This window comes from Citrobacter sp. JGM124 (assembly GCF_018257795.1).
GTDB lineage: Bacteria > Pseudomonadota > Gammaproteobacteria > Enterobacterales > Enterobacteriaceae > JGM124.
On sequence record NZ_JAERJD010000010.1, the window covers coordinates 114,934 to 169,352 of the forward strand.

Here is a 54,419-nt window from a genome sequence, read left to right on the forward strand (position 1 = left end):
CGTAGCAAATAAAACCGCCATTTGCCAGTGCAGGGTAAGGTGCCTCAAAATCAATTTTATCGTAAGGATTTACTTTTTTTTCTACGTCGAGGTGGAAGCTATTGGTGTAGTAACCCTTATCGGTGACCCCCGGAATAATGCCGAATTCGGCGGTATCCAGACGGCAAAAACGGTCACACAGGTTTTCACTTGGCGTACTGTAGAGGCTGAAACCATAGCCCGTTTCTTGCTTCCATTTCTCGGTTGTGTTGCGTAAGTGAGTGATAATCTCGACAGCTTTTTCCCGTAGTACAGGGCTGTCATACACATGCTGGTTGGCAAAAAGGGCATTAATGGTTTCATGCAGGCCGATATACCCTAACGAAATGGATGCCCTGCCATTTTTAAAGATTTCTGCGACTTCGTCATCCGCTTTTAAACGTACTCCACAGGCCCCTTCCATATACAGGATAGGAGCCACGCGTGCTTTGACGCCTTCCAGGCGAGCGATTCGCGTCATTAATGCTTTACGGGCGAGAATCAATCGTTTGTCCAGGATAGCCCAAAAACGCGCCTCGTCACCCTGTGCTTCCAGGGCGATGCGTGGCAGATTAAGACTGATGACACCTATATTATTACGGCCTTCATGTACCTGTTTCCCGTCCTGCTCATAAACCCCCAGGAAACTGCGACAACCCATAGGGGTTTTGAATGACCCCGTCACACTGACGACCTGCTCGTAGTTGAGGATGTCCGGGTACATGCGTTTAGAAGCACATTCCAGAGCCAGCTGTTTGATATCGTAATTTATATCTCCAGCTTTGTGATTCACCCCGTCTTTGATCGCAAATACCAGTTTTGGAAATACAGCCGTTTTATGGTTCTTGCCAAGACCGGCAATACGATTTTGCAAAATAGATTGCTGAATCAGACGTGATTCCCAGCTGGTCCCCAGCCCGAAACCAAAGGTGACAAAGGGGGTTTGGCCATTTGCGGTATGCAAGGTATTGACTTCATATTCCAGTGACTGAAATGCATCAAAGCACTCTTTTTCAGTGCGTGTGCGAGCATAGGCATCAGCATCAGGAATCTGCCATTCAGTGGCGACTTGGCGATGTTTTTTAAAGCTTTCATTAACAAAGGGGGCCAGCACTTCATCAATGCGATTGATGGTGGTCCCACCATAAATATGGCTGGCGACTTGGGCGATAATTTGGGCTGTTACCGCTGTCGCCGTAGAGATGGATTTTGGTGGTTCAATTTCCGCATTGCCCATTTTAAAGCCATGGGTCAGCATGCCGTTAAGGTCTATCAGCATGCAGTTAAACATTGGGAAGAAGGGGGCATAGTCGAGATCATGATAGTGAATATCACCGCGCTCATGCGCTTGCACCACATCCCGTGGTAGTAAGTACTGACGCGCATAGTGGCGTGCGACAATACCCGCCAGCAGGTCACGTTGAGTCGGAATAACCTTACTGTCTTTATTGGCATTTTCATTTAACAAACTGGCATTAGTTTGTTCCACCAGGCCACGAATTTCTTGATTCAGACGCCCACGTTTCTCACGTGCGATATCCCTGTCATGACGATACTCAATATAAGCACGGGCCAGTTGTTTATAACGACCTGACATCAAAAGGTTTTCTACTGCAGTCTGGATTTCATTAATATCCACCTGTTGGCGATTAGCCATTTGCACACGAATGGTTTCGGCAACATCGGTACAGTAATCAGGGTCATCGACTCCTGCAGCAAGTGCGGCACGTAAGATGGCATCTTTGATGCGTTCTGGAATGAAAGGCACCTTACATCCGTCTCTTTTCATTACATGCAGTGTCATGATTGCTCCCTGTTTAGTGATAGTAGTGATAGGCGTATCAGGCCTCTGCAGGCGCTATGGGGTACGTCATTTTTATGCGTAACAAACCGAAATCAGTGAGTAAGTCACTGGCGTTGTGGTTTTCGATTTGCCACTACATATAGATTTTTTATGTATGTTAGTTTCTATATGTAGTGTTTTCATTAAACATGTTTACCATTTTATTGATGCAGGACAAAGTAAATTTGCGAGGGCAGGGAGGATGGGCTCTCAGAACAAATGATATTTTTTGCTTGAGTAATAGATAAGCACCTGAAGAATAGAAGGCGAATTTTACCAGGTCAGAGGTCCCCTTTGGGCAGTTGACCAAAGGGGGAAGAGATTATGACGATGATTTCTGCAGCCAGTAGACCGCTTCAAATGGGCGCAGTGTGATGTTACCTGACAGAAAGGGAGCATCCGGATAGTTGCTCATTAAGCATTCCCATTCACCACCGCTGGTGCTTTCCCATTGCTGTTCTTGCGCGCTAAGGTTAGCAGCCACCACCAGTGTCTGATCATCCCATTGTCGACGATAACACCATAGGGCAGGGTGTTCGGGTAGATAGTCATGGTAATCACCCTGAGTAAAAATAGGCTGTGCTTTACGCAGGGTAATCAATTTTTGGTAGGCATAAAATACCGAGTCAGGATCATTCAGGGCCGCCGCCGCATTGATGTCGGGATAGTTGTGGCTAACACCAATCCAGGGGGTACCGCTGGTGAAACCGGCCTGAGGGCTGGTATCCCACTGCATGGGCGTGCGGCTATTATCACGTGATTTACTGGCGAGTATGGCCAGTATATCTTCAGCAGAATCTCCGTCAGTACAGCGTTCAGCAAAGATATTCAGGCTCTCAACGTCCCGATATTCTTCGATGCTACAAAAATGGGGGTTAGTCATGCCCAGTTCTTCACCCTGGTAGATATAAGGCGTGCCTTGCATGCCATGAAGTACCATTGCCAGCATTTTTGCGGAAGTTACCCGTAGCTCACCCTCATCCCCAAAACGGGAAACAATACGGGGCTGATCATGATTACACCAGAATAACGCATTCCAGGCCTGATTGTGCATTCCCTGCTGCCAGTAACTGAATAATGCTTTCAGAGCGATGTAGTCCGGTTTTGCCAGTGCCCATTTTTCACCGTCAGGATAGTCCACTTTAAGATGATGAAAGTTAAAGGTCATCGACAATTCACGGCCATCCAGGGCCGCATATTGCTGACAGTTCTCCAGAGAAGTCGAGGACATTTCACCCACCGTCATTAAGCCCAGCGGCGTAAAGACATCCCGACTAAATTCCTGCAAAAATTCATGGATTCGTGGGCCATCGGTATAAAAACGGCGACCATCTCGTCCCTCTGTATCACTGGGGAAAGCCGTATCTTTGGAGACAAGGTTGATCACGTCAAGGCGCAGTCCGTCGACACCTCTGTCGGCCCAGAACTCACATACTTCTTTCAGCGCACCACGTACCTGCTCATTTTCCCAGTTCAGATCAGCCTGTTCAGGCGCAAAAAGATGCAGATAATACTGGCCGCTTTCTGCATGCCAGCGCCAGGCATTACCGCCAAACTTGGAGCGCCAGTTATTCGGTGGCGTGTCGGGTGTCCCGTCACGCCAAATATAGAACTGACGATATGGGCTATTTTTATCCTGTGCGGATTTAAACCAACGGTGTTCGGTGGACGTATGATTAAACACCATATCCAGAATCAGGCGGATGCCTCTTTTGTGCGCCTGGGCGACCAGCTGATCAAAATCATCGAGAGTACCGTAAGCGGGATCGACCGCACAGTAGTCAGCCACGTCATAACCATTGTCAATCTGTGGTGAGGGGTAGAATGGTGTTAGCCAGATAGCATCAATACCCAGTTTCTGGAGGTAATCAAGACGTTTAATTACCCCCTGGAGGTCGCCGGTTCCGCGCCCCGTAGTATCCTGAAAACTTTTAGGATAGACCTGATAAATAACGCCTTGTTGCCACCATGGAGAAAGGTTGTTCATTACGTATTCCTGCTTGTGGAAGGAAAATTAATTAAGCAATATCCAGGGTTCCTGAACGGGCTTTGCGTTTATAAACAAAGCTGGTCAGGATGATGGGGATCAGGATGGCTATCACAATTGCCACCGCGTAGACTCCCCAAAAACGTGGCTGGATAGACAGGATCCCTGGCAGGCCACCAACGCCAATCCCATTTGCTAGCACACCATTTAGCCCGCACAGTAATCCCGCGATACCAGAACCGACCATCGCACATAGCATGGGAAAGCGATATTTCAGGTTGATCCCGTACATGGCTGGCTCTGTAACGCCGAGATAGGCTGAAATGGCAGCTGGGACGGAAATTTCACGTTCATTCTTTTTACGACTGCAGATGATGATGCCGACAACAGCAGAAGCCTGGGCGATGTTAGACAAGGCGATTAATGGCCAGACCGGGGTTCCTCCCATGTTTTGCACCATCTGTAAGTCTACCGCGAGCGTCGTCTGATGGACGCCGGTAATGACCAGTGGGGCATACAGGAAACCAAACAGGGCTGCGCCGACAGGCGCAAAACTTCCGGTCATCAGGTTGCGGACAACAAAGGCGACGCCGTCACCAATCATGCGGCCGAATGGGCCAATCAAGGCATGGGCCAGGAATACGGCAATGATCAGAGAAACAACGGGAACGATAACCAGATAGAGGTAATCCGGTACAATCCGTTTCATGAATCGTTCAATATAGGCCAGAGCAATACCGGCGAGTAATGCAGGAATAACCTGTGCCTGATAGCCGACTTTCTCAATACTGAACAGGCCAAAGTTCCAGGCCTCCGGGATCTTGCTGCCCAGCTCATAAGCATTCATTAATTGCGGGGATACCAGGGTAATGCCCAGAACGATCCCGAGAATGGGGGTTCCGCCCAGTTTGCGTACGGTTGACCAGCAGATGCCCACTGGCAAGTAAAAGAAGATCGCCTCACCAATCAGCCACAGAAAGTTGTACATCCCTTCCATTGACGGGTACATCTGTATCAGCGTCTGTCCGTCCCGTATCGGCAAGTCACCGATGACGTTACGAAAGCCAAGGATTAAACCACCACTAATCAGTGCCGGGAGTAGCGGGAAGAAGATTTCAGCAAAGTGTGATATTAACTGCTCGTGCCATTTCATGTTCTGGCGGGCAGCCACTTTGGCTTGTTCTTTATCTTCAGCATTGTGGCCTGTTGTGGCCAGTAGTGCTTTATAATAGCTGTCGACGTTGGTACCAATGACGACCTGAAACTGACCGGCGTTGGTGAAACAGCCTTTTACCATCGATAATTCTTCAATTTCTTTTGGTCGGGCACTTTCAGGGTGGTTGAGAACAAAACGCAGTCGAGTGATGCAGTGTGTCACTGACGCGATATTCTCACGTCCTCCCACCAACTCGATTAATTTATCGATATCCTGCTGTCTGACTTTGCTCATATAAGGTTACCTGGCTTATATAACTATTTATTTATTCAGCTTAGCGGGTGATTGCGTTTTTATGAATGGGAACGTTCCCGTTCTTCGGTCAAGATCACAATAAAGTGATCTTTATCGCTTACTGTAGCCGGCCAGGGATCACTATCTGGTGCAATTCTTTTTGCCGGGAAACTTGACCAATGAGTTGTAAGGCCGCCCGGCGTCCCGCTTCGGCATAACCGGGGTCAACGGCAATAATCTCCGGGTGAAGGAATGACATCAGGGGAGTATTACCAACACTGGCAAGCTGAATATCATTTCTCTGGTTTTGATGTAAGTACTTGCTAACACCAAGAGCAAGAGTATCTGTAGCACAGACCAGGGCGGTTGTTTCAGGCGTCAGGACTTGGGCGGCGTGTTCATAACCTTGCTTCATCGCCAGGCCCGAGAGCACCCAATGGGGAGCAAGTTGCTGTTGCTGACAAAAATCAAGGTAAGCCTGGTGGCGACGTAAACCGGTTGTGATATCTGAATGAGGAACCCCAAGAAAGCTGATATGGCGATGCCCCCGTGCATAGAGCGCTGACATCAGCAAGCGAATCGCGCCTTCGTCGTCATAACAGACGGAGGCAAATCCTGGGGCATCCCGTGTCATTAATACCAGTGATGACCGCCAGGGTTGCAGCATTTTTTCTGTGATACCACTAAAGCCAAACAGAATGACGCCATCGACATGGCGGCGCTGCAAAATACCCAAATGTTCAGCCACTTTCTCTGCGGAGAACTGGCTTTCCATCATAATGGGGTCATAACCTTCAGCATAGAAGTGGGGCAGCATCGTTTGTACAGCTAAGTTCTCAGAGAGTGAGTCCAGACGAGTCACAATGATGGCCACCACTTTATCACTCTGGTTCCGCATGGCGCGCGCGGAACGAGAAGGTGCAAAATTATGTTGTTGCATCACAGCTTCAATACGCTCACGCGTGCTGGCACTCACGCCACTTTCGTTGTTGAGGACGCGAGAAACTGTCGACTTGCCAACACCGCTCAGACGAGCAATATCTTTTATTGTAAGGCGGTTCTGCATAGGTTTCTTCTCAACATATTCTGGTGGTTCCTGAGTGATGTTTATCTACTTTTTCTGGTGGAAGTGTGTTTTTTCCTGGGCAGGAAAGTGTCTGGCTCGTCTTGTATTGTATCTCTTCTCGTTCACTGATTACCGTGAATTTAACTGTAGCCTAAATAAGTCAGTTTCCTTGTACACATATGGAGATAACTGATGGGCAAGGTTGTGCGATCAGCAAGCGACCTTGAACGAGTCAGGGCTGATTTATGAATATGATGGCATCGCCTGTATGATTTTCACTCATGCCAGTAAATCGCAACGGATCAATTAACTCAGGCGTCGTTTCACTTTCCGTGCATTGCGGAAGCCTGTTCACATGTGGGAAATGATCAGATGATCACGGATGCCCGATTAACCCCCAGGGCGATACAGACACTGGGGGTTGGGGGTATGAAGGGTATGACTAGCGACGAACGGCGATCGCTTCGATTTCGATCTTCACATCTTTCGGCAGACGCGCAACTTCAACGCAAGAACGTGCCGGGAATGGCGCATGGTGCTCATTGAAGAAGGCTTCATAGGTTGCGTTCACGGTCGCGAAATCATTGAGGTCTTTCACAAACACGGTGGTTTTTACAATGTTGCCGACTTTCAGACCCGCCGCTTCAACGATCGCTTTAACGTTTTCCAGTGACTGACGTGCCTGGGCTGCAACATCATCAGGTACTGTACCAGTGCTTGGATCAACCGGGATCTGGCCGGAAGTGATTATCATGCTGCCAAGATCAACACCCTGAACATAAGGACCAATCGCGGCTGGGGCATTTTCTGTGCTAATAATGTGAGACATTTTTCTTCCTCAGTTGGCAGGTCGGGCAGACACGAGATAGTCTGCCGCATGAAACAGTAAACGGATTTCAGTCTGTTTACCTGAAAATTCCCCATTATTATAGAGGAGGATGCTTCATTGTCATTAGTGCCAGATCAATCCGCCAGCACAACATGGTGCGCAAACTCTTTCTCGCAATACTTGCACTTAAGGCTAATTTCTTCAGCCCGCTTTTTGACGGAAAAGTAGGATGCTACCGGTTCATTATGGCTAATGCAGTTACTGTTCGGGCAGCGTAGTACATTCTCAATATACAGGGGCAAGCTCGGACGGCTTTTACCGACCACTTCATACTCATCAATACGGTTTACGGTAGCCTGGGGGGCATAGAGTGCCAGCTGATTGACCTGATCATCCGTCAGAAAGGTATTTTCTATTTTGATCAGATCCTTGCGCCCTTGTTCACGGGATGGCAAATTCAGGCCAATAGTAATGCGTTGGTCAGTCTTGGTGAGCTGAAACAGAGTCAGTAGCTTAAAACCCACCTGCGCCGGGATATGATCGATAACGGTCCCGCGCTTGATAGCTTCAACTTGTAATTTATTATCATGCGTCATTTTTCTGTCCTCTCACTCAAACCAGTTCGCTATTCAACACCAGGGCCAGGAGAGCCTGGCGAGCAAAAATACCGTTACCCGCCTGCTGGAAGTACCAGGCATGAGGGGTTTTGTCCACATCGGTGGCTATCTCGTCAATACGCGGCAGGGGATGCAGCACTTTCATATTGGCACGAGCCCCATCGAGGTCTGCGGCTCGCAGGACAAACTGCGCCTTAACATTGGCATATTCAGAAGGATCAAGCCGCTCTCTTTGTACCCGGGTCATATAGAGAATATCCAGTGAGTCGACCACCTCATTAATGGAGGCGTGACAGCTCCAGGAAATCCCTTTTTCATCCAGCATATCGAGAATATATTGCGGCATCGCCAGGGCTGATGGGGCAATGAAATAGAACCGATTCCCTTCAAACTTAGCCAGTGCTTGTGCTAAAGAATGTACAGTACGGCCGTACTTCAAATCGCCGACCATGGCGATATTCAGGTTTTCAAGGCGACCCTGGGTTTCCTGAATAGTAAACAAATCCAGCAAGGTTTGTGTGGGGTGCTGATTGGCACCATCCCCGGCATTAACCACCGGAATATTCCCGGCAAACTCTGTTGCCAGCCTGGCAGCCCCTTCCTGCGGATGGCGCATCACAATCGCATCCACATAGGTGCCGATAACCGAGATGGTGTCCGCCAGCGTTTCTCCCTTTTTGCCCAGAGAAGTATTACTGCTGTCAGAAAAACCGACGACGGAGGCTCCCAGCCGATGTATTGCCGTTTCAAAAGAGAGTCGGGTTCGGGTTGACGCTTCAAAAAAACAGCTGGCGATCACCTTGTGCTTAAGCAGTTCTGGCTGAGGGTTAGCCTTCAGCTTTGCCGCGGTCGTCAGGGCCAGTTCCAGTTCATCGCGGCTGAGATCATTAATGGAAATGATGTGTTTCTTATAGAGTGGATTTGTCATATTAATCTCCTGTCCTCGGGCGATGAACAAAAAAAAGCCCCTCATTGAGGGGCTTTAGCAATCAGAATAGAAGCCATGGAAGAATAATGACGGGGCAACATCGTCAACTCGACGACAGGGTGTAACTGTTTTTTGTACACAATGACCCATACTTCCTCCTGGCAAATTGTGGCGCATTATACTCGGGTGTTTTTTCACTGCAATAGGTTTATTAAGACTTTTTGAATCTGTAGCAATCGGTTGCAATAACTGAAATACCGCCACTTTTGCTTATCCTGCAAAATGTGACGTTTGCCTCTGAATAGAGACCAGAACCCGGTTTTCACCCTACGACCTGCTGGCTGGGGGCGGATTCTCACCATGTTGTGATTTTTTACCTTCTTATGATCGGCGTCGCTGGTACCTTCATAAATAACCGCGCTAGAATTAATAAACTTAAGGCAGCGTGTTAAATAGAGAGGACAGGATGATCATTGGTAATATTCATGCACTGCAAGATTGGTTGCCGGTAGAACTGCGTCAGGTGATTGAACACGTTAAAACATACATTACCCCAGAAACACCTGTCGGTAAGCATGATATCGATGGTAATAACCTCTTTGTCTTGCTTACGGAGGATCTCACCCAACCCCTGGCAGACCGCAAAGCGGAATATCACACCCGCTATCTTGATATTCAAATTGTGTTGCGTGGCCAGGAAGGTATGGTTTTTAGCTGCCTGCCTGCTGACCAGTCCAATATTGAGTGGCATGCTGACAAAGACCTCGCTTTTTTACCTGCGGGTGAGCAAGAGAAGAGCGTTATCTTAAATGAGGGGGATTTTGTTATCTTCTATCCGGGGGAAGTGCATAAGCCTATGGTGGCGGTAGGCGAGCCCGCGATTGTGCGCAAAATAGTGGTTAAAGTGCTGCAGAGCTGATGCCGTCAGAGTGGGGCCCGTCCTCTCCCTGAGGAGAGGACGGGCGGAATTAAAATCCCGGGGCTAACGTCGCCACCATCACCGCTTTAATGGTATGCATGCGGTTCTCTGCCTGAGAGAATACCACGCTGTGCGCAGACTCAAAGACATCATCAGTCACTTCCATACCCTCATGTAGGTCGAAGTCCTCCGCCATTTGTTTGCCGAGGGTCGTTTTTTCATCATGGAAAGCCGGCAGACAGTGCAGGAACTTCACCTGAGGATTGCCGGTCAGTGCCAGCATCTGCTGGTTGACTTGATAAGGACGTAGCAGGGCGATACGTTCAGCCCATTTTTCTTTCGGCTCGCCCATGGACACCCAAACATCGGTGTAGATAAAATCAGCGCCGTTTACGCCTGCCGCAATGTCTTCAGTCAGGGTTATTTTCCCCCCACGCTGGGTGGCAAGCTCACGACACTGATTGACCAGTTCGGTATTTGGCCAGCAATCTTTAGGGGCGACCAGGCGAAGATCAAGACCGGTCAATGCGGCTGCTTCCAGCATGGAATTCCCCATGTTATTGCGCGCATCCCCCACATAAGCCAGGGTCATCTGTTGAAACGTTTTGCCGGGTAAATATTCCTGCATGGTCAGCAGGTCAGCCAGTAGCTGGGTGGGGTGAAACTCGTTGGTCAGACCATTCCAGACGGGAACCCCAGCATATTCAGCCAGCGTTTCAACGATCTCCTGACCATATCCCCGATACTGAATACCATCATATATCCGCCCTAATACTCTGGCGGTATCTTTTATTGATTCTTTATGTCCAATTTGGCTGCCACTGGGGCCAAGCCAGGTGACACGGGCCCCCTGGTCATAAGCGGCAACTTCGAAAGAGCAGCGAGTTCTGGTCGAATCTTTTTCGAAGATGAGCGCAATGTTTTTCCCTGTAAGATTTTGATTTTCAACTCCTTCTTTTTTGTCTTTTTTTAACTTAGCAGACAGGAGCAGTAATTCGTCAAGCTGGGCGGGGGTAAAATCGAGCAGTCTGAGAAAGTGTTTCTGATAAAAGTGACTCATTTTGACCTCACATGGCACACGCCGTAAATTGAATTAAAATTCAATTTATATGTATGAATATTCAATTGCAAGCCCGGGGGAGAAATCTTTGCCGGGAAAGGTGGAGGCAGACCGCGACGTATGTGAGAATAAGCACCATGTGCCGATACATGTGAGGACAGGATCATGGCAAATTCAGAACAGCTAGAAGAGCAGCGAGAAGAGACCCGTTTAATTATTGAAGAACTTCTGGAAGATGGTAGTGATCCAGATGCACTTTACACCATTGAACATCATCTTTCCGCTGATGATTTTGAAACGCTTGAAAAGGCGGCAGTAGAAGCCTTTAAACTGGGCTATGAAGTGACAGATCCTGAAGAGCTGGAAGTTGAAGAAGGTGACATGGTCATTTGCTGTGATGTGCTAAGTGAGAGCGCATTAAATGCCGAGTTGATTGATGCTCAGGTACTGCAGTTAATGACTCTGGCTGAAAAGTTTAATGTAGAATATGACGGCTGGGGCACCTACTTTGAAGGCGAAGAGGGTGACGAAGACCAGGACGATGAAGACGAAGATGATGAAGATGACGACGGTGTGCGTCACTAAGCATCGATAGTGGGGCAGCAGCGTTGGCTGCTGTACTCCAGGATAAGGCATGAACCTACAGTTACTCCTCTCACCCATTCGTGATTTTTTGCACTGTCCAACGCCTGAGGCATGGATTGCACAAGCTCGCAAACCTGAAAATCTACCGTTGTTACTTACCGACCACCTAATATGCGAACTCAAAGCAGCCCAGACGGCGATGTTTCTGATACGCAAATACGTGGCGGATAAAGAAGGCGCCCACACGCTACTTGCCTGGTTACGTCCTTACGAACATTTTGCATTCAGTGGCGGGCCGGAGCCCGACTTCCTGGCATTGCATAAAGGCCTGAGCAAAAAGCTGATGCCGAAAACACAAGGTGAGTGGCAACAGAACCTGATTGACAGCATGGTATTGCTAATAAAAGAAGAGCTGCATCACTTCTGGCAAGTACGTGAAATCATGGTAGCCAGGGGGATTCCGTATGTGAAAATGACAGCCAGCCGTTACGCGAAGGGGCTATTAAGTGAAACCCGTACCCATGAACCCCTCATGCTGGTGGATAAACTGATCTGTGGGGCATATATCGAAGCCCGATCTTGTGAGCGCTTCGCGGTACTTGCCCCCTTGCTTGATACTGAACTCAGTCATTTTTACTTCTCATTACTCCGATCAGAAGCACGGCATTACCAGGATTATCTCAATCTGGCACAGCAAGTTGCCGGGGGAAATATTCAGGACAGGGTGTGCTTTTTTGGTGAGGTCGAGGCCGGACTCATCCAGCGTCATGATGATACTTTCCGTTTTCATAGCGGCATCCCAGCAGTGGGGTAAAAATCTGATCATGGTCAGTCATTCATCTGAGCGGCTAATGGCGTTTACTGCTTGAACCTTGTTACCGGAGTCGTTAAGTTAACGACGATTTTTATGCCCTGGAAGAGACCATGATTACCCTTGCTCTGATTGACGATCACCTTATCGTACGTTCAGGTTTTGCTCAGTTGCTGGCGCTGGAACCGGATTTCCAGGTCGTGGCCGAATTTGGTTCCGGGCGTGACGCGCTGGCAGGGTTGCCGGGGCGGGGTGTCCAGGTGTGTATTTGTGACATCTCAATGCCCGACATGTCGGGGCTGGATTTACTGGGCCAGCTTCCCCAGGGTATGGGTACGATTATGTTGTCAGTTCATGATAGCCCGGCACTGATCGAACAAGCCTTAAAAGCCGGGGCTCGTGGTTTTTTATCCAAACGCTGTAGTCCGGACGAATTAGTCGCCGCGGTTCATACCGTTGCTACTGGTGGCTGTTACCTGACTCCGGATATAGCGAGAAAACTCACGGTAGGGAGACAGGACCCACTGACCCGGCGTGAGCGGCAGGTGGCTGAAAAGCTGGCTCATGGCATGGCAGTCAAAGAGATCGCCGCAGAACTGGGACTGTCACCCAAGACGGTGCACGTCCATCGGGCAAATTTGATGGAAAAGCTCGATGTTAATAATGATGTCGAGCTGGCTCGTTATATGTTTGCTGGCTGGTAATGCGAGGCTTTTTTCCCCGACTGGCCGGGATCGTTGCCAGTTTTTTCATTTTCTCCGCCGCCTGGTTTTGTCTGTGGAGTATTAGTCTTCATTTAGTCGACAGCCCGGAACTGGCCGTTCTGTTATTTCCCTTCGGCCTGCGCATGGGGTTAATGCTGCAGTGCCCGCGCAGTTACTGGCTGGTATTATTGGCTACTGAGTGGTTACTGCTGGGCTGGCTAGCCTGGCAAGTTTCATTGCTCCATTTACCTTTTTTATTGATCGGCAGTTTACTCAGCATGCTGCCAGTGGTGCTCATTTCCCGCTATTCGGATCAGCAAGACTGGCAAACGTTACTGCGTCAGGGGGCTGCCCTGGTTGTCGCTGCCTTGCTACAGTCAGTTCCCTGGATAGAACAAGGGGCCACGGCATTGCATGCCTTATTGTTAGCGCTAACGGGGAGTTTAACGCTGGCACCCATCTGTCTGGTTATCTGGCGCTATCTCACCAGTACAGTCTGGCACCCCTTGGGACCATCTCTGGTTACTCAGCCGGTCAACTGGCGTGCCCGCCACCTTATCTGGTATTTGGTACTGTTCGCCATCAGCCTGTGGCTGCAATTAGGGCTGCCTGCCGAGTTATCACGCTTTACACCATTTTGCCTGGCATTACCGATTATCGCCCTCGCCTGGCATTATGGCTGGCAAGGTGCACTCATTGCGACGTTAATGAATGCTATTGCCCTGATAGCCAGCCAGACGTGGCACGCTTATCCGGTAGATTTATTATTGTCATTACTGGCCCAGAGCCTGACGGGCCTGTTATTGGGCGCAGGAATTCAACGTTTGCGTGAACTCAATCTTTCATTACACACCGAGCTTCAGCGTAACCATCGTCTGATGGAACGTTTACTGGAAACTGAAGAGAGCGTTCGGCAAGATGTGGCGCGGGAACTGCATGACGACATCGGGCAGACGATTACCGCGATTCGTACTCAGGCCAATATTGTTCAACGACTGGCGGCGGACAGTACGGCTATTAAACAGAGCGCGACCCATATTGAGCAACTCTCCCTGGGGATTTACGATTCAGTGCGTCGTCTGTTAGGGCGGTTACGCCCACGGCAGCTCGATGATTTACCCTTGTCCCAGGCCATAAGCGGATTAGTCAGAGAGATGGAACTTGCCGGGCAGGGTATTATCAGCCATATCGACTGGCAGATAGAAGAATCAGTACTCAGCGAAAGCCAGCGCGTCACTCTATTTCGTATTTGCCAGGAGGGGCTGAATAACATTGTGAAACACGCCAACGCACGGGTGGTCACATTACATGGCTGGCAGCAAGACAAGCAATTGATGCTGGTGATTAACGATGATGGGAGTGGTTTGCCCAATGATGCTGGGCAGCCTGGCTTTGGTCTGACGGGAATGCGTGAACGAGTGTCGGCATTAGGTGGAACACTGATGATTTCTTGTACTCATGGCACCCGTGTCAGCGTTACTCTCCCGTTAGGCTGGTAAGAGACATCTTCATGTTGGGATTTTTAAAAGTACCAAAAAATATTCAGCCATTGGGTGACAAACAGGAAATCGATCGCCGTTATCGTTACTGGCGTAAACATATACTCCTGACTATCTGGCTCGGCTATGCTCTGTTCTATTTTACCCGTAAAGGCTTTAATGCGGCGGCACCAGAGATCCTCGCTACTGGCGTGATGACCCGAACGGATATGGGACTACTGGCGACCCTTTTTTATATCACGTATGGCTTGTCAAAGTTCCTCTCGGGTATTGTCAGTGACGGCTCCAATGCCCGTTATTTTATGGGACTGGGGCTGATTGCCACTGGGGTGATCAATATCCTGTTTGGTTTTTCAACATCGTTGTGGGTCTTCGCTTTTTTATGGATGCTGAATGCCTTTTTTCAGGCTTGGGGCTCGCCAGTCTGTGCCCGTTTGCTGACCGCATGGTACTCCCGCACGGAACGAGGGAGCTGGTGGGCGTTATGGAATACGGCCCACAATATTGGTGGGGCATTAATTCCCATGATGATGGGGGCGGTAGCCCTGCATTATGGCTGGCGCAGTGGCATGATCATTGCCGGGATAATGGCGATTATTGGTGGGCTATTTATCTGCTGGCGTCTGCGGGACAAACCACAAAGCCTTGGTTTACCCGCCGTGGGGGAGTGGCGAAATGATGCCCTTGATATTGCGCAGCAGCATGAAGGTATCGGTCTGTCACAAAAAGCGATCCTTTATAAATATGTGCTCGGCAATCCTTACATTTGGTTGTTATCCCTGTGTTATGTGCTGGTCTATGTGGTGCGTGCCGCCATCAATGACTGGGGTAATTTGTATATGTCTGAAACACTGAATGTGGATTTAGTGACAGCGAACTCTGCTGTGACCATGTTTGAGTTGGGTGGATTCATTGGTGCGCTGGTCGCGGGTTGGGGCTCAGATAAACTGTTTAATGGCAACCGGGGGCCGATGAATTTAATCTTTGCTGCCGGGATCTTACTCTCTGTGGGATCTTTGTGGCTGATGCCTTTTCACACTTACGTGATGCAGGCAGCCTGTTTTTTTACTGTTGGTTTTTTTGTTTTTGGCCCACAAATGCTGATTGGCATGGCGGCGGCTGAGTGCTCCCATAAAGATGCAGCAGGTGCTGCTACTGGGTTTGTTGGTCTGTTTGCTTATCTTGGCGCTTCTCTGTCTGGCTGGCCGCTGGCATGGGTTATTGACGTCTGGCACTGGAACGGTTTTTTTGTGGTGATATCCATCGCTGCTGGAACCTCTGCGCTCTTTTTACTGCCATTTTTAAATGCCCAGGCCCCACGTCCTTTGACTTAAGTGTGACTCGCTTCACCTTTTTATATATACCATTCGGAAACTAGGATATTTTCTCGATCTAACCTGGATGCTATCCCAGGTTATATGGCCCCCTGATTTTTACAATAACGATATTATGTCGATGTTTTAATCAGGAATTATTCATGCTGGCTTTTTTAAATCAGGTACGTAAACCCACGCTGGATCTGCCCCTCGAAGAGCGGCGCAAGATGTGGTTTAAGCCTTTTATGCAGTCATATCTGGTAGTTTTTATTGGCTACCTGACAATGTATTTGATTCGTAAGAATTTTAATATTGCACAAAACGACATGATCTCAACCTATGGGTTGAGCATGACACAATTAGGGATGATAGGGCTCGGGTTTTCTATTACCTACGGTGTCGGCAAGACGCTGGTTTCCTACTATGCTGACGGTAAAAATACCAAACAATTCCTGCCGTTTATGTTGATCCTCTCTGCTATTTGTATGCTGGGCTTTAGCGCCAGTATGGGGAGTGGCTCTGTCAGCCTGTTTTTGATGATTGCATTCTATTCACTCAGCGGGTTCTTCCAGAGCACCGGGGGGTCCTGTAGCTATTCAACTATTACCAAATGGACACCACGCCGTAAGCGTGGCAGCTATCTTGGAATGTGGAATATTTCCCATAATCTGGGGGGAGCCGGAGCCGCAGGTGTCGCGCTATTTGGTGCTAATTATCTGTTCGATGGGCATGTTATTGGCATGTTTATCTTCCCATCCATTATTGCTCTGATCGTCGGCTTTATTGCTCTGCGTTACGGCAACGACTCTCCAGAAGCTTATGGCCTGGGGAAAGCAGAGGAGCTGTTTGATGAGCCGTTGAGTGAAGAAGATCAGGAGACAGAAGACTCAGCCATGACGAAATGGCAGATTTTTGTTGAGTATGTGCTGAAAAACAAAGTTATCTGGTTACTCTGCTTTGCTAATATTTTCCTGTATGTGGTGCGTATCGGTATTGACCAGTGGTCAACGGTGTACGCTTACCAGGAGCTCAAGCTGTCCAAGGATGTCGCTATCCAGGGGTTCACCCTGTTTGAGGTAGGCGCACTGGTAGGAACCTTACTGTGGGGCTGGTTGTCTGATCTGGCAAACGGGCGTCGTGCCCTGGTGGCCTGTATTGCCCTGAGCCTGATTATCGCCACTCTGGGGATTTATCAGCATGCCAGTAATCAGTATGTTTACCTTGGTTCTCTGTTTATTCTCGGTTTTCTGATTTTTGGCCCGCAATTGCTGATCGGTGTGGCGGCTGTCGGTTTTGTACCTAAGAAGGCTATCAGTGCTGCAGACGGTATCAAAGGGACTTTTGCTTATTTGATTGGTGACAGTTTTGCCAAGCTGGGTCTGGGTATGATTGCTGACGGGACGCCCGTTTTTGGATTGACGGGCTGGGCGGGTACCTTTGCCGCTCTTGATGCCGCGGCTATCGGCTGTATCGTTTTGATGGCTATTGTTGCCATCCTGGAAGAACGAAAAATTCGCCGTCTCAAAAAATTAAGAGCACAAGCGGCATAAGCGAAGAGATGCAGTGAACAAGCGCCAGAAGTGAGCCTGGCGCTTGTTGTCATCGTGTGCCGTGTATCAGAGTGGTTTGAGCATTCTCACTTCGCAGTCTACATGACCGGTGCAGCCCAGCGGTTCATCAATATGCACAAAGCCTAAGTGCTCGTAGAGCCCGATGGCTTCCTTCAGAAATGCGGTTGTTTCAAGGTAACACTGTTTAAACCCCTGATCCCTGGCGTATTCGATGGCCTGCAGTGCGAGCTGCTTCGCTAATCCTTTGCCACGAACCACGGAAGAAAAGTACATTTTCTGCAGCTCACAAATATCAGGCTGGCTACATAACAGTGGGGCAATCCCGCCACCGCCTACAACGACGCCGTCCATTTCCACCACCCAGAAAGCATGGCCGGGCTTGCTATAGACCTGATACAGCTCGTCAAGATCCGGGTCTGCAACGGTATAGCCCTTATCAGCAGTTAAACCATATTCAGCTGAAACCTGGCGAATAACCCGTGCGATAGCCGAATTATCATGGGGGGTTATCCGGCGAAACAGGCATTGTGGTTCAGCCAGCGTAGCAAGATTCATACATCACTCTTTAAAAAGTATAGAAGAAATAGCTGTTTTAAAACTACCCAGCATCAGGACAAGGCATTATCTTACCTGGCGGCGATAGTCGGGTCTAACAATAAAAAGGCCGGGTAGCTACCCGGCCTTTTATGGCAGGCCCGGAAAGAAAATGGCTATCTCTTTCTGGGGCTCCTCAGACTCACTATAACGCAGCAATCACCGTCTGTTGCTCAATAAGCTTCGCCTTAGTATCAGCATAGCCATCCAGCTTTTCACGTTCCTTGGCAATCACGGCTTCTGGTGCCCGCGCGACAAAACCTTCGTTAGAGAGCTTACTTTCAATACGACCAATTTCTGCCTCTACTTTCGCGACTTCTTTTGCCAGACGTGCCAGTTCCGCCTGCTTGTCAATCAACCCGGCCATTGGGATCAGTAGTTCAGCGCCGTCGATAATCTTGGTCACAGAAACCGGGCCCTTATCGCTGGCAGGCAGAATACTGATACTTTCCAGACGTGCCAGATTAAGCAGGAAGCTACGGTTTTCATTCACACGACGTTCAGCCTCAGCACTGACACCACGTAACAGAACATCCAGCGGTTTACCTGGGGAGATATTCATCTCCGCACGGATATTACGCACAGCAGTAATAGCCTGTTTTAACCATTCGGTATCGGCCAGAGCAGCGGTATCATCCAGGCTGGCATCAAATGCCGGGAATGGCTGCAACATAATGGTATCGGCAGTGATGCCTTTCAGGGTTTTTACGCGCTGCCAGATAGTTTCAGTGATGAATGGAATGATCGGGTGTGCCAGGCGCAGTAAACCTTCCAGCACATTCACCAGTGTATTACGGGTGCCGCGTAATTCCGCCTCAGAACCGCCATTCATCACTGGTTTGGTCAACTCCAGATACCAGTCACAGAACTGGTTCCAGGTGAATTCATAAAGAATGTTAGCCGCAATATCAAAGCGGTAGTTATCCAGCGCTTCACGGTAAGCTTTTACGGTACGATTGAATTCAGCCAGGATCCAGTTATCCGCCAGCGACAGCACTCGTTCGCCGCCGTTAAAGCCACAATCCTGCCCTTCGGTATTCATCAGCACGAAACGGCTGGCGTTCCATAACTTATTACAGAAGTTGCGATAACCTTCCAGGCGTTTCATATCCCAGTTGATATCACGGCCGGTAGAGGCAAGTGCTGCCAGCGTAAAGCGCAGGGCATCAGTCCCGTGAGGCTCAATACCATTCGGGAACTGTTTCTCGGTACGTTTACGGATCTTCTCTGCCATTTGTGGCTGCATCATATTGCCGGTACGTTTTTCCAGCAAATCTTCCAGCGAGATACCATCAACCATATCCAGTGGATCAATGACGTTACCCTTTGATTTGGACATTTTCTGCCCTTCATCATCCCGGATAAGGCCAGTCATGTAGACGGTTTTAAACGGTACTTGTGGTTTGCCATCTTCATCTTTGATGAAGTGCATGGTCAGCATGATCATGCGAGCAATCCAGAAGAAAATAATATCGAAACCGCTCACCATCACGCTGGTGGGGTGGAAAGTACGCAGCGCTTCAGTATTTTCTGGCCAGCCCAGTGTGGAGAAGGTCCACAAACCGGAAGAGAACCACGTGTCCAGGACGTCTTCATCCTGATTCAGTGCAATATCTGCTGGCAGATTATTTTCTGCGCGAACTTCGGCCTCATTCCGGCCAACATAGACGTTACCCTGGTCATCATACCACGCTGGAATACGGTGTCCCCACCACAACTGGCGTGAAATACACCAGTCCTGAATATCCCGCATCCAGGAGAAATACATATTTTCGTACTGTTTTGGTACGAACTGGATATCACCTTGTTCAACTGCTTCAACAGCGACCTTTGCCAGGGGAGCGGTGCGCACATACCACTGGTCAGTCAGCATCGGCTCAATAACCACACCACCACGATCCCCATAAGGGACAGTTAAGTCGTGGGCTTTAATCTCATCCAGCAGCCCCAGTTCGTCAAAAGCAGCAACCACTGCCTTGCGGGCAGCAAAACGCTCAAGTTTCTGGAAAGCCGCAGGAATATCAGCGCTATAAGCCTCGCAGGCTTCACCTTTAGTATCAAAAATTTCAGCCGCCTCACGGATATCACCGTCAAGTGTCAGAATATTGATCATTGGTAATTGGTGGCGGCGGCCAACTTCATAGTCATTAAAATCATGGGCAGGGGTGATTTTCACACAACCGGTGCCCTTTTCCATGTCCGCATGTTCATCACCAACGATAGGGATCCGGCGATTAACGAGCGGCAGAACCACAAACTTACCGATCAAGTCTTTGTAACGTGGATCTTCAGGATTCACAGCCACGCCGGTATCACCCAGCACGGTTTCTGGACGTGTAGTGGCAACAACTAAATAATCTTTGCCATCGAGCGTTCGGGCACCGTCTGCTAAAGGGTAGCGCAAATGCCACATGGATCCTTTAGACTCACGGTTTTCTACTTCCAGATCGGAAATTGCGGTGCGTAGCTTAGGATCCCAGTTGACCAGACGTTTGCCGCGGTAGATCAGATCTTCTTTATACAAACGAACAAAGACCTCTTTCACGGCATTGGACAAGCCTTCATCCATCGTGAAACGCTCACGTTCCCAGTCCACGGAGTTACCGAGGCGACGCATTTGACGAGTGATCGTCCCGCCAGACTCTGCCTTCCATTGCCAAATTTTTTCGATAAAGGCATCACGACCATAGTCATGGCGTGTTTTACCTTCTTCGGCAGCAATTTTACGCTCAACCACCATCTGGGTTGCGATACCCGCGTGATCGGTACCTGCTTGCCACAGGGTATTTTTGCCCTGCATACGCTGGTAACGGATCATGGTGTCCATGATGGTTTGCTGAAAGGCGTGACCCATATGCAAACTACCGGTGACGTTCGGCGGTGGGATCATGATGCAGAAGCTTTCCTGGCTCTGGTCGCCATTCGGTTTAAAGTAGCCTTGCTGTTCCCAATGCTCGTAAAGCGGCTGTTCGATATCTTGCGGGTTATATGTCTTTTCCATGGTCTGTTATGTCGTTCCCGGCGGGGTATAGGTCGCCGTAGTCAAGTGGAAACCAGCAACGCGATACGCTTTATAACGTTCACGGGCCAGTTGTTTCTGGGATGCTTCGTCAGGGACGAAGTCTATCACTTCAAGGAAAGCGGTGGCAAAATCTGCGAACCAAGGCAGTAGAGAGATTAATATATCTCTGGGAGTGCTGCCGCGCCGTTCCGGCCAGGCCAGCTCAACAGGTGCCCCGTAGCGAGGCCCTTCCCCGGCGAGGTTATGCGGCACAAATGCCTGCACATCCCGTTGCCAGAGCGCTTCATCCAGGCGTATCGCTTGCTGCTCATTTTCACAGGCAACCAGCACGCGTTTGCCCGCACGAAATTTTTCTGCCGCCAGCTCACAGACCAACTGCTCAACAGCAGTGAGCCCATTGCGCGTGGTGTCATTGTCCAGCAGATAAAATATCGTGTTCTTCATGGGTTCCCGTCTCAGCCTATTAATCACTCATTGTCTTCGTCATCAGGTTAACCGACGGACGGTGTTAGCGGCTCTCAGGGAAAGCCGCTAAACATCATGCCATCAGTGGCACTGACTTACTCTTCGCCGTTAAACCCGGCACGGTTCAGTAAGAACTGAGATAACAGGGCAACGGGACGACCTGTTGCCCCTTTTGCTTTACCTGAACGCCAGGCGGTACCGGCAATGTCCAGGTGGGCCCAGTTATACTTACGGGTAAAACGTGACAGGAAGCATGCCGCGGTGATTGCCCCGCCTGGACGCCCACCAATATTTGCCATATCAGCAAAATTGGAGTCCAGCTGATCCTGGAACTCATCGGCCATCGGCAGACGCCAGGCCCGGTCACCCGCCTGTTCGGAAGCACTGACCAGTTCGTGTGCCAGTGGATTGTGGTTCGACATCAGGCCAGTGATATGATGACCAAGCGCAATCACACAAGCCCCCGTGAGGGTGGCGACATCAATCACCACTTCTGGCTCAAAACGTTCAACATAGGTTAGAACGTCACAGAGTACCAGACGGCCTTCTGCATCGGTATTCAGAACTTCAACGGTTTGCCCTGACATAGTGGTGAGAACATCACCAGGGCGATAAGCCCGGCCTCCGGGCATATTTTCACAGCCCGCAAGCACACCAATCACATTGATGGGTAAACCCAGTTCCGCCACCATGCGCATCACACCGTAGACTGAGGCAGCTCCGCACATATCGTACTTCATTTCATCCATACCTTCGGCAGGTTTAATTGAAATACCGCCGGAGTCGAAGGTGAGTCCCTTACCGACTAGCACAATTGGACGAACATCAGGGGAGGGATTACCTTTATATTCAATCACTGACATCAGCGACTCGTTTTGTGAGCCAGCACCAACAGCCAGATAAGAGTGCATGCCTAGCTCTTTCATCTGTTGTTCGCCAATAACGCGGGTCACGATGTGGGTGCTGAATGAGTCGGCCAGCTGACGTGCCTGAGAAGCCAGATACGCTGCGTTACAAATATTTGGCGGCATATTGCCTAAATCTTTGGCAGCCTTAATACCTGAAGAGATAGCCAGGCCATGAGAGATCGCTCGCTCGCCACAGGTTAACTCCCGGCGAGTAGGGACATTGAAAACCATTTTACGCAGTGGGCGACGTGGCTCACTTTTGTTGGTTTTCAGTTGATCGAAGCTATACAGCGTCTCTTTTGCTGTTTCTACCGCCTGGCGAACTTTCCAGTAGGTATTACGGCCTTTAACGTGTAGCTCTGTAAGGAAACAAACGGCTTCCATTGACCCGGTATCATTAAGCGTGTTGATGGTTTTTTGAATCACTTGCTTGAACTGACGTTCGTCAAGCTCGCGCTCTTTACCACAACCAATTAACAAGACGCGCTCAGATAATACGTTAGGGACGTGATGCAGCAACAAGGTTTGCCCCGGCTTTCCTTCCAGCTCGCCACGACGCAGCAGGGCACTGATATAGCCATCGCTGATTTTATCGAGTTGTTCGGCTATCGGGGACAGTCGACGCGGTTCAAAAACTCCGACAACGATACATGCACTACGCTGTTTTTCGGGGCTGCCGCTTTTTACACTGAACTCCATGCACTACGCTCCTGAATCTTAAAGACAACGGCGGGGTGGAAAGGCTAGAATTAAAAGCCTTGGTAACTCCATTCCGCTGTTGCGATGACTTCGTGTTAATCTTAACGGATAGTTTTATACGTTTTGGGTTACGTCTTAACATTGCCCTGTTGTGCTACTTCGCCGGGCTTTTTAATCTTAGCGATGTTTTCGACGACTAAAGAGAATAAATGACGTATAAGCGATGAAACAAGCAATTTTCCTGCAAAAGAACTCGTTTTCACAGGTGTATTTAATGTGATTATCATAAGATATCTGGTTCGTGAGACATTCAAGAGCCAATTGGCCATCCTTTTTATCCTGCTACTGATCTTCTTTTGTCAGAAGCTGGTGAGGATCTTGGGTGCGGCTGTAGACGGTGAAATCCCTACTAATTTAGTGCTATCGCTATTAGGTTTAGGGGTGCCTGAAATGGCGCAATTGATCCTTCCACTCAGTTTGTTCCTTGGTTTGCTGATGACCTTTGGGAGACTATACACTGAAAGTGAAATAACGGTGATGTATGCCTGTGGGGTGGGTAAGTCCGTCCTGGTCAAGGCGGCGATGATCCTCGCGCTTTTTACTGGTGCGATTGCCACAATCAACGTTCTTTGGTTAAGCCCCTGGTCTGCCCGCCATCAGGAAGAAGTACTGGCTGAAGCCAAAGCTAATCCCGGTGTTGCGGCTTTAGCTCAGGGACAGTTTCAGCAAACCAAAGATGGGCGTTCGGTACTGTTTATCGAAAACGTGAAAGGCGCGAATTTTGAAGATGTGTTCCTTGCCCAGACAAACCCTAGTGGCAATACTCGGCCTTCCGTAGTGGTTGCTGACGCAGGGCATCTCTCTTTGCGTGCCGATGGTTCGCAGGTGGTCACCTTAAACTCGGGTACACGCTTTGAAGGCACGGCATTACTGCGTGACTTCCGTATTACCGATTTTAAAGATTATCAGGCCGTTGTCGGGCACCAGAGTGTGGTGCTGGACCCGGGTGATACCAGCCAGATGAGCATGTCCGCATTATGGGGGCACAGCCAGCCTGAGTTCCGCACTGAGCTGCAATGGCGTCTTACGCTAATTATGTCAGTGGTTATTATGGCATTAATGGTGGTGCCGTTAAGCGTGGTTAACCCACGCCAGGGCAGGGTGTTGTCAATGTTACCGGCGATGCTGCTGTATCTGGTGTTCTTCCTGATACAAAGCTCAATGCGTTCCAGTGCGGCGAATGGCAAAATTGACCCAATAGTGGGGATGTGGGGCGTTAACTTGTTTTATCTGGCATTAGCGCTGGTGTTAAACCTTTGGGATACAGTCCCGGTGCGTAAAGTACGTGCCCGCTTTAGCAGCAAAGGAGTGGTATAAATGTTTGGGGTACTGGACCGTTATATTGGTAAAACTATCCTCAATACCATACTGATGACGCTGTTCATGCTGGTCTCACTGTCGGCAATTATTAAGTTTGTTGATCAGTTAAAAAGAACCGGCGAGGGCAACTACTCTGCTCTGGGCGCGGGGGCCTTCACGTTATTGAGTGTGCCGAAAGATATTCAAATCTTCTTTCCTATGGCAGCCCTGCTAGGGGCATTATTAGGGTTGGGGATGCTGGCACAGCGTAGTGAACTGGTGGTCATGCAAGCGGCGGGCTATACCCGTTTACAGATAGCGTTATCTGTGATGAAAACAGCGCTGCCGCTGGTGATACTGACGATGGCTATTGGTGAGTGGGTGGCCCCGCAGGGGGAGCAGATGGCTCGGAGCTATCGGGCACAGATGTTACTGGGTGGCTCTGTGTTATCAACTCAGAATAGCTTGTGGGCAAAAGATGGGCACGATTTTATCTATATTGAACGGGTAAAAGATAACGCTGAGTTGTCTGGTGTCAGCATCTATAGCTTTGACTCACAGCGACATTTACAGTCGATTCGTTATGCGTTATCGGCCAAGTATGACCCGGATAATAAAGTATGGCGACTGTCACAAGTCGACAAGTCTGACTTAACAAACCCGTTGCAGATTGTCGGCTCCCAGACGGTTAGCAGTGAGTGGAAGACTAACCTGACTCCGGACAAACTCGGGGTTGTTGCCTTATCCCCTGATTCTTTATCCATCAGCGGGCTCTATAACTATGTTAACTACCTGAAAGCCAGCGGGCAGGATGCAGGACGTTATCAGCTCAATATGTGGAGCAAAATATTCGCACCGTTCTCGGTCGCGGTTATGATGCTGATGGCCTTGTCGTTTATCTTTGGCCCACTACGCAGTGTGCCGATGGGCGTCCGGGTCGTGACCGGGATCAGCTTTGGTTTTCTGTTCTATGTTCTCGACCAGATTTTTGGCCCCCTCAGTCTGGTTTACCATATTCCCCCGATCCTGGGGGCGTTGTTACCCAGCGCCAGTTTCCTGTTATTGAGCCTGTGGCTACTAATCAAACGCTCTAATTAGTTTCTGCCAGTCAGATAAAAAACGGCATCTATAAGATGCCGTTTTTTATGCTGTTACCAGGGGAATAGTGGCATTAAGAGGGTTATTCCCCGGAAAATCTGCTGATAAAGTGACCCTTTTCCCTGTGGAACGGTCTATGCTATAAGCATATTCAACTCAGGTTTCGGAAAATTATGTCCAGATTCTTCTATAACGACCGTCAACAGCTCGTCAACGATGCCATTGAAGGCATTATCATTAGTTCTCGCCATCGTAATCTGACACGGCTGGATATGGATCCTGCTATTCGCATTGTGGCGCGTAGTGACTGGGACAAAAGCCAGGTTGCGGTGATTTCTGGTGGTGGTTCAGGTCATGAGCCTGCCCATGCAGGCTTTGTTGGCAAAGGGATGCTCACGGCAGCGGTATGTGGAGACCTGTTTGCATCCCCCAGTGTTGATGCAGTATTCAATGCGATTCTGGCAATGACCGGCCCGGCTGGCTGCCTGCTGATTGTAAAAAATTACACTGGGGACAGGCTCAACTTTGGCCTTGCGGCAGAAAAAGCTAAAAAAGCGGGCCTCAAGGTAGAGATGGTTATTGTCGGGGACGACATTGCACTGCCTGATAACAAACAGCCGCGGGGTATCGCCGGAACCGTTTTAGTTCATAAAATTGCGGGCCATGCTGCCGAGCAGGGAAAACCGTTAAGTGAAGTCTTCCAGGCCGCCAGACAAGCTTGCTCATCTATTTTCAGCATGGGTGTTGCTATGCAAACCTGCCACTTGCCTGACAATAACAGTGAAGAAGAACGTATCAAAAGCGGTCAGGTTGAGCTGGGTTTAGGCATCCATGGCGAGCCTGGGGTCACCACCCTTGATACTCAAAATAGCGTCAAAGTGATTGCCATGCTGGTAGAACACCTGCGTAAAGCCACCGGTACAGAAGCCCCACTAGCCATGCTGGTTAATAACCTTGGTGGCGTTTCAGCCCTGGAAATGGCTTTACTCACTAAGACGCTGTTTGATTCTGAAATTGCCGGACAAATTCAGTATTTAATTGGGCCGGCTGATTTGGTAACAGCGCTTGATATGAAAGGGTTCTCACTTTCAGCCATTAAGCTGACCCCGGACGTTATTGCGGCGTTATCCTCTGATGTCGAAACCGCTGGCTGGCAACCTCTGGTAAAATATGAGCCTATGGCACGCCAGAAAGTGAGAATGGTGCATGATGACGTGGCCACCCCCCCCTCTGACAACCCTCAGGTAAAAGCCTGGGTTACCTCTGTTACACAGAGCCTGATTAGCAATGAAGCTCATCTGAATGATCTTGACGCCAAAGTCGGCGACGGTGACACCGGCTCAACTTTTGCCGAAGGAGCGCGGGACATTGCCAACCTCAATACGCAGGGGGAGCTCCCCCTCAACGATACGGCTGCATTACTTGAGCGTATTGGTGAGCGTCTGGCGACGGTGATGGGAGGATCAAGTGGGGTATTGATGTCCATATTTTTTACTGCTGCCGGGCAAAAAATCAGGGCACAAGTCCCGATTGCCGAGGCCCTTATCGCTGGCCTGGATCAGATGAAGCATTATGGTGGCGCCCAGCCCGGGGATCGAACCATGATAGATGCATTACAACCCGCGCTGGAAGCCCTGAAAACAGGTTCCCTGCAAGCTGCCGCGGAGGCAGCAGCAACAGGTGCCGCCGCGACGGCCACAATGCAAAAAGCGGGCGCTGGCCGATCATCTTATGTGAACAGTAAAAATTTAGACGGGGTGATCGACCCTGGTGCGGCTGCGGTAGCCGCCGTCTTTGCTGACTTGGTAAAATAATCTGACCTTCAGTGCACTCCGCTTAATGCCATTCATCCGGCATTAAGCGGATAAGCCTTAAATAATCAGTTAAAATCCGCCTTTAATACCACCCGATAACGCGCTTTACCGTCACGCACGTGGCGCAGCGCATCGTTAATTTTTGACATTGGATAGAGCTCAATTTGCGGCTCAATTTTAGTCCGACCTGCAAATTTCATTAACGCCCGTAGCTGATTAGGAGACCCTGTCGATGATCCTGACACACTCTTATCCCCGGCAATTAAAGCAAAAGCAGGAACAGGGATTGGAGTCATGACGGCACCAACAGTGTGGAAGTTCCCACCCCATGCCAGTGCTGTGAAGTAGGGAAGCCAGTCGAGACTCACATTGACGGTATTAATGATCAAATCAAACTGGCCCGCCAGAGCCGTTAATGCCTCAGGATCCCGGCTGTTCACCACACGATCCGCACCCATCCCGAGGATTTCTTGCTCCTTGGCTGGATTAGAACTGAATGCGGTGACCTCACAGCCCATCGCATGCAGCAGCTTAATCGCAATATGCCCCAGGCCACCAATGCCAATCACACCAACTCGGCTGGTAGCGGTGACATTATGCATCAGCAACGGTTTAAACACCGTAATCCCACCACACAACAATGGCCCCGCAGATGCCGCATCAATGCTTTCTGGCAATGGAATGACCCACTGCCAGTCCGCACGAATCTTATCGGCAAACCCACCCCGGTTGACGATGGTTGCCACACTCCCGCTCTGGCAGTTCACCTGACTCCCGCTAATACAGGCATCACAGTGACCACAGCTACGTGCCGTCCAGCCGATCCCGACTCGCTGACCCACTTTCAGACCTTTATTCTGCGCTTCACTACCCAGCGCATGTACCCGGCCAATAACCTCATGCCCGGCGATCAGAGGATACTGTGAAAAACCCCATTCGTTATCGATCATCGACAAATCCGAGTGACAGATCCCGCAGTACTCAACCTCAACCTCAATATCCTGAGGCAGTAGCGCACCTGCATCAAACTCATAAAGTTCTAACTCAGCACCTGCAGCAGGTGCTGCATAACTTTTGGTAATAGACATTTGTGCTTCCTCTCCTGGGTTATTCTAAATAGTGTAGAACATTGCCTTGCTAAATCACGATAACAAAGGGTGCGATACCCCAGGAAAGAAGGGCATATAAGGTATTTCGCTGAAAATTTACGCACTTAATACAACTTATCCACCATGCTACTTGCAACACCGCAGATGACGGGTATAATCCCCACCGTTATCCGCGTACCCCTTCGTGCCGAAGTGGCGAAATCGGTAGACGCAGTTGATTCAAAATCAACCGTAGAAATACGTGCCGGTTCGAGTCCGGCCTTCGGCACCAAAAGTACGTAAATAGACCTCAACTGAGGTCTTTTTTTATGTCTGAAATCCGCGCTATACAAGGCTTTCCACGATTTTCTCCTCAACTGAAATCAACCTGAGTCAATCCACATCAATAAGCTTGTGAGTATACTAATGAGTATATTTGCCGATTCGATATTGTTTGTATACTCACGAGATACCAATGGAAGGAGGCCCATCATGGCCCTAACGGATACTAAAGTTCGTTCTGCAAAACCTGAGGAGAAAGAGTATTCACTTGTTGACGGCGACGGAATGTCCTTACTTGTAAAACCTAACGGCTCAAAGTATTGGCGATTTCGTTTCCGTTTTGGCGGTAAACAGCATTTGATGGCGTTCGGCGTTTACCCGGATGTTTCGCTGGCGGATGCCAGGAAGAAAAGGGAAGAAGCCAGAAAGCTGGTAGCTGCTGGTATCGATCCTCGTGAGCATAAACGTGCTGTGAAAGAAGAGCAGGCGAAAGAGATTATTACTTTCGAGAAGGTTGCCAGAGAGTGGCTCATTACCAATCAGAAATGGTCGGAAGATCATGCTAATCGCGTAAAAAGGAGCCTTGAGGACAATATCTTCCCGGCAATTGGCACTCGCAATATTACTGAGCTGGGTACCCGCGATCTGTTAATTCCCATTAAAGCCGTAGAGACATCTGGACGTCTTGAAGTGGCTTCCCGTCTTCAACAGCGCACCACGGCCATCATGCGTTATGCAGTGCAAAGCGGGTTAATTGATTACAACCCGGCGCAGGAGATGGCGGGAGCGGTTGCTTCTAGTAATCGACAGCATCGTCCGGCGTTGGAGTTAAAGCGCATCCCTGAATTACTCCAGAAAATAGATGGCTACACTGGTAGGCCACTAACCTGTTGGGCAACCGAGCTCACTTTGCTTATCTTTATTCGATCCAGTGAACTTCGTTTTGCTCGCTGGTCAGAGATCGATTTTGAAACGTCAATGTGGACCATCCCGCCTGAGCGAGAGCCTATTCCCGGCGTGAAACATTCTCAGCGAGGATCAAAGATGCGTACACCTCATCTGGTGCCGCTTTCAAAGCAGGCACTGGCGATCCTGAAACAGATAAAACAGTTCTGCGGCGAACATGAACTCATTTTTATTGGCGATCACGATCCGCGTAAGCCAATGAGTGAAAACACCGTAAACAGTGCGCTACGGGTGATGGGATATGACACTAAGGTTGAGGTTTGCGGCCACGGCTTCCGTACAATGGCCTGTAGTTCGTTAATTGAGTCAGGACTATGGTCGAAGGATGCGGTTGAAAGGCAGATGAGCCATATGGAACGTAACTCGGTGCGGGCGGCGTATATCCATAAAGCGGAACACTTGGATGAGCGCAAGCTGATGTTGCAGTGGTGGGCGGATTTTCTTGATGCAAATAGAGAAAAAGCCATCTCACCTTTTGATTATGCCAAAGTGAATAATCCCTTTAAGTAATCATCGCCAGAAACTTATCGTAATACGTCTTATTCAATAAATTTATACCACTGAAAGCCTCTGTCCTCACGGACAGGGGCTTTTTTGCTTATTAATCAACCTAAAAGGAAATCATGATGGAAAATTACATTTGTTGCCCAGCCTGCGATTCTACCCGTATTCGTGAACGTCATCTCGGTAAGAAAACTGGAGCCGTCGCAGGCGGCGTTTCAGGCGCATTAAGCGGGACGGCTATAGGTTCTGCTATCCCAGTTGTCGGTACAATTGCAGGAGCTGCTGTAGGGGCGTTATTTGGACGCTTTTTAGCGGGAGCTGTTGCAGGAGCGGTGACTGGTGCGGCTTTGGATGGAATAGTGTTTGATCGTTATGAATGTCGTGACTGTGAATGTACATTTGACTAAATCGAGTGTTCAGTCTTAATTGAAATTAATAAAAGAATGTAAAATCTCCGTACCCAACACGGGAAGGAGTCGTAGTGGCGGGCATACCAAAACATGCAACTATATCAGCCACATGTGTCTACTATTCTGAATCACAATGACACTTTAGAATATGCTCGACGCCTTTACGGTGTATCAGCCGCAGCAAGGCATTCACCTCTTCTGGCTCCAGCATGTCAAACATTAATTGCCATGCCATCTTTGTATCATCATTCGTGGCTTTTTCTCTGTGATACGGAGCTTGATTTTCTTCCCCCCTCTCACCGGCAGCTAACCATTCAAGCGATACATTTTCTATTTTAGATATATTTAGAGCTATATATAGAGATGGTGTTGTGTCTTTCTCAAGATAATTGTTTAAGGTCGAGTAAGGCAGACCCCAAGCTTTTGCTGCTGACCTCAGGCTTCTATCCCCAATCAACTGCCTAAGTCTTTCTTTAAAAGAGGTTTTATTTTTTCCATTATGCATATGGCCATTTTTTTCATCAGTATCCATAGGCTTCTCCACATCGTAGACACATGACGATCTATAAAAAGATCTAAAATTTGTTGAATCTTTCTATTTAAAGATCAATAATTGATTTGTTAACAAATCTGCGCGGATTATCCGCACAGATTAAGAATTCAGGATAATCGAATGGATAACATAAATGAAGATCTTCGTAAAAATTGGAATCGAATCGATATTGTTGCTGCGCTTCATAAATCAGGCGTAACAATGCGTGAATTGTCTGTTCAGGCAGGACTTAAACCTGATTCGCTAAAGAACGCGTTAGCACGACCTTACCCGAGAGGAGAGAGGATTATTGCATCAGCTCTTAAACTTAAACCAGAGGATATTTGGCCCGAGCGTTATAGCAATCAACGTAAAAAAACTGCCTCTAGTAAAGAAGGTATATACCTGCCATTTGATGAAATTCACCCGGAATAATTTTTTAGTAAGAAAAAATACGCCATATTTCTATATATCAAATCAAATTGAGAACGTAAATATATACAAGGAATTACAGTGAAAACTACATATTTTAAAATTAATAATTTCAAAAAGTCTCTTATCATATTTATCCCACTTATCGCAGTAATACTCACAGGTTGTGACTCGCCAGAGAAAAGAAAGTTTATGCTTAGTTGTAAGCTTGCAACACGTAATGGATCTATATGTTCATGTACATGGGAAAAAATGAACGCTATTTATCCTTCTAAATTACTCAAGGCTATTGGCGAAGAAAAAGCAATTGCACCACGTGGTTTTGAGCAAAACATGACGAACTCCATGAAACAATGTGTACGTGAAGAATAGATATGATTTATCGACGTTTATTTAAAAACGTGAGGATATTTATATGCGGTTTACAGCAATAAAACATTTAACCATCTCATTTACTCTGTCATTAGTTGTTGTCTTATTTAATGTATTTTCATCAACGGAAAATATTTATAGTTTTTGGCATGGTATCGAAATACTGTTTTGGTTAACAGTTGGTCCAGGTTTAGGGATGTTAATTAGTGATATTGTTCGGCAATGGTTAATACCCGATGCTATATATACTCGTGAAGGTACTATAGGAATATTTAAAGCTAAAATATTCTGGTCCATTGGGCCTCAGTTTATCGGTTGGTTACTTGGACTATTAGCTATCTCAGAACAATTGAATTAGTAATTTTTATTTATCTCCATAGACTCTTTATATTGTAAACAAAACTGTGTGATTAGTTTTTCTTTCCAATGAAAATATTAATTTATCGTGGTAAATAATTGGCTTAATAAATTTTATATGATGATGATTGAAAATAGAGGAATAGATAAGTGGAAAATGTTAATGAACTAAAAATTGAAATAAATACAAAGGTAATGAATTTTGTATTGCTGACTGTTGTAACCGGTGGTATTTACCCCATGATGTGGTTATATCTGAATCAGTCAAAACTAACTGAAATCATGAATAATCAATTTATTGCAAAAGACTTTCCTCTTTGGCTGGCCATTGTTACTGGATTAGGATGGTTATTGTCAGATATTGGTATCGCTATTAGTGATGATATAACGATATTAGACCAGGTGGCAAATATCCTGTCGTTTTCTTCAGCTGTAATGATTATCGTTTGGGCTTTTAAAGCTAAAACAGCCTTACAGGCTTATGCTTTAAATAAATTTAAATTTAAATTTGAATTGAAGATGAGTCCATTCTACACGTTTATTTTTAGCATATATTATATTGTTTATTGCATTAATGCTATGGAATCAGAGTTGCAGAAACACAACATTATTTATAGTAAGAAAACAGCCGAATAGATTGTCTGACGAAAGTAGATGCTCGCCGTTACAGGGGAGCATCTACTTTCTTCTTTTTGTTTTTTCTTCTGTATTTGTTGGGGGGTATATTGTCGAAGGAAATTGGAAGGCGTGTATCATCACGCTTAAACTCAACTCCGGAGCTTTCTCTGCTAGCAATTATCTCCAGTAATTCGCTTTTAAGCATGGCTGACTCTCGCTTTTCTGTTATTTAAACCCGTATTTTTCCCGGCGTTGATTAAAAGCACTTTGACCACCTTCGAGAATATTCGCCGCCAAGCGTTGGATCTCCGGTAAATCAATAGCCCCTTGCTGCTCAGGAAGAATACGCCCTTTGCCCTCTTCTACGCTCAATACACCAATCCACTCAGCATCACCGAAAACCGGTATGTTAGCGTTATGTGTTGCAAATAAAAACTGCCGGGACAGCTTCGCCTTGCGCAGCTCTGTCACTATGCGTTCTGCAATAAATGCGTTATCTAGGTTATCTTCCGGCTGATCGAGGATCAGTGGATCTTGATTTTCCAATAACAATAAATGCAAGACAGCTGTACACTGTTGCCCGGTAGATAGTTCATCAATATGACGCCAGAGAACACCGCCACCGTCATGCATTACATTCAGCTCAATTTGCATCGTATCCGGTAGTGATAATGCTTCCAGTTCCAGAAGCTGTTTTTCACTCAAGCGCAACAATGCCTGCGCGACGGTCGGCGTTATCCCCCACCCAGCATTATGCAAAGCTAATTCACCACACCGGATACTCTCAACCAGATTCTCCGGTGTAAAATCATGCTCCATCACCCAAGCAAGCCGCCGTGGACCAACCCCTTCCAGATTACATTGCTCCAGAAAATGCAACAGAGGTTGACGATCGCCTTCTGGCTGCAAATTGAGCCTCACTTTTTCATCTAGTTTTCTGTTCAGGCGTTTGACTGATTTCGCCAACGTAGCGGAACGTTGAGAACGCGCCTGGATAAGTTCCAGAAGTAATCTTTTTCGCTGCAGGTATAGCTCATCAAGTTGTTTTTGCCTATTCTCCAGAGCCGTTGCTTTAGGACGAATAGAAGCAATCTGGCGTAACAACATTTGATAATCTGCACCAATTTGTCGCCCGCTTTTTCCCTGGCTGGCCGGAATATCTTTAAAAGCCTTTTCAAGTTGAGCTTCTTCTGCACCGATTAAACCTGATAGCTCGCTTTGTAAAGGAGCAAGCTCTGCTGATGAATGCTGAACAACCTCATCCAGTTGCTGGACTAATACCGCCGTCTGCTCCTGCACCCGCTGGAGTACATCACGCTGTTGGATAAGAAGAGGCTGATGCGGCAGAACATTGATCACCGCATCGCTGAGATAAGCTAGATCGGGGAGGCTATTTTTTAATGTTAGAAGAGCATCCTTTACTCTGGACAATTCTTCCTGATGGCGTGAACTAAGCTGCTTTTCTTTTTCCAGCAAGGGAACGATTTTGAGTTTTTCATCCAGACCAAGTTGTTTAAATTGTTCCTCCTGCTCCAGTAATTTGGGCAGACGTGCAACTTCAAGCTCTGCCTCCGCTTTTTGCTCTAGAGCATTAAGTATAGTCAGGCGGCTATCTCCAAGGCGAGTCAACGCTTTGTTGATAATCACATCGAACTGGTTATGGTCACCTTCAAGAAACCGCTCCACTAAATGATTGCGGCTCTGCGCATCACGAGTCATTTCGTAAATTTCGTTCTGACCGTATAACTCCAGCCCAGGAAGTAAATCATCCGGAGAATAAGGAGACACATTACCTTCATTGTCCGTTACGATGGATTGCCCACCAAATTTGCGGCTAATGGTAAATGCACGCCCCTGCATTGCAGCAGAGCGGACCTTCAGTTGGACCAGAGCACCATTCCCCAGGTTGCTCTTAATAATTGCGCTATGCTGCTTTTGTGCTGAATCACCAAAAGACTGTTTACCCAAGGCGAAACGAATAGCCTCCAGCAAAGTCGATTTACCTGTTCCGCGACCACCAATTACAGCATTAAGATGGTCGGAAAAAGTAATATTGGTCTCATCCAAATACCCACCAATAAAACGGATATTTTCAATTGCCGAAGCATAGCTATGCGGCTTATCTGCATTCAGGCGCACCCGTGATTCAGGATCTAAAAATGCCTGTTTAAATGAGCAAAAACATGGCTTGGTCATTTTTATCAGGCAAGATGCTCCTGCTGTTTTAATTTCTTCAGGCTGAGCAACATCTGCTGCGTTGATAATGGCAATAGACCGCTCACGACGATAATCAGGGAGTTTATTCAGGATGGCTTTCCGGTAAAAATCATCCTCAACCCCTTTTAAGTCATCAACCGTTCCAGGAATCTGCGCTGCCAACAATGCTCTTTCTTTCCATACATGGTTCATACGGCATTTCAGTACACCATTATCATGAGTGCTATGCGCTGCAAAAATAAATCCCTCCAGATCATCTACTTTTTCAATGATCTGCACAGCACTGAGCTTTGATGGTGAAATACAGTCATCGGGGTCTTCATACCCCAAATTACTCAAATAACGTTCCAGCTCTTGCACTGTCCGATTTTCATCAAACAAACAAACAAAATGAATTTTCTCACTGGAGCAAATCTCAAAACCAGGAAAAACAACAATACCATGTTCATTAAAGAGCTGACGAAGTCTGTCCACCGCATCCACAGCACCATGATCAGCAATACCAACAACCTGAACCCCAGCTTCAAGACATGCCTCCAGCAGCTGCTGGTTGTAGACCTCTTCGCTGAGTGATTCTTTGCCGCGATATTTGTTATAGCCCGCAGGGTTTACCTGCAAAGCGCATTTAAAAAACTCAGCTTTAGTCCAGTTCACAGACATCGTCAGGCCCCTTATCTATCTGGTGGTTCACTACTCATAGTAAATAGTACGCTTAAAAACCCTGCATGCCGTTGATAAAGGTATTAATCACGCCACAAACCTTATCATAGACACGTTTAAGGACCGTCTTCCTTTCAAGGATCCTGGGCGTCCATGTAAGGGTCCTGGCTACTTCATCCTCACGTGGAGCAATATCGGTAAACAGGTAGTTATCAAGCAAGGTAGCAACTTTACTTTCATCCAGATTTTCCTCAGCACATAGCGTTGCAACTGCTTTACGTTTTTCACGTTCAACGTAGGTTTCAAAGGCCTGGGTAATATCTTCATCATGTGAAACATGCAGCAGGTTTTCTTCGATGAAGTTATCAATCAGTTCGCGTTTGCTGCGCAGCGTGACGTCACTGTCAACGATATCCATGACCTTCTTCTTCTGCTCCTGCTGCGCTTCTGGTGGCATAGCCTGGATGCCAGCCAGTAGTCTCAGTATATAGCCGACATTAATTTCATCACGATGAATCAGCGACACTTCAAAATCGACCTCATCCAGAATCGAGACTTTATCTTTGCCAGTGCGTTTTTTCACCTTGTCATAAATATCGAGATATTTACTGGTGTAATCGGCAAGAGTCTGATCTGATAAAGGCTTACTCACTTCATCAAAATCAGCAAAGCTCTCCAAGATATTCTTCAGTCGCATCATGTCGCGGAAAGCCGTCACAAAAGCAAGCTGAGCTTTTTCATCAGGGAGGTTGTCCACGCTTTCCACTGTAGGTGTCAGGGTCAACAGGGTATCTACAGCAGCCTGATAGTCGCTCAGGTACTCCTCAAAAGGTTTAACTAGCACGACTGAGGAGGCGTCTTTATTCGAGAACAGTGCGATAGCATCGTCAGTGGCTTTCTTGAGATTGCGGAAGCAGACGATGTTACCGTGGCTTTTCTTCTCATTAAGAATACGGTTGGTACGGGAGAATGCCTGTATTAGCCCGTGAAAACGCAGGTTTTTATCCACGTAAAGCGTATTAAGGCTGGGACTATCAAATCCCGTCAGGAACATATTGACCACCAGCAGGATATCGATGCCTTTCTCTTTGGTTCGCTGGGCAATGTTTTTGTAATAATTGTAAAAGCTTTGCGAATCATTAGCTGAATAGCTGGTGCCATACAGCGTATTGTAATCTTTGATGGAGCTGTCCAGATGGTCCCTACTGGAGATATCGATTTTCCCGCCCTGAGGCAGGCTGATATCTTCTTCATCCAGTAAGCCGTTAACCGCTTCCTTATCGCTTTTGTCCGCTTCGTTGGCGGCATAAGTAAAGATTGTTGCGATACGCAGCGGCTTGTAATCCGGATCGACCTGCTGAAGCTTTGTTTGTTTATCTTTAAAGAGGTTGTAGTACTTAATCAGCATGTCCACCGATCCCACGCAAAACATTGCGGTAAACTCGCGGTTTCGGGTCTTGGCGTTGTGGTGAGCCAGAATATAGTCGGTTATCTTGCCCAGCCGGATCTCGCTTTCCATGACTTCTTTGGTGTCGATATCCTCCACATTGATGTCGATCTCATTGCTGGTCTCTTTGCGGCGATAGGTCCCCACATACTCCACGGCAAAACGTAAGACGTTCTCATCACGAATCGCATCGACAATGACATACTTGTGCAGGCATTTTTCAAACAACGTCTCAGTGGTCTGTTTGATGCCATTAGTAATATTGACGTTGTCGGCAAAAATCGGCGTCCCGGTAAAGCCAAACAGCTGCGCATTTTCAAAGAAATTTACGATAGCTTTATGCGTGTCACCGAACTGGCTGCGATGGCACTCGTCGAAGATAAAGACAATCCGCTCTTTTCGCAGGTGCTCCAGCTGTGTCTTATAGCCTTCATGAGTAATGGCATTGTTTAGTTTCTGAATAGTGGTCAGCGTCAGTTTGCTGTTATTAGTCCTGAGATGCTTAATCAGCGTACTGGTATTGTTGGTTGTATCTACGCTGTCTTTAGCGAAGCTGTTGAATTCCTTGGCTGTCTGGTAATCCAGATCGCGACGATCAACGACGAAAATAACCCGATCAACTTCAGGCATGGAAATGATCACCTGACTGGCCTTAAAGCTGGTTAACGTTTTCCCACTACCTGTAGTATGCCAGATATAGCCATTGCGGGGCCTGCCCTGTAGATGAAGGCTGTCCTTAACATGGCGGATCATCGCTTCACAGGCGTAGTATTGATAGGGTCGCATGACCATCAGGCACTTACGGGTTTCGTTCAGCACCGTGTAGTGAGTGATCATTTTTGCAATGTGACAAACTTTCAGGAAGGCTTCGGTAAACTTCTCCAGTGACTTAATGGATTCATTTTTCTCGTCTGTCCAGAAGAAGGTCTGCTCGAAATGGTTCGCACGATTATTGGCGTAATATTTGGTATCAACGCCGTTACTGATAATAAACAGCTGAACATACTGGAACAGGCCACTGCCTACCCAGAATGCATCCCGATGGTAACGGTCAATCTGATTAAAGGCTTCTTTCAGGCCCAGTCCACGGCGCTTAAGCTCAATCTGTACCAGTGGCAGGCCATTAATCAACAGCGTAACGTCAAAGCGCGTTTTGCGTGTGTTTTGCTCAGCGTTGAACTGCTTAACCTGACGGGTGACCTGAAACTCGTTCTGGCACCACTCATCTTTATTAATAAAGCTAAGCCATTTCTCCGTACCGTCATCACGCAATAACTGGTAGCGATCGCGCAGGATTCTGGCGCGATCGATCACTTCATTACCTTTGGTCAAATGCAGAAAAACACGGTTAAATTCGCTGTCAGTCAGTGGGGTGGCCTCCAGCCGATTGTGAATTTCAATCTGCTTGCGCAGGTTGGCTTTCATACTGGATTCATCGGTCACATTCACTAGTTCATAGTGCATACCAACCAGTTGATTAACCAGCTGCGTTTCTAACTCGTATTCGCTTTGCGTTGCCATCGGTATATTGAGCCTTTTTCTGGGAATAAAAGCCCGATATCGATCGGGCAAGAAGATATTTAGACGAGCATCTGCTGGAGCATGCCTTGCTTCCAGTTTTTTACTTTATCTAGTTCTATTTTTTTCGCGGTTATTTTATCATCAATAATAGAAAGGAAATTGGCTATTTTAGCTTGTTCAGACAAACTTGGATAAGGTAAATCTAAACTTGCAAAAGCCTGATAACTTATCTGCTTTCCGTCCCGTATACCGACAACAGTTTGGCTAAGTTCCTCGATAAAACTATCTTTTTTTAAGAAAAATCGATAAAAACCATCAATTATTAGCTTTGTGCTTTTAAGCACCGTATACGCAGGGCTACAAATACCCTCTAGATGCGAGTACTCAATCCCACCTTGAAATGAACGCAAACTAATAACAAAATCCCCAGCATCAATTTTTTTATATGTATTAATACTGGCCTGGCTACTTTTTATATCAATATTTATACTATCTCTGTTAACAACACCATATTCTTGTGTCACTGCTAAAATGGGCAGATCACCATCATGTTTTTTATTGCTACTATTCTTAAATAACTCGCCTGCATTAACGTAGTCCCAATCAGGAAACTCCTCATCATTATCATCTTTGAATCTAAACTCCTGATTAAAAAGTTTCTGCATCATGCCTTTTTTGTATTTACATAGCAGTTCGTACTGTTTTTCCAATAGTGTGATTTTATTGTCGACAGAGGAAAAAAAAACGGCGATTTTATTTTGCTCTTTTGCTTTTGGAACTGCTATTTTTATTTTTTTTAGCTTATCTATAGAAAGTCCTGGTTGTGCAGATGACTCTGATATTCTATTAAGATTTAGGTGCCTTAATTTTTGAGCGAGAAATCCAGTATCATTTTCAGTGTTAGCTTGGCAGGCAATGGCATGTTCTGAAATATAGACTTCACCATTGACAATATTAACATTTCCACACAATGCACCTTGTCGGCCAATTAGAAAGTATTCACCAGAATGCGTATATTGATCAGTATATCCTCTTAAACCATTACCACCATAAACAGGATAACTACCCAACGGGTATATTGCCTCAGAAGTAATACTCTTCCCACTTTTAAATGTCGAAAAGAGATTGTCTAGCTTTTTTTCTTTCCATTGTTCATCAAACTCTTTGAATCGTAGCTTCGGCACCATCACTTATCCCTCTCAGCCACTGTAAACGGTACTTCAATTCCCAATTCTTTGCAGAATCCAGCAATAGTTTTATCGATCTCCGCCACCTTACCTTCAAGCTCACGAATCTCTTGCGCTACGGCATTGAGATCAATCTCTTCTTCCGCTTCAAAAGTATCGACATAGCGCGGGATATTGAGGTTGTAATCGTTGTTGCAGATTTCTTCCAGCGTCGCAATATGGCTGTACTTCTCTTGGGCTTTCCAGTCGTTGTAAGTATCTACGATCTTGTCGATATGTTCCGGCAGCAGGCGATTCTGGGTTTTCACCTTCTCAAAGTCGTTGCTTGCGTCAATAAACAGAATACCGTCGTTGTACTTGCGACACTTACGCAGCACCAGCACACAGGTTGGGATACTTGTGCCATAGAAGATATTGGCGGGTAACCCGATGACTGCATCAATGCAGTTCAGCTTCTCAATCATGAACTTGCGAATGTGTCCTTCTGCCGCTCCACGGAACAGAACGCCATGGGGCAAAACCACCGCCATGGTGCCATCATCTTCCAGGTGATAGAACATATGCTGCACAAACGCCATATCCGCTTTACTGGACGGTGCGAGCTTACCGTATTGCGCAAAACGGTCATCGTTCATAAACAGCGGGCTGGCGCTCCATTTGGCCGAGAACGGTGGGTTTGCGACAATCGCATCAAATTTCAGATGTGTATGCTGCGGGTGCTCCAGCGTATCTTCCTGCATGATTTCAAAGTCAGCATAGTGAACACCATGCAGAATCATGTTCATACGGGCCAGGTTATAGGTGGTGCGATTCATTTCCTGACCGTAGATTTTACCTACAGAAGAGGCTTCACGTTTTACACGCAGCAACAGAGAGCCAGAACCACAGGTCGGGTCATAGACGTTTTTCAGTTTGAGCTTATGTGTGGTAACAATTTTTGCCAGTAACGTAGAAACCGGCTGCGGTGTATAGAACTCACCCGCTTTCTTACCCGCACCGGATGCGAACTGACCAATCAGGTACTCGTAAGCATCGCCCAGAATGTCAGAACTGGCTTCACTCAGATTAAAACTCAGTTTGTCGAGTTCGGTGATAACCTTACCAATCAGCTCATTTTTAGCTTTGGCAGTATTACCCAGTTTGCTGGAGCCTAAATCCAGGTCTTCAAACAGGTTGCTAAAGTCATCTGCGGAGTCTGTGCCCAGGGTGCTTTGCTCAATATTGCGCAGAGTGGTAGCCAGGTCTTCGAGGATAAAACCTTCTCCAGCACCTTTCTGATCTTTCGCTACACGCTGAGCCATGGTGTGAAACAGGTTTGTCGGTGGCAAGAAGTAACCCAGCGTCCGAATGCTGTCATCTTTTACTGCATCAATGATGTCCTGATAAGCCGGATGTTCAGCGGTCAGCTCGTTATACTTAATCCCGTCTTCCTTCAGGATGTTGTTGGCATAGGTGACAAACTTCTCCGAAAGATACTTGTAAAAGATGAAACCAAGGCAATAGTCACGAAATTCATCGGCATTCATCTTACCACGTAGCGTATCAGCAATATTCCAGAGACGACTTTGCAGTTCACTTAAATTCTGTGCTTCAATCTGGGGCGACATACTTCTTCCTGTTGTTCTTGTAAGTCCCGGTTAAGGGATAATTACTGAATCATATCACTGAGTTGGCTCAGGATCTGTTGTTCGTTAAGGACGGCCAGGCGCTCCTGGTAATGGCGTTTTTCAATGGTGGCCAGATAGAGCCCACCGATTGCCTTCTGCTTATGAAGAGGAGGCAGCGTTGCAGTAAACTGACGTACCTCAGTAAGAGACAAACGCAAGACAAACGTTGACCCCTGCGTTGCCAGCGCCTGCTGGCGGCGACTTTCTTTGCTTTCGTTGAAGTGCCAGACAAACCACGCCGGAACAACCTTACTGCCGTCAACCTCGACCCTGACATAGTTATTACTGAGCAGACGGCCGGCATGCTCGGGGCTGACGATAGCGGCCTTACCATGAATCAGGCTAATGACCACATCTCCCGTCCTGACTGACAGAACAGCCTGAGTGGGGCGCACAACCTGTTCTTTATCACCGTTGATGGTATTACCCGGTTGCCAGCAGTCACTCATAAACTGCTCGGTCGCGTAAAAACGACATGCTTTAGCCTCATCATTCTGTCTGATGCGACTGACATGGGCGCCGGGCGTAAATGAAGCAACGGTGGAATAGGGGACTGGCTCAGTTTTCATTGAATAAACTTAAATTACAATGTGTATGATGAGTGTATCGAACCACACGATGAAGTCAACTGAATTTAAATTTATTACATATAAATCTCATTTTTAGGCCAGCGAGAGGCGTCATACTGGAGAGTTGCATGTTACTTATTGAGTGAGTTTATTGAAAATTTCACGTACTAAATTCTGGATATTTGCTAGTTTCGATTGATTAAAGCGTTTTTTGATTACTTTATTACGCTTTAATGATAATAATTAATCTGAAATGGTTAGAATGCAATGAGGTTGTAAATTCGTATGGAGAGCTATCAGAATAAGATGACTTGGGGAGAACATCCTCTGCCAAAAAGACCTGAGCACTTTGGTGAGCGCCTCAAAACTGTTATCGGGAAACAGTCTGTCGCCTCGTTTGCCAGGGATTGTGGGGTTTCCGAAGCCTCCATGAGGAAATACCTTAAAACCGATACCGTGCCGGGTATCGACAGTGTGGCTATGATTGCTGCCTGCACGGGGCGTTCTCTGACCTGGCTCATTACCGGTGAAGGTGATCCCTTTACGGATAACGCTAAGCAGAAACGCTTTTCAGAAGAAGAAACTAAAAAGTGGTGGACTCTGATTTTTGACGCTCTGGATACGGAAGATAAATCCAGTATTATCATGGCTTTTCAGCAAGGAGGCCTGAATGCGGTGTTTAGCCCTGAGATTATGACTGGCAAAAGGAAGGGATAACGGTATGAGTCACAAGAAAGAATACACCGTCATGGTCAACAAGGTGCTCCAGGAGCTTGCCAGGCAGCAGGGCCAGACTGTCGAGGCTGTTCTGGAACAATTATTCTGCCGGGCCAGCATCGTCAATACGGGGTTGCTGAATGAGTCTTTTCGTGAAGCCTTTCAGCAGCATTATCCCGGCAAGCCATTCAACCACGTGACCTGGTGTCCTTTCCTCCAGTGTTTTGACCTTATGCAGAGCTCCTACCCAATGGTACAGGATGAAGCTTGCTGGACATTCAGTTCCACACAGTTTTTATAACGGATACTCCCTCCCCTCTATTTAATAAATAATTAAATAAAACAATGAGGTAAGTTCATTCCTGTCGCCAGTGAAATACGCTGTGAACGATTTTCACGCTCAGGGCAGGGAAACGTAAGGGTTAATCCGGTTAACGCAGTCAGGATGGGTACAGGCTGTCTGGTGATAATGATTTATGTTGGTGACTGTATGGTCGCTGATTTCTGATGCATTTTCCTTCTGATTATAATTCCAGCACCAGTCGCCATGGCTGATGCTGTATATTCCTGTGTTGCAGGCTTTACAGTGTTTCTCCCCTTCATAATGCGCCTTGCACCATACGCAGAACCAGTACCGCGTTGCTGTCAACGTCTCCAGTTCGTCAATCATCGCGCGTAACCGCAGGATGAAGACACGCCTTTTGATTTCAGTGTTGAGATAACCACAATTTGCCAATAGCGGTTTAGTTGCCTCATCGAGGTTGTGTACAAACCAGGCATTTTCTCCCGAAGTATCGTTGTGGAGTTTCACAGGGCAAGAGCAGGAGGGACAGAACCACTGAGCATCGGAAGCGTTTTTCATTTCTTTCGAAATCACGTAATGACCGTCACTGTCGAGAGCCAGGTATAACTTCAGATTGTGTAACGTGGACTTATGCATAATTATTCACTCTCAGATGCTGGATGATTGTGGTTTATGAGGTATTTGAAATAGCTATTCGTGTTATTCGATATGCCATCTTTCCCGTCGATGTTGTTTAAACGCACTGTAAGGCGTTTTGAGAAGGGATTGTGGCTAACACGATGAATTTACTGAATTTATAGTTCGATGGTCTTACAGGGCTTTACAGGCTGCCTAATGAGTGGATACGATTAATTGATTGTTATTACTGGAATTTAATTACTTTCGCGACTGACTGATACGCTGCTGAACCCAGGCTTCGACTTCGCTTTGCATCCAGCGGGAACTGCGGCCCAGTTTGATAGGCTTCGGAAATTCACCGTCTTTAATCAGCTTGTAGAACCATTTATCGGTTAACCCTGTGAATCCGGTAATGAATTTCATATCAACGAATTGGTCATTTAATATTGAGGTTGTTTTCGCCGTCTGTATCATGACTTTTCTCTCTGTATCAATCAGAAATGAAAAGGAGTACTAAGTTGATTTTAATATTACTCAGTACTCCACCATGACATTCACACCCCAGTATTAATTTATTGATTAAGACTGACTACAACCAAAGTTACGATAGCCATCCATATTTTCCTTTGTGTATATCTTTGCAAAATACAGTAACCTATCAATAACTGGCTGAAGTTCATCATCAAAATTCTCTCTGTTTTTATTAATGTGATAGAAAGGGTTCTTAGGAAAATGAACTAACGGGTAATATTTCTCATGCACTTCTTCATGATGCAAATTTAAAGCTCTTACCCAGGCCTCCATAATCATAAACGACAGGTTATGCGCATATCTGCCATCTTGTTTGTAAAATGTACCAGGATATGCGTAAGCATCTTTATTTAACATCAGAGCAACGTGATAATGAGTTTGTTGTTCATTATTCTCTAATGCCACTCCATGTTTTAATGCGCTTACTTCCCTCACCCATATATAACGAATAGACGTTTTATGAACCCGCACTTCGGATTTGTCTTTTCGTTTATATTCTGCATCAATCTGAGACTTTAACGATGCAATAAACTTAGTGACTAATGTACTATCCTTTCGATATGTTTTTTGTTTATCAGCAGGGAAATGTAAATCCAGCCGAAGAACCATAGTGCGTGGATATTCCTTAATGCATTTATCCAGTGTCTCTTTGACGCGGGTAACATATCTTTCGTTAAGAGGGCCGTAAGAAGCAGTATTGACTCCCATGTATCTTTTCCTATGGTTGATTTATTACACTATATAGATACGGCAGTTATATATTATATTTTTCACATTAAACACTATACCTCCTATGACACCATTCGATATATAAATCACTTGCGCTATAATTAACTATTACTCTTTATTATATTACCAACCCGACACTATCCTTCACCTGAAAAACATGCAAAAGCAAATAAAAGCATTAACAATTAATCAAAACACCATAAATTAAAGCTATAAAAACAATCACAAACATCACTCCCCCCTATAAAAACAACATTATCTATTTACATAATAACTCTGAAGTTATTTAATCGTTTATTATTATTTTCTAACGCTAAACATAATTTTAAACTGTGTTCTTAAATAGTGTGCCTATCATGATTATTACTCTGCAGCTTTAAAATTAGCATACGGATTATGGTTCTTATGATATCCATCCATATATAATAAATATAAATACAGGAACCGTTATTGAAGAACTTAGCCCATCCCCAGGAACAAAACTACTCTATCAGTAGCAAACCTGAATAAAACAGATGCCGTACCATAGAAGGATACTGTCATGCCTATATGATTCTTATGTTGATAGGTCAGTGCCTAACCATACCAGATATCTGTCGATACACTATGAGTGCATTAGGTTCTGAAATGGATCTCGTGTGTCTATCCAATGATGACTGTACCAGTTAGATAAAACATGATTCTTTCAAAATTAAACGAAAAATCATTATTCCAGTTCAAACTGTTTTGCATTTTATCTTAAATATCAATTGATTGTGGTTTTTGAATCACTTTTGATATTGAGTTATTATAAAGGGAGTCTTGGGGAGGTCATTGATGGACAGAAAAACAGTAACAATACGCAATAAAGATTTGATGGAATATATAACTTTAGAGTCGAGAAGGAAAAAGGTATCAGCTTCCAAGTTGATGGAAGAAATGATACTTGAAAGCTTATCTTCTCGAACCGAGAAAGGGAGAGAAATAGCAATAAGTGATACCATACTTGTAGACCCATTAAAGTTTTATATAACAACTCAGGATACTGGGGAATTGTATTCTTCACGAAGAATCCCACTACATGTTGACTTTAATGTTTTTTTTCCTTTTTTTGACGTTTTTGATATTCATTCTTTTGAAAGTTGCAAAATTGAAAAATCAAATAAGTTGGATTCATTAGTTAAGGCTAATTACCATAAAAAACAAATAAAGGATGTGGAATTTTATCTGGCTCATAAATTTAATCATCCAAATAAAAATTTTTTTTGTATACCCATAGCACTATTGCATTCGCCAAATGTATTTTATATTCAATCATTAAAAGACGAAGAGATACTGCCATCACTATATGAAATTGATAATAAACTTAAAAATATGCTAATGGAAAAAAACAATATCACAGACAGGTTAAAGGGTATTTTACATGAAATTAAAACACTTGTAGATGCACATGAGATATTAATAAAAATAATATCTGATGGTGAGCTTTTGCCGTTCTATGTGGAAAAAGAAAAAATTTATGATAATAGATTTATCGAGTTGTTAAATATTAAATACACGAGGTATAAAGACATTGATGAATTATCCATTATAGGGGAGAAACTCTGTTTACTTAAGGGGCGTTATGGATACTTATATTGTGGTACAAGAAAATACCCTTACAGCTTCGATGATTTAAAAAGTCAATATTTATCTGCAATAAAAAAGGATGACGTAGAAAATATAGATAAAAAATTGGATGAATGGGTGGTTAAATTCTCCATTCCTGAGCCGATTAAGATAGCTAACAAATCAAAGGTAATAACAATGCTAATTGATATAATGAAGAAAATAAAAAGTAGATTAAGGGAATGATTATTTTACTCTCTTTGAATTAATTTTTCGATTCATCAAAATTAATTCCATCAGAAAGTTAATAGCGAACTCATTCCTGCGCTTTTTATTAAGTGTATGCCATGGGTTTTTATTCTAGAATTATGCTTTAAATATAAAGTTGATACCATTGAATAATATTTAATTGTTTATTTAACCATCGATGAAGTTGTGAGCAATATCGATTATAAACTGACTGAAAAATGTCTGAGAATGATACCTTTTAATACAGAATGGTTAGCCATCTGACTCTGTCATTTGATTCATTTGCATTTATTTTCAAGTCTATATTATTTCAGTGAATCATTAGCAATAATGACACTATAACATTGGCTAGTTCATTTATCTTTCAACAAAGCCCTGCACCGTGAGGTGTAGGGCTTTATGTTTATATATAGTAATCAATCACCATAACTTCATTTAACTCACAGGAAAACCACCATGTTTAATATTCAGATTCAAGAGCCTGAGTTCATCAAAACCAACCTTGTTAACTCCCGTGGCCGCAATACCTTCTGGCGTTTCTATTTCGGCACAGTGCCTGATTGGGTGCGTTTAGAAGGCGATATCTTTAACCTAATGGACAGGATGTGTGAGGTCTATCAGGGCGCTTTCTGGGAGTTCAGTATGCTGTCTAACGGCGGGGTATTTATCTGGCCTGATATGCTCGAAACCTCAGTGCGTATGTTTAACCCGCATAGCGGCAATGAAGCGGAGTTAAGCCCGGATGCAGCAGGTATCGCGGTGTGTCTGATGGCTTACAGTCTCTGGTCCTTTAAAACTGAAAGTGCTGCGCTGGTGGAGTATTTTTACCACCTGCGTGATTACGCTATACAGCATCCAGAGCAGGTTCAAATCTTTCGTCTGATAGACTGATTTACCTGTCACGGTTTTGTCTCCACCCCATCCGCAATATCTCATTTAATCCATTTATAGAATTATTTATCAGTTTAATTACTGAGGAGGACCCCTATGTCTCGTTTAGCTTCCCATTTTGGCAGTGCGTGCACCATTCGTCGTGACCGCCCGTTAACCACCGAAGAACTGTACCGTACTGTACCCAGTGTTTTCGGTGAAAACAAACATGAATCACGCAGTAAGCGATATACCTATATCCCGACCATTACGTTGCTGGAGAGTCTGCAGAAAGAGGGTTTTCAGCCGTTCTTTGCCTGTCAGACCCGAGTGCGTGATGTCAGTCGACGCGAGCACACCAAACATATGTTACGTCTGCGTCGTGAAGACCAGATTGCTGGTAAGCAGGTCCCTGAAATTATTCTGCTCAATAGCCACGACGGTTCATCGAGCTATCAGATGCTACCCGGTCTATTTCGCTTCGTTTGTCAGAACGGGCTGATTTGCGGCCAGACCTTCGGTGAGGTGCGTGTCCCGCATAAAGGGGATGTGGTGGAGAAAGTCATTGAAGGGGCTTATGAAGTGCTGGGGCTGTTTGACCGTATGGATGAGCAGCGTGATGTGATGCAATCATTGTTGTTACCCCCACCAGCCCAACAGGCATTAGCTCGTGCCGCATTAACCTACCGTTTTGGTGAAGAGCACCAGCCGGTCACGCCTGAGCAAATTCTGACGCCCCGCCGTTATGAAGATGATACCCCAGACTTATGGACCACTTACCAGCGGATACAGGAGAACCTGATTAAAGGGGGATTATCCGGTCGTAATGCCAAAGGTAAACGCAGTCATACGCGTGCTGTTAACGGTATTGATGGCGATGTGAAGCTCAATCGGGCTTTGTGGGTAATGGCGGAAAATATGATGCAATTAGCCTCTTAATAGCGGAGATTTTTAAATGAATGATCGCGATGAACACGTTCAGGCTTTCACACTCGCGCCCAATGAACAGCGAGCTATCAAACGGGCTCTGAGCATACTGGATAAGCATTTACGTGAGCCAGGTATTGCCTTTACCTCTACCCAGAGAGTCATTGACTGGTTGCGCCTGAAAATGGCCTGGCTGGAACGGGAGGAATTTATGGTGCTGTATCTCAATCAGCAGAATCAGTTGATGGGCTATGAAACCTTGTTCACTGGCACCATCAACAGTACCGAAGTTCATCCCAGAGAGGTGGTGAAACGGGCATTGTACTTTAATGCAGTGGCAGTCATTTTTGCCCATAACCATCCTTCTGGAGACATCACGCCCAGTCATGCTGATAAAAATCTCACTCAGCGTTTGGTCAATATCTTACAGCTGGTGGATATCCATGTGTTGGATCATCTGATTGTCGGTGGCAGGCACATCTTCTCTTTCGCTGAACACGGTCTGGTATGAGGTTAACAATGAATATCATCAGTAAATCTGCTGCAATGAAAATTCACCACCAGCATCCACAGTCCTATCTCTTTCGTTACTGTCGGGGAAAATACAAATGGTTGGGTCATAGCCTCCATTATCTTGGTAAGGAGGTGATGGAGTGCTCTGGTGTCCTGGCAGTGTATGTTGAGCGTCGTCAGAACAGTTATGGTCCCTATGCTTGTCTGATGAATGTCACCCTGAACTAACACTCTGCTTCGCAACATCTGCCAGTCAAACCACAACATAACGTCCTCTTCCACACTTATCATCTTCACGGAAATATCATTATGAAAAACCTGTCTGTTACGTCTTTACGGGCAGCAAAGCGCTGTCAGTCACTGTTGGTGATATGGCAAATGCTGCTGACCTGTCTACTGGATAAATATTACGGCCTGAGCCTGAATGACACTCCGTTTTGTGACGAAACGGTTATTCAGGAGCATATCGATGCCGGTATCACGCTGGTGGATGCGGTGAATTTTCTGGTGGAACGCTATGAACTGGTACGTATCGATCGCGAGGGTTTTACCTGGCAGGAGCAAAGTCCCTTTCTGACAGCAACCGATCTCCTCAGAGCCAGACGGGCTACCGGTCTAATCAACACCTGAATTCTTCGAGCCTTATCCCTGATTTTTATCTCCAAACTTTCCCCTTTTTATATTGATCGCATAATGCGCCTGCCACTGTTGGCAGGCGCATTTGCTGTTATGGATGATTAACGATGCAAACAGAACCCGATGTATTAACGGATCACAGTGAACTTATTCTCTCAACCAGCATTGAACGGGCTGTGACAGGGCGTGATGCCGCACTGACTCAGATTGAACTGTTGATCCAGCAGCTTGATGCAGTATCCCGACTCACTTCAGAAGTGGGCGGCGGAACAGCACAGGACTGGGCCATGAAATCCGGGCACCGCTATGACAGCTGGTTAACTGAGCCATCTGACAAAGCGATGCCCGCCATCACACGTAATATTGACCGTAGTATCTGGCGTGACTTGATGCTGAAGTCCGGGATGATGGCCTTGATGGATGCCCAGGCCCGTGACCAGTGGCATAAAAACTTGGAAGAAGGTGACCTTCCTGCCATTAGCGAAGCCAATATCCTCAGTACCTTTAAGCAGTTACATCTGAATAAAAGGGATGTCTTTGAGCGAGGGATCATCAATGTCTTCAAAGGACTGTCATGGGATTATAAAACCAATAGCCCCTGCTGCTTTGGCAAGAAGATCATCATTAATAATCTGGTGGCGCACAACCGCTGGGGATTCAGCCTTAACTGGGGCTGGCGACGCGATCAGCTGGCTGACTTGGAGCGTATGCTGTTTCTGCTGGATGGCAAACCGAGCCCTGATAATCGTGCTGATATCTCTGCCCGACTAATGGAACATGTTCGGGATAATCCAGCTAAGGAAACCTATGAAGATGCGTTCTTTAGTATTCGTTACTTTCAGAAGGGCAGTGGGCATATCACTTTTAAACGCCTGGATCTGGTGGAGAAGATGAATGACATTGTGGCGAAGCACTTTCCGGGGATGTTGCCTGCGAAATGAGATGTGATGTTTTTATAGGTATCTCTATGCTAATCTTAATAGGAGTTATTAAATGTTATTGACGGAGATAATCCCTATGGGTTCGCTTACTAAACAAACCATCAGCGCACAGATACCCGTTGAGTTGGCTGCTGCTGTTGAAAATCTGGCAATTGAGTTGGACCGTTCTAAGAGCTGGATTATTAAAGAAGCGTTGACCAGTATGCTGGCCGAAAGAGAGCGGCGTCATCAGAGCATTCAGGCCGGTCTTGCCGATGTGGATGCTGGTCGCGTGGTGAGCCACTCGGACATGGTGGATTTTGCTAATCGCTTAAAGAAATCCTGATAAATGGAAGTTTACTGGACGCTTAAAGCTCAGGATGACTTGGAGCGTATTTACCGTTTCGCCCTTCAGTACAGCAGCCTGCACGCCGATAACGTTTTGGATCGCCTGATTACTGGTTGTGCTGGTCTTACAGCGCATCCGGCAATTGGCGTACAGCAGATTCGGTATGAACCTCGTGAGGTCCGAAAAGTATTATTCAATGATTACGAGGTTCACTACGAGCTTCGTGACAATGATATCTATATCGTGGATCTCTGGCATACCAAAGAAGAACGATGAAAAGATTTTCTTTTCGTCCATGGGTGCTGATGAATGAGTAAAAACACGGATTTGTGTTTTTTACTCAATATTGTGTTTTAATGGCACTTTCTACTCCTTCTGAAGGATGGATGCCATGTTACAGAACAACATCAAACAGCTCCGTACCCAGCTATCTATCACTCAGCGCGAGCTGGCATTTATGGTCGGTACCAGCCAGCAACAAATTCAGCGTATCGAAACCGGGAAGGTTGCGGCAAAGCTGAGTCTTGCACAGGCAATATGCAATGCCCTGGATAAACCTCTAAACGTAGTGTTCCCGGAAAGCGATCGGTTGATAAACGACTTCCGCAAGAAGCGTCGTAAAATCGATGAAGATCTTGAGGCGATAGCCACAAGCGGTATTGAAATGGATAGCGGTCTCTGGACCGTAAAACTTTGGCTACAGGGGCAGCAGGACTATTTGCTGTTGCCCATTTCAGCAGCGGATAAGCGGAGGTTTTATTATTATTTTCAGGAAAAGAACACCCTAAACACAGAACGCTTCTTCGTTTTTGATTCTTCCGAGCATCGTTATGCATTAAATATGCATGAAGTGGTATTTCATCAGTTTCTGTCTGATGGCTTTGCCCCCATCGTGAGCGAAGAGGATGATGCCTACGAAGACGATTATTTTAATGTCCATATCACTCTGGTAAACGGCGGACCAGTGATTCCACTGAGCATTGAGCCTGATGCGCCGCAAAGCGAAGAGACGGATGATATCGGTCAGTTGAATGCGTTTTTTGACACGCTGGATTGCGAACCTGAAACCACGGAACGTTTTATGATAACCGACGAAGATGGAGAAGATGCTTTCATCCGTATTGGTTCTATCGCTATGGTACGAGTTGCTCTTGACGCGTTAGAACCTGTGGAAGATGATGAAGAGTAATTTTTTGAGTTAGCTAAGACTTCAGAAAATCGCGTTGAGTATACATGTGAGTATATATAGCGGTTGTATTATTTTTTAATATCAAAAATTTCAGTTGGTTACGTTGATAATCACGGTCCGGCCTTCGCACCGCGCGAAAGACTAAATCACCTGAAGTTGTATTTTTTCCTCGAATCAGTCAATTATGCCATTTTATTTATTTTCTATTCCCTTCGTATCCGGGAATATCTATGGGGCGGCTCCCAGCTCGCCATCAGTGGGCAAATAATGCGAACCATTCAAAACGACTCTATTTCCCTGTCGTTCACACGGTGTGCCTGCTTCAGTCATTAACTATTTAATAGCAGCAGAAAAAAATGCCCCTCGACAATGATGAACGGGATGCCTGCGGGACATAGCCAGCAATGCGAGCAGTACCGCTATTACTGCGTTTATCGGTCAAGCGCCACCAATTGCAGTTCCTGAAAACAGAAGATCATCCCGCAGAGGTTGGTGTTAGAACTTCGGCGTAATCAAGGCTGGTGTTATTACAAAGCTGTTGATAAATCGGGTGTCTGAAAGACCAAAATTGTTTTTCCGCTATATCATTTATGCTCAATCTGCATGGTCTGATGTTGTCTGAACATCACGCTACCATACCGCACCGGATTTGCCCGGTGCGGTGATCATGGTGTCTGGTTAAGGCTATGTTGGCTACAGATACCCACCTAGCATTTCGTCCCTCAGAGGGCGGAGCCCGGTCAGAAATTTCTCTTCTGCATTCTCCATTGCTTTTGTTCCTATAGTGCGTTCGGCGTCTGTATCATTGTTCAGTTTGTTTTTTTTCAGTTCTTTTTCCAGGCTCCGATATACGGATTCATAATCCGATATTTTCTTTTCACAAAGCGCTTCCCAGCGTTCCGGATATGTGTGTTCTAGCACGTTGCGTAACGGTTCCCACTGCAGTATCCACTCACTGAACTGGCTATTTTCAGCTGTCTTTACCTGAAGTTCTGCGGCCTGCAGGTCTGAGTCCGTAATATGCGATATATCAAAGAACCGCATACCTGCCGTCACGCTGGTTAGCCCAAGCGCTTCCTTCAGTTTATTCTGATAGCCCAGATAAACCTCAATTTCATCATAGTCACCAAGGGTGCGCAGCGTGTTTACTTTATCCCGGGCTATCTGCTCCAGTTTATCGAGGCGGAACATTTCACGTCCCACTGAGACCAGCTCAGAGTAATTGTTATCGTATTTCCCTTTTGCTGCATGGTGTACCAGCTGCACGTTCTTCATTTGATTCAGGGCAAGAGTGACACGGTCTTCACAGCTTGAGGTTGCCTCCGTCGCCATGCTGAAGGTTTTTGCTCTTAGCGAGTCATCTTCAGCCAGCTGTATCAGCCAGGACGATATCTGTGTTTTAAACGCGGGGTCTTTTCTGCAGTTTTCTGTCTTGCTCAGTCTGGCCAGGAAGGCGCCGAAAGAGGCGGCATCATTTTCCTGCCCAAAAGTCTGCCATTTGTCTGTGAGGTCTGGCTCCCCTCCCTTTGTCAGCGTCAGCCAGTCAGCGACTGCCAAGTATAATGCCCTCGTTGCCTGAGAAACGGGAGGGGTTACCATGCTCCAGTCTATCAATGGCCCTGAATATCCGGGGGCGTTGGTTATGTTCCACAGAGCCTGACGCGTGAGATCTGACAGTGGGTTACCTTCCAGTTCCACCAGACAGTCTCCCGAGAACATATCAGCAATGCTTCCCGGCAGGCTGGTTAGCTGATTGTATCTGGCAATAAGCGAGCCCAGTTCTGACGGCAGTACCGGTAGTCTGTCCAGTTGATTGTGGTTGACAGTAAGTGACGTCAGTCCTGACGGTAGCGCCGGCAGGCTGGTCAGTTGATTGTGCCCGGCGGTAAGCATTCGTAATCCTGACGGCAGTGCTGGCAGGCTGATCAAATGATTGTGTTCGGCATCAAGCCTCTCCAGTCCTGACGGTAGCGCCGGCAGGCTGGTCAGCTGATTTTGCCCGGCAGTAAGCCTGTATAATCCTGGCGGCAACGCCGGGAGGCTGGTCAGCTGATTGTATTCAACGATCAGAGACTGTAGTCCTGACGGCAGTGCTGGCAGGCTAGCCAGCTGATTGTATTCGACGGTCAGCGACCGTAATCCTGGCGGCAGTTCTGGCAGACTGGTCAGTTGATTGTGCCCGGCAATAAGCAACCAGAGTTCTGACGGTAGTGCCGGCAGGCTGGTCAGCTGATTGTGCCCGGCAGTAAGCCTGTATAATCCTGGCGGCAACGCCGGGAGGCTGGTCAG

The 54,419-nt window shown here is 46.6% G+C and carries 51 protein-coding genes and 1 tRNA gene (1 of these 52 running past the window's edge); 29 read left to right on the forward strand and 23 right to left on the reverse strand.

Annotated features, from left to right (window positions below; genetic code table 11):
* The 7 genes from nrdD to pyrB all read right to left on the reverse strand — a co-directional run.
* Window positions 1-1,822: the 5' portion of an anaerobic ribonucleoside-triphosphate reductase gene (gene nrdD / locus JK154_RS14850; protein WP_211993338.1), read on the reverse strand. 314 nt of this gene lie to the left of the window's left edge; 1,822 of the gene's 2,136 nt are visible here — the first part of the coding sequence; its start codon is at window positions 1,820-1,822; the stop codon falls past the left edge of the window.
* Window positions 1,823-2,183: 361 nt separating this feature from the next.
* Window positions 2,184-3,848, reverse strand: a complete 1,665-nt coding sequence (gene treC, locus JK154_RS14855) for an alpha,alpha-phosphotrehalase (protein WP_211993339.1) — start codon at window positions 3,846-3,848, stop codon at window positions 2,184-2,186.
* A gap of 31 nt (window positions 3,849-3,879) precedes the next feature.
* On the reverse strand, window positions 3,880-5,298 hold the full coding sequence (gene treB, locus JK154_RS14860; RefSeq protein WP_211993340.1) for a PTS trehalose transporter subunit IIBC: 1,419 nt from the start codon (window positions 5,296-5,298) through the stop codon (window positions 3,880-3,882).
* A gap of 118 nt (window positions 5,299-5,416) precedes the next feature.
* Window positions 5,417-6,364 (reverse strand): trehalose operon repressor TreR, encoded by a 948-nt coding sequence (gene treR / locus JK154_RS14865; protein ID WP_211993341.1) that lies wholly within the window; start codon window positions 6,362-6,364, stop codon window positions 5,417-5,419.
* A 442-nt stretch (window positions 6,365-6,806) separates the two neighbouring features.
* Window positions 6,807-7,193, reverse strand: a complete 387-nt coding sequence (gene ridA / locus JK154_RS14870; protein ID WP_211993342.1) for a 2-iminobutanoate/2-iminopropanoate deaminase — start codon at window positions 7,191-7,193, stop codon at window positions 6,807-6,809.
* Between the two features lie 134 nt (window positions 7,194-7,327).
* On the reverse strand, window positions 7,328-7,789 hold the full coding sequence (gene pyrI / locus JK154_RS14875) for an aspartate carbamoyltransferase regulatory subunit (RefSeq protein ID WP_211993343.1): 462 nt from the start codon (window positions 7,787-7,789) through the stop codon (window positions 7,328-7,330).
* 16 nt (window positions 7,790-7,805) lie between these two features.
* Entirely contained in the window at window positions 7,806-8,738 is a 933-nt protein-coding gene (gene pyrB / locus JK154_RS14880; protein WP_211993344.1) for an aspartate carbamoyltransferase, read from the reverse strand.
* A gap of 466 nt (window positions 8,739-9,204) precedes the next feature.
* Between pyrB and JK154_RS14885 the strand changes: the two genes are divergently transcribed.
* A complete protein-coding gene (locus tag JK154_RS14885; RefSeq protein WP_211993391.1) occupies window positions 9,205-9,657 on the forward strand; it encodes a YhcH/YjgK/YiaL family protein in 453 nt (150 codons plus the stop codon).
* 49 nt (window positions 9,658-9,706) lie between these two features.
* Here JK154_RS14885 and argF read toward each other — a convergent pair whose 3' ends face one another.
* Complete coding sequence (gene argF / locus JK154_RS14890) at window positions 9,707-10,717, reverse strand: ornithine carbamoyltransferase (protein WP_211993345.1); 1,011 nt, start codon at window positions 10,715-10,717, stop codon at window positions 9,707-9,709.
* 165 nt (window positions 10,718-10,882) lie between these two features.
* Between argF and rraB the strand changes: the two genes are divergently transcribed.
* From rraB to uhpT, 6 genes are all read left to right on the forward strand, one after another.
* Window positions 10,883-11,302, forward strand: a complete 420-nt coding sequence (gene rraB, locus JK154_RS14895; protein WP_211993346.1) for a ribonuclease E inhibitor RraB — start codon at window positions 10,883-10,885, stop codon at window positions 11,300-11,302.
* 49 nt (window positions 11,303-11,351) lie between these two features.
* Window positions 11,352-12,116 (forward strand): tRNA isopentenyl-2-thiomethyl-A-37 hydroxylase MiaE, encoded by a 765-nt coding sequence (miaE, locus tag JK154_RS14900; RefSeq protein WP_211993347.1) that lies wholly within the window; start codon window positions 11,352-11,354, stop codon window positions 12,114-12,116.
* Window positions 12,117-12,226: 110 nt separating this feature from the next.
* On the forward strand, window positions 12,227-12,817 hold the full coding sequence (uhpA, locus tag JK154_RS14905) for a transcriptional regulator UhpA (RefSeq protein ID WP_211993348.1): 591 nt from the start codon (window positions 12,227-12,229) through the stop codon (window positions 12,815-12,817).
* The gene (gene uhpB / locus JK154_RS14910) at window positions 12,817-14,316 is read left to right on the forward strand and encodes a signal transduction histidine-protein kinase/phosphatase UhpB (protein ID WP_211993349.1); all 1,500 of its coding nucleotides are present in this window, start codon (window positions 12,817-12,819) and stop codon (window positions 14,314-14,316) included. Before uhpA ends, uhpB begins: the two co-directional genes overlap by 1 nt.
* A gap of 11 nt (window positions 14,317-14,327) precedes the next feature.
* Window positions 14,328-15,650, forward strand: a complete 1,323-nt coding sequence (locus JK154_RS14915; RefSeq protein WP_211993350.1) for an MFS transporter — start codon at window positions 14,328-14,330, stop codon at window positions 15,648-15,650.
* Between the two features lie 143 nt (window positions 15,651-15,793).
* Window positions 15,794-17,182, forward strand: coding sequence for a hexose-6-phosphate:phosphate antiporter (gene uhpT, locus JK154_RS14920; protein ID WP_211993351.1), 1,389 nt, complete (start codon window positions 15,794-15,796; stop codon window positions 17,180-17,182).
* Between the two features lie 66 nt (window positions 17,183-17,248).
* Here the strand turns inward: uhpT and JK154_RS14925 are convergent, their stop codons facing one another.
* The 4 genes from JK154_RS14925 to pepA all read right to left on the reverse strand — a co-directional run bounded on the left by JK154_RS14925 (window position 17,249) and on the right by pepA (window position 22,891).
* Window positions 17,249-17,758: a GNAT family N-acetyltransferase gene (locus JK154_RS14925; protein WP_211993352.1), complete on the reverse strand. Its 510-nt coding sequence runs from the start codon at window positions 17,756-17,758 to the stop codon at window positions 17,249-17,251.
* 184 nt (window positions 17,759-17,942) lie between these two features.
* Window positions 17,943-20,798 (reverse strand): valine--tRNA ligase, encoded by a 2,856-nt coding sequence (locus JK154_RS14930; protein ID WP_211993353.1) that lies wholly within the window; start codon window positions 20,796-20,798, stop codon window positions 17,943-17,945.
* Window positions 20,799-20,804: 6 nt separating this feature from the next.
* Window positions 20,805-21,263, reverse strand: coding sequence for a DNA polymerase III subunit chi (locus JK154_RS14935; protein ID WP_211993354.1), 459 nt, complete (start codon window positions 21,261-21,263; stop codon window positions 20,805-20,807).
* A 116-nt stretch (window positions 21,264-21,379) separates the two neighbouring features.
* Window positions 21,380-22,891, reverse strand: a complete 1,512-nt coding sequence (gene pepA, locus JK154_RS14940; RefSeq protein WP_211993355.1) for a leucyl aminopeptidase — start codon at window positions 22,889-22,891, stop codon at window positions 21,380-21,382.
* A 276-nt stretch (window positions 22,892-23,167) separates the two neighbouring features.
* Here pepA and lptF point away from each other — a divergent pair, with 276 nt between their 5' ends.
* The 3 genes from lptF (at window position 23,168) to JK154_RS14955 (ending at window position 27,162) form a co-directional block, all read left to right on the forward strand.
* The gene (lptF, locus tag JK154_RS14945; protein WP_211993356.1) at window positions 23,168-24,268 is read left to right on the forward strand and encodes an LPS export ABC transporter permease LptF; all 1,101 of its coding nucleotides are present in this window, start codon (window positions 23,168-23,170) and stop codon (window positions 24,266-24,268) included.
* A complete protein-coding gene (gene lptG, locus JK154_RS14950) occupies window positions 24,269-25,348 on the forward strand; it encodes an LPS export ABC transporter permease LptG (RefSeq protein ID WP_211993357.1) in 1,080 nt (359 codons plus the stop codon). It begins immediately after the preceding gene.
* Window positions 25,349-25,521: 173 nt separating this feature from the next.
* The gene (locus tag JK154_RS14955) at window positions 25,522-27,162 is read left to right on the forward strand and encodes a dihydroxyacetone kinase subunit DhaK (protein ID WP_211993358.1); all 1,641 of its coding nucleotides are present in this window, start codon (window positions 25,522-25,524) and stop codon (window positions 27,160-27,162) included.
* A 65-nt stretch (window positions 27,163-27,227) separates the two neighbouring features.
* Here the strand turns inward: JK154_RS14955 and JK154_RS14960 are convergent, their stop codons facing one another.
* Window positions 27,228-28,250, reverse strand: a complete 1,023-nt coding sequence (locus JK154_RS14960) for an NAD(P)-dependent alcohol dehydrogenase (RefSeq protein ID WP_211993359.1) — start codon at window positions 28,248-28,250, stop codon at window positions 27,228-27,230.
* Window positions 28,251-28,457: 207 nt separating this feature from the next.
* Between JK154_RS14960 and JK154_RS14965 the strand changes: the two genes are divergently transcribed.
* The 3 genes from JK154_RS14965 (at window position 28,458) to JK154_RS14975 (ending at window position 30,409) form a co-directional block, all read left to right on the forward strand.
* Window positions 28,458-28,542: transfer RNA gene (locus JK154_RS14965), tRNA-Leu, on the forward strand.
* Window positions 28,543-28,742: 200 nt separating this feature from the next.
* On the forward strand, window positions 28,743-30,008 hold the full coding sequence (locus tag JK154_RS14970; RefSeq protein ID WP_211993360.1) for an integrase arm-type DNA-binding domain-containing protein: 1,266 nt from the start codon (window positions 28,743-28,745) through the stop codon (window positions 30,006-30,008).
* Window positions 30,009-30,121: 113 nt separating this feature from the next.
* The gene (locus tag JK154_RS14975; RefSeq protein ID WP_249215941.1) at window positions 30,122-30,409 is read left to right on the forward strand and encodes a hypothetical protein; all 288 of its coding nucleotides are present in this window, start codon (window positions 30,122-30,124) and stop codon (window positions 30,407-30,409) included.
* Between the two features lie 121 nt (window positions 30,410-30,530).
* On the opposite strand, the gene JK154_RS14980 is transcribed toward JK154_RS14975, so the two are convergent.
* Complete coding sequence (locus JK154_RS14980) at window positions 30,531-30,944, reverse strand: hypothetical protein (protein WP_211993361.1); 414 nt, start codon at window positions 30,942-30,944, stop codon at window positions 30,531-30,533.
* Between the two features lie 141 nt (window positions 30,945-31,085).
* Here JK154_RS14980 and JK154_RS14985 point away from each other — a divergent pair, with 141 nt between their 5' ends.
* The 4 genes from JK154_RS14985 (at window position 31,086) to JK154_RS15000 (ending at window position 32,741) form a co-directional block, all read left to right on the forward strand.
* Complete coding sequence (locus JK154_RS14985) at window positions 31,086-31,379, forward strand: helix-turn-helix domain-containing protein (RefSeq protein WP_211993362.1); 294 nt, start codon at window positions 31,086-31,088, stop codon at window positions 31,377-31,379.
* Between the two features lie 78 nt (window positions 31,380-31,457).
* On the forward strand, window positions 31,458-31,748 hold the full coding sequence (locus JK154_RS14990) for a hypothetical protein (protein WP_211993363.1): 291 nt from the start codon (window positions 31,458-31,460) through the stop codon (window positions 31,746-31,748).
* 43 nt (window positions 31,749-31,791) lie between these two features.
* Complete coding sequence (locus JK154_RS14995) at window positions 31,792-32,106, forward strand: hypothetical protein (RefSeq protein WP_211993364.1); 315 nt, start codon at window positions 31,792-31,794, stop codon at window positions 32,104-32,106.
* 149 nt (window positions 32,107-32,255) lie between these two features.
* The gene (locus tag JK154_RS15000) at window positions 32,256-32,741 is read left to right on the forward strand and encodes a hypothetical protein (RefSeq protein WP_211993365.1); all 486 of its coding nucleotides are present in this window, start codon (window positions 32,256-32,258) and stop codon (window positions 32,739-32,741) included.
* 207 nt (window positions 32,742-32,948) lie between these two features.
* Here the strand turns inward: JK154_RS15000 and JK154_RS15005 are convergent, their stop codons facing one another.
* The 5 genes from JK154_RS15005 to JK154_RS15025 are packed head-to-tail and all read right to left on the reverse strand — an operon-like array spanning window position 32,949 to window position 41,991.
* Window positions 32,949-35,600 carry a TrlF family AAA-like ATPase gene (locus JK154_RS15005; RefSeq protein ID WP_211993366.1) on the reverse strand — a complete coding sequence of 884 codons (2,652 nt, stop codon included), beginning with the start codon at window positions 35,598-35,600 and terminating at the stop codon, window positions 32,949-32,951.
* Window positions 35,601-35,652: 52 nt separating this feature from the next.
* Window positions 35,653-38,568: a type I restriction endonuclease subunit R gene (locus JK154_RS15010; protein ID WP_211993367.1), complete on the reverse strand. Its 2,916-nt coding sequence runs from the start codon at window positions 38,566-38,568 to the stop codon at window positions 35,653-35,655.
* A 59-nt stretch (window positions 38,569-38,627) separates the two neighbouring features.
* Window positions 38,628-39,755 (reverse strand): restriction endonuclease subunit S, encoded by a 1,128-nt coding sequence (locus JK154_RS15015; protein WP_211993368.1) that lies wholly within the window; start codon window positions 39,753-39,755, stop codon window positions 38,628-38,630.
* A complete protein-coding gene (locus JK154_RS15020) occupies window positions 39,755-41,362 on the reverse strand; it encodes a type I restriction-modification system subunit M (protein ID WP_211993369.1) in 1,608 nt (535 codons plus the stop codon). Before JK154_RS15020 ends, JK154_RS15015 begins: the two co-directional genes overlap by 1 nt.
* A 41-nt stretch (window positions 41,363-41,403) precedes the next feature.
* Window positions 41,404-41,991 carry a restriction endonuclease subunit S gene (locus JK154_RS15025; RefSeq protein ID WP_211993370.1) on the reverse strand — a complete coding sequence of 196 codons (588 nt, stop codon included), beginning with the start codon at window positions 41,989-41,991 and terminating at the stop codon, window positions 41,404-41,406.
* 285 nt (window positions 41,992-42,276) lie between these two features.
* Here JK154_RS15025 and JK154_RS15030 point away from each other — a divergent pair, with 285 nt between their 5' ends.
* Both JK154_RS15030 and JK154_RS15035 read left to right on the forward strand, forming a co-directional pair.
* Entirely contained in the window at window positions 42,277-42,708 is a 432-nt protein-coding gene (locus JK154_RS15030) for a helix-turn-helix domain-containing protein (RefSeq protein WP_211993371.1), read from the forward strand.
* Between the two features lie 4 nt (window positions 42,709-42,712).
* Entirely contained in the window at window positions 42,713-43,009 is a 297-nt protein-coding gene (locus tag JK154_RS15035; protein WP_211993372.1) for a hypothetical protein, read from the forward strand.
* Window positions 43,010-43,108: 99 nt separating this feature from the next.
* On the opposite strand, the gene JK154_RS15040 is transcribed toward JK154_RS15035, so the two are convergent.
* From JK154_RS15040 to JK154_RS15050, 3 genes are all read right to left on the reverse strand, one after another.
* Window positions 43,109-43,648: a putative zinc ribbon protein gene (locus JK154_RS15040; protein WP_211993373.1), complete on the reverse strand. Its 540-nt coding sequence runs from the start codon at window positions 43,646-43,648 to the stop codon at window positions 43,109-43,111.
* A 240-nt stretch (window positions 43,649-43,888) separates the two neighbouring features.
* Window positions 43,889-44,104 carry an AlpA family transcriptional regulator gene (locus JK154_RS15045; protein ID WP_211993374.1) on the reverse strand — a complete coding sequence of 72 codons (216 nt, stop codon included), beginning with the start codon at window positions 44,102-44,104 and terminating at the stop codon, window positions 43,889-43,891.
* A 105-nt stretch (window positions 44,105-44,209) separates the two neighbouring features.
* On the reverse strand, window positions 44,210-44,869 hold the full coding sequence (locus tag JK154_RS15050; protein WP_211993375.1) for an inovirus Gp2 family protein: 660 nt from the start codon (window positions 44,867-44,869) through the stop codon (window positions 44,210-44,212).
* Window positions 44,870-45,706: 837 nt separating this feature from the next.
* Here JK154_RS15050 and JK154_RS15055 point away from each other — a divergent pair.
* The 10 genes from JK154_RS15055 (at window position 45,707) to JK154_RS15100 (ending at window position 52,130) form a co-directional block, all read left to right on the forward strand.
* Window positions 45,707-46,723: a hypothetical protein gene (locus tag JK154_RS15055; RefSeq protein ID WP_211993376.1), complete on the forward strand. Its 1,017-nt coding sequence runs from the start codon at window positions 45,707-45,709 to the stop codon at window positions 46,721-46,723.
* A 459-nt stretch (window positions 46,724-47,182) separates the two neighbouring features.
* Entirely contained in the window at window positions 47,183-47,617 is a 435-nt protein-coding gene (locus JK154_RS15060) for an antirestriction protein (RefSeq protein ID WP_211993377.1), read from the forward strand.
* Between the two features lie 96 nt (window positions 47,618-47,713).
* Entirely contained in the window at window positions 47,714-48,535 is an 822-nt protein-coding gene (locus JK154_RS15065; RefSeq protein ID WP_211993378.1) for a DUF932 domain-containing protein, read from the forward strand.
* 16 nt (window positions 48,536-48,551) lie between these two features.
* Window positions 48,552-49,034, forward strand: coding sequence for a DNA repair protein RadC (radC, locus tag JK154_RS15070; protein WP_211993379.1), 483 nt, complete (start codon window positions 48,552-48,554; stop codon window positions 49,032-49,034).
* An 8-nt stretch (window positions 49,035-49,042) separates the two neighbouring features.
* On the forward strand, window positions 49,043-49,264 hold the full coding sequence (locus JK154_RS15075) for a DUF987 family protein (RefSeq protein WP_211993380.1): 222 nt from the start codon (window positions 49,043-49,045) through the stop codon (window positions 49,262-49,264).
* A gap of 81 nt (window positions 49,265-49,345) precedes the next feature.
* On the forward strand, window positions 49,346-49,666 hold the full coding sequence (locus tag JK154_RS15080) for a TA system toxin CbtA family protein (RefSeq protein WP_211993381.1): 321 nt from the start codon (window positions 49,346-49,348) through the stop codon (window positions 49,664-49,666).
* 113 nt (window positions 49,667-49,779) lie between these two features.
* A complete protein-coding gene (locus JK154_RS15085) occupies window positions 49,780-50,613 on the forward strand; it encodes a DUF4942 domain-containing protein (RefSeq protein ID WP_211993382.1) in 834 nt (277 codons plus the stop codon).
* 76 nt (window positions 50,614-50,689) lie between these two features.
* Window positions 50,690-50,938, forward strand: coding sequence for a ribbon-helix-helix domain-containing protein (locus tag JK154_RS15090; protein ID WP_000535213.1), 249 nt, complete (start codon window positions 50,690-50,692; stop codon window positions 50,936-50,938).
* 3 nt (window positions 50,939-50,941) lie between these two features.
* A complete protein-coding gene (locus tag JK154_RS15095; protein ID WP_211993383.1) occupies window positions 50,942-51,217 on the forward strand; it encodes a type II toxin-antitoxin system RelE/ParE family toxin in 276 nt (91 codons plus the stop codon).
* 115 nt (window positions 51,218-51,332) lie between these two features.
* The gene (locus JK154_RS15100; RefSeq protein WP_211993384.1) at window positions 51,333-52,130 is read left to right on the forward strand and encodes a helix-turn-helix transcriptional regulator; all 798 of its coding nucleotides are present in this window, start codon (window positions 51,333-51,335) and stop codon (window positions 52,128-52,130) included.
* 693 nt (window positions 52,131-52,823) lie between these two features.
* Here the strand turns inward: JK154_RS15100 and JK154_RS15105 are convergent.
* On the reverse strand, window positions 52,824-54,419 hold a 1,596-nt coding region (locus tag JK154_RS15105), incomplete at its 5' end, for an NEL-type E3 ubiquitin ligase domain-containing protein (RefSeq protein ID WP_211993385.1).

What these genes read in the sequence shown, in the direction of transcription:
- treC (WP_211993339.1), bottom strand. Translation starts at nt 3,848, where the DNA reads ATGAACAACCTTTCTCCATGGTGGCAACAAGGCGTTATTTATCAGGTC.
- treB (WP_211993340.1), bottom strand. Translation starts at nt 5,298, where the DNA reads ATGAGCAAAGTCAGACAGCAGGATATCGATAAATTAATCGAGTTGGTG.
- treR (WP_211993341.1), bottom strand. Translation starts at nt 6,364, where the DNA reads ATGCAGAACCGCCTTACAATAAAAGATATTGCTCGTCTGAGCGGTGTT.
- ridA (WP_211993342.1), bottom strand. Translation starts at nt 7,193, where the DNA reads ATGTCTCACATTATTAGCACAGAAAATGCCCCAGCCGCGATTGGTCCT.
- pyrI (WP_211993343.1), bottom strand. Translation starts at nt 7,789, where the DNA reads ATGACGCATGATAATAAATTACAAGTTGAAGCTATCAAGCGCGGGACC.
- pyrB (WP_211993344.1), bottom strand. Translation starts at nt 8,738, where the DNA reads ATGACAAATCCACTCTATAAGAAACACATCATTTCCATTAATGATCTC.
- JK154_RS14885 (WP_211993391.1), top strand. Translation starts at nt 9,205, where the DNA reads ATGATCATTGGTAATATTCATGCACTGCAAGATTGGTTGCCGGTAGAA.
- argF (WP_211993345.1), bottom strand. Translation starts at nt 10,717, where the DNA reads ATGAGTCACTTTTATCAGAAACACTTTCTCAGACTGCTCGATTTTACC.
- rraB (WP_211993346.1), top strand. Translation starts at nt 10,883, where the DNA reads ATGGCAAATTCAGAACAGCTAGAAGAGCAGCGAGAAGAGACCCGTTTA.
- miaE (WP_211993347.1), top strand. Translation starts at nt 11,352, where the DNA reads ATGAACCTACAGTTACTCCTCTCACCCATTCGTGATTTTTTGCACTGT.
- uhpA (WP_211993348.1), top strand. Translation starts at nt 12,227, where the DNA reads ATGATTACCCTTGCTCTGATTGACGATCACCTTATCGTACGTTCAGGT.
- uhpB (WP_211993349.1), top strand. Translation starts at nt 12,817, where the DNA reads ATGCGAGGCTTTTTTCCCCGACTGGCCGGGATCGTTGCCAGTTTTTTC.
- JK154_RS14915 (WP_211993350.1), top strand. Translation starts at nt 14,328, where the DNA reads ATGTTGGGATTTTTAAAAGTACCAAAAAATATTCAGCCATTGGGTGAC.
- uhpT (WP_211993351.1), top strand. Translation starts at nt 15,794, where the DNA reads ATGCTGGCTTTTTTAAATCAGGTACGTAAACCCACGCTGGATCTGCCC.
- JK154_RS14925 (WP_211993352.1), bottom strand. Translation starts at nt 17,758, where the DNA reads ATGAATCTTGCTACGCTGGCTGAACCACAATGCCTGTTTCGCCGGATA.
- JK154_RS14930 (WP_211993353.1), bottom strand. Translation starts at nt 20,798, where the DNA reads ATGGAAAAGACATATAACCCGCAAGATATCGAACAGCCGCTTTACGAG.
- JK154_RS14935 (WP_211993354.1), bottom strand. Translation starts at nt 21,263, where the DNA reads ATGAAGAACACGATATTTTATCTGCTGGACAATGACACCACGCGCAAT.
- pepA (WP_211993355.1), bottom strand. Translation starts at nt 22,891, where the DNA reads ATGGAGTTCAGTGTAAAAAGCGGCAGCCCCGAAAAACAGCGTAGTGCA.
- lptG (WP_211993357.1), top strand. Translation starts at nt 24,269, where the DNA reads ATGTTTGGGGTACTGGACCGTTATATTGGTAAAACTATCCTCAATACC.
- JK154_RS14955 (WP_211993358.1), top strand. Translation starts at nt 25,522, where the DNA reads ATGTCCAGATTCTTCTATAACGACCGTCAACAGCTCGTCAACGATGCC.
- JK154_RS14960 (WP_211993359.1), bottom strand. Translation starts at nt 28,250, where the DNA reads ATGTCTATTACCAAAAGTTATGCAGCACCTGCTGCAGGTGCTGAGTTA.
- JK154_RS14970 (WP_211993360.1), top strand. Translation starts at nt 28,743, where the DNA reads ATGGCCCTAACGGATACTAAAGTTCGTTCTGCAAAACCTGAGGAGAAA.
- JK154_RS14975 (WP_249215941.1), top strand. Translation starts at nt 30,122, where the DNA reads ATGATGGAAAATTACATTTGTTGCCCAGCCTGCGATTCTACCCGTATT.
- JK154_RS14980 (WP_211993361.1), bottom strand. Translation starts at nt 30,944, where the DNA reads ATGGATACTGATGAAAAAAATGGCCATATGCATAATGGAAAAAATAAA.
- JK154_RS14985 (WP_211993362.1), top strand. Translation starts at nt 31,086, where the DNA reads ATGGATAACATAAATGAAGATCTTCGTAAAAATTGGAATCGAATCGAT.
- JK154_RS14995 (WP_211993364.1), top strand. Translation starts at nt 31,792, where the DNA reads ATGCGGTTTACAGCAATAAAACATTTAACCATCTCATTTACTCTGTCA.
- JK154_RS15005 (WP_211993366.1), bottom strand. Translation starts at nt 35,600, where the DNA reads ATGTCTGTGAACTGGACTAAAGCTGAGTTTTTTAAATGCGCTTTGCAG.
- JK154_RS15010 (WP_211993367.1), bottom strand. Translation starts at nt 38,568, where the DNA reads ATGGCAACGCAAAGCGAATACGAGTTAGAAACGCAGCTGGTTAATCAA.
- JK154_RS15015 (WP_211993368.1), bottom strand. Translation starts at nt 39,755, where the DNA reads ATGGTGCCGAAGCTACGATTCAAAGAGTTTGATGAACAATGGAAAGAA.
- JK154_RS15020 (WP_211993369.1), bottom strand. Translation starts at nt 41,362, where the DNA reads ATGTCGCCCCAGATTGAAGCACAGAATTTAAGTGAACTGCAAAGTCGT.
- JK154_RS15025 (WP_211993370.1), bottom strand. Translation starts at nt 41,991, where the DNA reads ATGAAAACTGAGCCAGTCCCCTATTCCACCGTTGCTTCATTTACGCCC.
- JK154_RS15030 (WP_211993371.1), top strand. Translation starts at nt 42,277, where the DNA reads ATGGAGAGCTATCAGAATAAGATGACTTGGGGAGAACATCCTCTGCCA.
- JK154_RS15035 (WP_211993372.1), top strand. Translation starts at nt 42,713, where the DNA reads ATGAGTCACAAGAAAGAATACACCGTCATGGTCAACAAGGTGCTCCAG.
- JK154_RS15040 (WP_211993373.1), bottom strand. Translation starts at nt 43,648, where the DNA reads ATGCATAAGTCCACGTTACACAATCTGAAGTTATACCTGGCTCTCGAC.
- JK154_RS15045 (WP_211993374.1), bottom strand. Translation starts at nt 44,104, where the DNA reads ATGATACAGACGGCGAAAACAACCTCAATATTAAATGACCAATTCGTT.
- JK154_RS15050 (WP_211993375.1), bottom strand. Translation starts at nt 44,869, where the DNA reads ATGGGAGTCAATACTGCTTCTTACGGCCCTCTTAACGAAAGATATGTT.
- JK154_RS15055 (WP_211993376.1), top strand. Translation starts at nt 45,707, where the DNA reads ATGGACAGAAAAACAGTAACAATACGCAATAAAGATTTGATGGAATAT.
- JK154_RS15060 (WP_211993377.1), top strand. Translation starts at nt 47,183, where the DNA reads ATGTTTAATATTCAGATTCAAGAGCCTGAGTTCATCAAAACCAACCTT.
- JK154_RS15065 (WP_211993378.1), top strand. Translation starts at nt 47,714, where the DNA reads ATGTCTCGTTTAGCTTCCCATTTTGGCAGTGCGTGCACCATTCGTCGT.
- radC (WP_211993379.1), top strand. Translation starts at nt 48,552, where the DNA reads ATGAATGATCGCGATGAACACGTTCAGGCTTTCACACTCGCGCCCAAT.
- JK154_RS15075 (WP_211993380.1), top strand. Translation starts at nt 49,043, where the DNA reads ATGAATATCATCAGTAAATCTGCTGCAATGAAAATTCACCACCAGCAT.
- JK154_RS15080 (WP_211993381.1), top strand. Translation starts at nt 49,346, where the DNA reads ATGAAAAACCTGTCTGTTACGTCTTTACGGGCAGCAAAGCGCTGTCAG.
- JK154_RS15085 (WP_211993382.1), top strand. Translation starts at nt 49,780, where the DNA reads ATGCAAACAGAACCCGATGTATTAACGGATCACAGTGAACTTATTCTC.
- JK154_RS15090 (WP_000535213.1), top strand. Translation starts at nt 50,690, where the DNA reads ATGGGTTCGCTTACTAAACAAACCATCAGCGCACAGATACCCGTTGAG.
- JK154_RS15095 (WP_211993383.1), top strand. Translation starts at nt 50,942, where the DNA reads ATGGAAGTTTACTGGACGCTTAAAGCTCAGGATGACTTGGAGCGTATT.
- JK154_RS15100 (WP_211993384.1), top strand. Translation starts at nt 51,333, where the DNA reads ATGTTACAGAACAACATCAAACAGCTCCGTACCCAGCTATCTATCACT.